Origin of the sequence: Enterobacter sp. CRENT-193, from assembly GCF_002787395.1 — a bacterium.
Classification (GTDB): domain Bacteria; phylum Pseudomonadota; class Gammaproteobacteria; order Enterobacterales; family Enterobacteriaceae; genus Enterobacter; species Enterobacter hormaechei_C.
The window spans coordinates 2,577,663-2,628,857 of sequence record NZ_CP024812.1 but is presented as its reverse complement, the minus strand read 5'-3'; the positions used below and the strand labels follow the sequence as shown (position 1 = coordinate 2,628,857).

Annotated in this window: 80 protein-coding genes, 2 tRNA genes and 3 pseudogenes (2 of these 85 running past the window's edge); 38 read left to right on the top strand and 47 right to left on the bottom strand. The window is 54.4% G+C overall.

Features of this window, described 5'->3' with window-relative positions:
- The 42 genes and pseudogenes from CU081_RS12965 to CU081_RS12765 all read right to left on the bottom strand — a co-directional run.
- Positions 1–219 (bottom strand): annotated as a pseudogene (locus CU081_RS12965) (KilA-N domain-containing protein); it reaches 233 nt to the left of the window's first position.
- Positions 215–868, bottom strand: a complete 654-nt coding sequence (locus CU081_RS12960; RefSeq protein WP_063216497.1) for a DUF6246 family protein — start codon at positions 866–868, stop codon at positions 215–217. Before CU081_RS12960 ends, CU081_RS12965 begins: the two are co-directional and overlap by 5 nt.
- A gap of 39 nt (positions 869–907) precedes the next feature.
- Entirely contained in the window at positions 908–1,642 is a 735-nt protein-coding gene (locus tag CU081_RS12955; RefSeq protein ID WP_058685349.1) for a phage tail tube protein, read from the bottom strand.
- A 17-nt stretch (positions 1,643–1,659) separates the two neighbouring features.
- The gene (locus CU081_RS12950) at positions 1,660–2,046 is read right to left on the bottom strand and encodes a phage tail termination protein (protein WP_100185487.1); all 387 of its coding nucleotides are present in this window, start codon (positions 2,044–2,046) and stop codon (positions 1,660–1,662) included.
- Positions 2,043–2,480: a hypothetical protein gene (locus CU081_RS12945; protein WP_042889545.1), complete on the bottom strand. Its 438-nt coding sequence runs from the start codon at positions 2,478–2,480 to the stop codon at positions 2,043–2,045. Before CU081_RS12945 ends, CU081_RS12950 begins: the two co-directional genes overlap by 4 nt.
- A gap of 7 nt (positions 2,481–2,487) precedes the next feature.
- Positions 2,488–2,850, bottom strand: a complete 363-nt coding sequence (locus tag CU081_RS12940; protein ID WP_017384089.1) for a hypothetical protein — start codon at positions 2,848–2,850, stop codon at positions 2,488–2,490.
- The gene (locus tag CU081_RS26520; RefSeq protein ID WP_026080664.1) at positions 2,834–3,022 is read right to left on the bottom strand and encodes a hypothetical protein; all 189 of its coding nucleotides are present in this window, start codon (positions 3,020–3,022) and stop codon (positions 2,834–2,836) included. Before CU081_RS26520 ends, CU081_RS12940 begins: the two co-directional genes overlap by 17 nt.
- On the bottom strand, positions 3,022–3,423 hold the full coding sequence (locus tag CU081_RS26515) for a DUF7370 family protein (protein WP_023303612.1): 402 nt from the start codon (positions 3,421–3,423) through the stop codon (positions 3,022–3,024). The genes CU081_RS26520 and CU081_RS26515 overlap by 1 nt, the downstream gene beginning before the upstream one ends.
- Positions 3,424–3,481: 58 nt before the next feature.
- The gene (locus tag CU081_RS12925; protein WP_032676276.1) at positions 3,482–3,778 is read right to left on the bottom strand and encodes a hypothetical protein; all 297 of its coding nucleotides are present in this window, start codon (positions 3,776–3,778) and stop codon (positions 3,482–3,484) included.
- Positions 3,779–3,787: 9 nt separating this feature from the next.
- The gene (locus CU081_RS12920) at positions 3,788–4,885 is read right to left on the bottom strand and encodes a major capsid protein (protein ID WP_032676277.1); all 1,098 of its coding nucleotides are present in this window, start codon (positions 4,883–4,885) and stop codon (positions 3,788–3,790) included.
- A gap of 14 nt (positions 4,886–4,899) precedes the next feature.
- Positions 4,900–5,355, bottom strand: a complete 456-nt coding sequence (locus CU081_RS12915) for a gp53 minor capsid family protein (protein WP_032676278.1) — start codon at positions 5,353–5,355, stop codon at positions 4,900–4,902.
- A 12-nt stretch (positions 5,356–5,367) separates the two neighbouring features.
- Positions 5,368–6,630: a hypothetical protein gene (locus tag CU081_RS12910; RefSeq protein WP_100185486.1), complete on the bottom strand. Its 1,263-nt coding sequence runs from the start codon at positions 6,628–6,630 to the stop codon at positions 5,368–5,370.
- Positions 6,631–6,633: 3 nt separating this feature from the next.
- Positions 6,634–7,563 (bottom strand): phage minor head protein, encoded by a 930-nt coding sequence (locus tag CU081_RS12905; protein ID WP_100185485.1) that lies wholly within the window; start codon positions 7,561–7,563, stop codon positions 6,634–6,636.
- A complete protein-coding gene (locus CU081_RS12900; protein ID WP_100185484.1) occupies positions 7,517–8,869 on the bottom strand; it encodes an anti-CBASS protein Acb1 family protein in 1,353 nt (450 codons plus the stop codon). The genes CU081_RS12905 and CU081_RS12900 overlap by 47 nt, the downstream gene beginning before the upstream one ends.
- A 15-nt stretch (positions 8,870–8,884) precedes the next feature.
- Positions 8,885–10,363, bottom strand: a complete 1,479-nt coding sequence (locus CU081_RS12895) for a phage terminase large subunit family protein (RefSeq protein WP_100185483.1) — start codon at positions 10,361–10,363, stop codon at positions 8,885–8,887.
- A complete protein-coding gene (locus CU081_RS12890; RefSeq protein ID WP_022651005.1) occupies positions 10,350–10,829 on the bottom strand; it encodes a DUF2280 domain-containing protein in 480 nt (159 codons plus the stop codon). Before CU081_RS12890 ends, CU081_RS12895 begins: the two co-directional genes overlap by 14 nt.
- Before the next feature lie 32 nt (positions 10,830–10,861).
- Entirely contained in the window at positions 10,862–11,500 is a 639-nt protein-coding gene (locus tag CU081_RS12885; RefSeq protein WP_100185482.1) for a putative metallopeptidase, read from the bottom strand.
- A gap of 3 nt (positions 11,501–11,503) precedes the next feature.
- Positions 11,504–11,710 carry a hypothetical protein gene (locus tag CU081_RS12880; RefSeq protein WP_100185481.1) on the bottom strand — a complete coding sequence of 69 codons (207 nt, stop codon included), beginning with the start codon at positions 11,708–11,710 and terminating at the stop codon, positions 11,504–11,506.
- 138 nt (positions 11,711–11,848) lie between these two features.
- The gene (locus CU081_RS12875; RefSeq protein WP_100185524.1) at positions 11,849–12,331 is read right to left on the bottom strand and encodes an HNH endonuclease; all 483 of its coding nucleotides are present in this window, start codon (positions 12,329–12,331) and stop codon (positions 11,849–11,851) included.
- Positions 12,332–12,632: 301 nt separating this feature from the next.
- Positions 12,633–12,782: a hypothetical protein gene (locus tag CU081_RS12870; RefSeq protein ID WP_039268941.1), complete on the bottom strand. Its 150-nt coding sequence runs from the start codon at positions 12,780–12,782 to the stop codon at positions 12,633–12,635.
- A gap of 4 nt (positions 12,783–12,786) precedes the next feature.
- Positions 12,787–13,059 carry a hypothetical protein gene (locus CU081_RS12865; protein ID WP_022651100.1) on the bottom strand — a complete coding sequence of 91 codons (273 nt, stop codon included), beginning with the start codon at positions 13,057–13,059 and terminating at the stop codon, positions 12,787–12,789.
- Positions 13,056–13,598 (bottom strand): glycoside hydrolase family 108 protein, encoded by a 543-nt coding sequence (locus tag CU081_RS12860; RefSeq protein WP_022651099.1) that lies wholly within the window; start codon positions 13,596–13,598, stop codon positions 13,056–13,058. Before CU081_RS12860 ends, CU081_RS12865 begins: the two co-directional genes overlap by 4 nt.
- A gap of 2 nt (positions 13,599–13,600) precedes the next feature.
- The gene (locus CU081_RS12855) at positions 13,601–13,876 is read right to left on the bottom strand and encodes a phage holin family protein (RefSeq protein ID WP_001514184.1); all 276 of its coding nucleotides are present in this window, start codon (positions 13,874–13,876) and stop codon (positions 13,601–13,603) included.
- Positions 13,873–14,274: a putative holin gene (locus tag CU081_RS12850; RefSeq protein WP_001514183.1), complete on the bottom strand. Its 402-nt coding sequence runs from the start codon at positions 14,272–14,274 to the stop codon at positions 13,873–13,875. Before CU081_RS12850 ends, CU081_RS12855 begins: the two co-directional genes overlap by 4 nt.
- A gap of 163 nt (positions 14,275–14,437) precedes the next feature.
- Positions 14,438–14,512: transfer RNA gene (locus tag CU081_RS12845), tRNA-Thr, on the bottom strand.
- A 5-nt stretch (positions 14,513–14,517) separates the two neighbouring features.
- Positions 14,518–14,592 (bottom strand) — tRNA-Asn (locus tag CU081_RS12840).
- 156 nt (positions 14,593–14,748) lie between these two features.
- Positions 14,749–15,558, bottom strand: a complete 810-nt coding sequence (locus CU081_RS12835) for an antitermination protein Q (RefSeq protein ID WP_100185480.1) — start codon at positions 15,556–15,558, stop codon at positions 14,749–14,751.
- Positions 15,558–15,674, bottom strand: coding sequence for a hypothetical protein (locus CU081_RS26510; protein ID WP_094166857.1), 117 nt, complete (start codon positions 15,672–15,674; stop codon positions 15,558–15,560). The genes CU081_RS12835 and CU081_RS26510 overlap by 1 nt, the downstream gene beginning before the upstream one ends.
- Positions 15,671–16,303 carry a recombination protein NinG gene (locus CU081_RS12825; RefSeq protein ID WP_047352406.1) on the bottom strand — a complete coding sequence of 211 codons (633 nt, stop codon included), beginning with the start codon at positions 16,301–16,303 and terminating at the stop codon, positions 15,671–15,673. Before CU081_RS12825 ends, CU081_RS26510 begins: the two co-directional genes overlap by 4 nt.
- Positions 16,296–16,466 (bottom strand): NinE family protein, encoded by a 171-nt coding sequence (locus tag CU081_RS12820; protein WP_100185479.1) that lies wholly within the window; start codon positions 16,464–16,466, stop codon positions 16,296–16,298. Before CU081_RS12820 ends, CU081_RS12825 begins: the two co-directional genes overlap by 8 nt.
- A complete protein-coding gene (locus CU081_RS12815) occupies positions 16,459–16,908 on the bottom strand; it encodes a recombination protein NinB (RefSeq protein WP_023330681.1) in 450 nt (149 codons plus the stop codon). The genes CU081_RS12820 and CU081_RS12815 overlap by 8 nt, the downstream gene beginning before the upstream one ends.
- Positions 16,909–17,099: 191 nt before the next feature.
- Positions 17,100–17,309 (bottom strand): hypothetical protein, encoded by a 210-nt coding sequence (locus CU081_RS12810; protein WP_058656690.1) that lies wholly within the window; start codon positions 17,307–17,309, stop codon positions 17,100–17,102.
- Between the two features lie 281 nt (positions 17,310–17,590).
- Entirely contained in the window at positions 17,591–18,181 is a 591-nt protein-coding gene (locus CU081_RS26285) for a hypothetical protein (RefSeq protein WP_058656689.1), read from the bottom strand.
- A gap of 3 nt (positions 18,182–18,184) precedes the next feature.
- A complete protein-coding gene (locus tag CU081_RS12800) occupies positions 18,185–18,853 on the bottom strand; it encodes a hypothetical protein (protein ID WP_058656688.1) in 669 nt (222 codons plus the stop codon).
- A gap of 1 nt (position 18,854) precedes the next feature.
- Positions 18,855–19,268: an ead/Ea22-like family protein gene (locus tag CU081_RS12795; protein ID WP_100185478.1), complete on the bottom strand. Its 414-nt coding sequence runs from the start codon at positions 19,266–19,268 to the stop codon at positions 18,855–18,857.
- Complete coding sequence (locus CU081_RS12790; RefSeq protein ID WP_045345369.1) at positions 19,265–19,465, bottom strand: hypothetical protein; 201 nt, start codon at positions 19,463–19,465, stop codon at positions 19,265–19,267. Before CU081_RS12790 ends, CU081_RS12795 begins: the two co-directional genes overlap by 4 nt.
- Positions 19,462–19,761 (bottom strand): hypothetical protein, encoded by a 300-nt coding sequence (locus CU081_RS12785; protein WP_023311412.1) that lies wholly within the window; start codon positions 19,759–19,761, stop codon positions 19,462–19,464. The genes CU081_RS12790 and CU081_RS12785 overlap by 4 nt, the downstream gene beginning before the upstream one ends.
- A gap of 4 nt (positions 19,762–19,765) precedes the next feature.
- Positions 19,766–21,139 carry a replicative DNA helicase gene (locus tag CU081_RS12780; RefSeq protein ID WP_058691364.1) on the bottom strand — a complete coding sequence of 458 codons (1,374 nt, stop codon included), beginning with the start codon at positions 21,137–21,139 and terminating at the stop codon, positions 19,766–19,768.
- On the bottom strand, positions 21,136–22,221 hold the full coding sequence (locus CU081_RS12775) for a replication protein (protein WP_100185477.1): 1,086 nt from the start codon (positions 22,219–22,221) through the stop codon (positions 21,136–21,138). The genes CU081_RS12780 and CU081_RS12775 overlap by 4 nt, the downstream gene beginning before the upstream one ends.
- Positions 22,214–22,360 (bottom strand): hypothetical protein, encoded by a 147-nt coding sequence (locus CU081_RS26280; RefSeq protein WP_015571544.1) that lies wholly within the window; start codon positions 22,358–22,360, stop codon positions 22,214–22,216. The genes CU081_RS12775 and CU081_RS26280 overlap by 8 nt, the downstream gene beginning before the upstream one ends.
- Before the next feature lie 89 nt (positions 22,361–22,449).
- The gene (locus CU081_RS12770) at positions 22,450–22,992 is read right to left on the bottom strand and encodes a toxin YdaT domain-containing protein (RefSeq protein WP_100185476.1); all 543 of its coding nucleotides are present in this window, start codon (positions 22,990–22,992) and stop codon (positions 22,450–22,452) included.
- Between the two features lie 29 nt (positions 22,993–23,021).
- Complete coding sequence (locus CU081_RS12765) at positions 23,022–23,243, bottom strand: helix-turn-helix domain-containing protein (RefSeq protein ID WP_045343394.1); 222 nt, start codon at positions 23,241–23,243, stop codon at positions 23,022–23,024.
- 98 nt (positions 23,244–23,341) lie between these two features.
- Here CU081_RS12765 and CU081_RS12760 point away from each other — a divergent pair, with 98 nt between their 5' ends.
- The 21 genes from CU081_RS12760 (at position 23,342) to CU081_RS12665 (ending at position 33,907) form a co-directional block, all read left to right on the top strand.
- A complete protein-coding gene (locus CU081_RS12760; RefSeq protein ID WP_045907318.1) occupies positions 23,342–23,974 on the top strand; it encodes a LexA family protein in 633 nt (210 codons plus the stop codon).
- A 539-nt stretch (positions 23,975–24,513) separates the two neighbouring features.
- Complete coding sequence (locus CU081_RS12755; RefSeq protein WP_205735608.1) at positions 24,514–24,906, top strand: hypothetical protein; 393 nt, start codon at positions 24,514–24,516, stop codon at positions 24,904–24,906.
- A 163-nt stretch (positions 24,907–25,069) separates the two neighbouring features.
- On the top strand, positions 25,070–25,279 hold the full coding sequence (locus CU081_RS12750; protein ID WP_047717799.1) for a hypothetical protein: 210 nt from the start codon (positions 25,070–25,072) through the stop codon (positions 25,277–25,279).
- Between the two features lies 1 nt (position 25,280).
- Positions 25,281–25,439, top strand: coding sequence for a hypothetical protein (locus CU081_RS26275; protein WP_193971651.1), 159 nt, complete (start codon positions 25,281–25,283; stop codon positions 25,437–25,439).
- Entirely contained in the window at positions 25,436–25,609 is a 174-nt protein-coding gene (locus tag CU081_RS12745; RefSeq protein WP_047344318.1) for a host cell division inhibitory peptide Kil, read from the top strand. The genes CU081_RS26275 and CU081_RS12745 overlap by 4 nt, the downstream gene beginning before the upstream one ends.
- On the top strand, positions 25,596–26,042 hold the full coding sequence (locus CU081_RS26130) for a hypothetical protein (RefSeq protein ID WP_157787721.1): 447 nt from the start codon (positions 25,596–25,598) through the stop codon (positions 26,040–26,042). Before CU081_RS12745 ends, CU081_RS26130 begins: the two co-directional genes overlap by 14 nt.
- 70 nt (positions 26,043–26,112) lie before the next feature.
- Complete coding sequence (locus CU081_RS12735; protein WP_100185474.1) at positions 26,113–27,192, top strand: hypothetical protein; 1,080 nt, start codon at positions 26,113–26,115, stop codon at positions 27,190–27,192.
- Between the two features lie 7 nt (positions 27,193–27,199).
- Positions 27,200–27,484, top strand: a complete 285-nt coding sequence (gene gamL / locus CU081_RS12730) for a host nuclease inhibitor GamL (protein WP_100185473.1) — start codon at positions 27,200–27,202, stop codon at positions 27,482–27,484.
- 18 nt (positions 27,485–27,502) lie between these two features.
- Positions 27,503–28,348, top strand: a complete 846-nt coding sequence (bet, locus tag CU081_RS12725; protein ID WP_100185472.1) for a phage recombination protein Bet — start codon at positions 27,503–27,505, stop codon at positions 28,346–28,348.
- Between the two features lie 199 nt (positions 28,349–28,547).
- Positions 28,548–29,228, top strand: a complete 681-nt coding sequence (locus CU081_RS12715) for a lambda exonuclease family protein (RefSeq protein WP_026080606.1) — start codon at positions 28,548–28,550, stop codon at positions 29,226–29,228.
- Positions 29,225–29,653 (top strand): regulator, encoded by a 429-nt coding sequence (locus tag CU081_RS12710; RefSeq protein ID WP_100185470.1) that lies wholly within the window; start codon positions 29,225–29,227, stop codon positions 29,651–29,653. Before CU081_RS12715 ends, CU081_RS12710 begins: the two co-directional genes overlap by 4 nt.
- Entirely contained in the window at positions 29,650–29,817 is a 168-nt protein-coding gene (locus tag CU081_RS26270; protein ID WP_190324492.1) for a hypothetical protein, read from the top strand. The genes CU081_RS12710 and CU081_RS26270 overlap by 4 nt, the downstream gene beginning before the upstream one ends.
- Entirely contained in the window at positions 29,814–30,383 is a 570-nt protein-coding gene (locus CU081_RS12705; RefSeq protein ID WP_100185469.1) for a phage N-6-adenine-methyltransferase, read from the top strand. Before CU081_RS26270 ends, CU081_RS12705 begins: the two co-directional genes overlap by 4 nt.
- Positions 30,380–30,601: a hypothetical protein gene (locus CU081_RS12700; RefSeq protein ID WP_048244438.1), complete on the top strand. Its 222-nt coding sequence runs from the start codon at positions 30,380–30,382 to the stop codon at positions 30,599–30,601. Before CU081_RS12705 ends, CU081_RS12700 begins: the two co-directional genes overlap by 4 nt.
- The gene (locus CU081_RS12695) at positions 30,598–30,828 is read left to right on the top strand and encodes a hypothetical protein (RefSeq protein WP_048244440.1); all 231 of its coding nucleotides are present in this window, start codon (positions 30,598–30,600) and stop codon (positions 30,826–30,828) included. The genes CU081_RS12700 and CU081_RS12695 overlap by 4 nt, the downstream gene beginning before the upstream one ends.
- 91 nt (positions 30,829–30,919) lie before the next feature.
- The gene (locus tag CU081_RS12690) at positions 30,920–31,141 is read left to right on the top strand and encodes a TraR/DksA family transcriptional regulator (RefSeq protein WP_100185468.1); all 222 of its coding nucleotides are present in this window, start codon (positions 30,920–30,922) and stop codon (positions 31,139–31,141) included.
- On the top strand, positions 31,138–31,758 hold the full coding sequence (locus tag CU081_RS12685) for a hypothetical protein (protein ID WP_063963182.1): 621 nt from the start codon (positions 31,138–31,140) through the stop codon (positions 31,756–31,758). Before CU081_RS12690 ends, CU081_RS12685 begins: the two co-directional genes overlap by 4 nt.
- Positions 31,736–31,975 (top strand): DUF4222 domain-containing protein, encoded by a 240-nt coding sequence (locus CU081_RS12680; protein WP_063137247.1) that lies wholly within the window; start codon positions 31,736–31,738, stop codon positions 31,973–31,975. The genes CU081_RS12685 and CU081_RS12680 overlap by 23 nt, the downstream gene beginning before the upstream one ends.
- Before the next feature lie 8 nt (positions 31,976–31,983).
- Positions 31,984–32,214 (top strand): hypothetical protein, encoded by a 231-nt coding sequence (locus CU081_RS12675; protein ID WP_100185467.1) that lies wholly within the window; start codon positions 31,984–31,986, stop codon positions 32,212–32,214.
- A gap of 106 nt (positions 32,215–32,320) precedes the next feature.
- Positions 32,321–32,566 (top strand): excisionase family protein, encoded by a 246-nt coding sequence (locus tag CU081_RS12670; protein ID WP_014070846.1) that lies wholly within the window; start codon positions 32,321–32,323, stop codon positions 32,564–32,566.
- A 45-nt stretch (positions 32,567–32,611) separates the two neighbouring features.
- Positions 32,612–33,907 carry a tyrosine-type recombinase/integrase gene (locus tag CU081_RS12665; protein WP_100185466.1) on the top strand — a complete coding sequence of 432 codons (1,296 nt, stop codon included), beginning with the start codon at positions 32,612–32,614 and terminating at the stop codon, positions 33,905–33,907.
- Between the two features lie 26 nt (positions 33,908–33,933).
- Here CU081_RS12665 and fliE read toward each other — a convergent pair whose 3' ends face one another.
- A complete protein-coding gene (gene fliE, locus CU081_RS12660; protein ID WP_003859612.1) occupies positions 33,934–34,248 on the bottom strand; it encodes a flagellar hook-basal body complex protein FliE in 315 nt (104 codons plus the stop codon).
- 228 nt (positions 34,249–34,476) lie between these two features.
- On the opposite strand from fliE, the gene fliF reads away from it, so the two are divergent.
- The 14 genes and pseudogenes from fliF to rcsA all read left to right on the top strand — a co-directional run bounded on the left by fliF (position 34,477) and on the right by rcsA (position 45,999).
- Complete coding sequence (gene fliF, locus CU081_RS12655) at positions 34,477–36,159, top strand: flagellar basal-body MS-ring/collar protein FliF (RefSeq protein ID WP_022651464.1); 1,683 nt, start codon at positions 34,477–34,479, stop codon at positions 36,157–36,159.
- The gene (gene fliG, locus CU081_RS12650; RefSeq protein WP_003859608.1) at positions 36,152–37,150 is read left to right on the top strand and encodes a flagellar motor switch protein FliG; all 999 of its coding nucleotides are present in this window, start codon (positions 36,152–36,154) and stop codon (positions 37,148–37,150) included. Before fliF ends, fliG begins: the two co-directional genes overlap by 8 nt.
- Positions 37,143–37,850 carry a flagellar assembly protein FliH gene (gene fliH / locus CU081_RS12645; RefSeq protein ID WP_058647503.1) on the top strand — a complete coding sequence of 236 codons (708 nt, stop codon included), beginning with the start codon at positions 37,143–37,145 and terminating at the stop codon, positions 37,848–37,850. Before fliG ends, fliH begins: the two co-directional genes overlap by 8 nt.
- Positions 37,850–39,220: a flagellar protein export ATPase FliI gene (fliI, locus tag CU081_RS12640; RefSeq protein WP_003859604.1), complete on the top strand. Its 1,371-nt coding sequence runs from the start codon at positions 37,850–37,852 to the stop codon at positions 39,218–39,220. Before fliH ends, fliI begins: the two co-directional genes overlap by 1 nt.
- Before the next feature lie 21 nt (positions 39,221–39,241).
- A complete protein-coding gene (gene fliJ, locus CU081_RS12635) occupies positions 39,242–39,685 on the top strand; it encodes a flagellar export protein FliJ (protein WP_006811155.1) in 444 nt (147 codons plus the stop codon).
- Positions 39,682–40,896, top strand: coding sequence for a flagellar hook length control protein FliK (gene fliK / locus CU081_RS12630; RefSeq protein ID WP_003859600.1), 1,215 nt, complete (start codon positions 39,682–39,684; stop codon positions 40,894–40,896). The genes fliJ and fliK overlap by 4 nt, the downstream gene beginning before the upstream one ends.
- A gap of 106 nt (positions 40,897–41,002) precedes the next feature.
- A complete protein-coding gene (fliL, locus tag CU081_RS12625; protein WP_100185465.1) occupies positions 41,003–41,473 on the top strand; it encodes a flagellar basal body-associated protein FliL in 471 nt (156 codons plus the stop codon).
- 4 nt (positions 41,474–41,477) lie between these two features.
- Positions 41,478–42,482, top strand: a complete 1,005-nt coding sequence (gene fliM, locus CU081_RS12620; protein WP_003859594.1) for a flagellar motor switch protein FliM — start codon at positions 41,478–41,480, stop codon at positions 42,480–42,482.
- Positions 42,479–42,892: a flagellar motor switch protein FliN gene (gene fliN / locus CU081_RS12615; protein ID WP_003859592.1), complete on the top strand. Its 414-nt coding sequence runs from the start codon at positions 42,479–42,481 to the stop codon at positions 42,890–42,892. Before fliM ends, fliN begins: the two co-directional genes overlap by 4 nt.
- A gap of 2 nt (positions 42,893–42,894) precedes the next feature.
- Positions 42,895–43,269, top strand: coding sequence for a flagellar biosynthetic protein FliO (gene fliO, locus CU081_RS12610; RefSeq protein WP_003859591.1), 375 nt, complete (start codon positions 42,895–42,897; stop codon positions 43,267–43,269).
- Complete coding sequence (fliP, locus tag CU081_RS12605; RefSeq protein ID WP_003859589.1) at positions 43,269–44,006, top strand: flagellar type III secretion system pore protein FliP; 738 nt, start codon at positions 43,269–43,271, stop codon at positions 44,004–44,006. Before fliO ends, fliP begins: the two co-directional genes overlap by 1 nt.
- Positions 44,007–44,016: 10 nt before the next feature.
- A complete protein-coding gene (fliQ, locus tag CU081_RS12600) occupies positions 44,017–44,286 on the top strand; it encodes a flagellar biosynthesis protein FliQ (RefSeq protein ID WP_003859587.1) in 270 nt (89 codons plus the stop codon).
- 6 nt (positions 44,287–44,292) lie between these two features.
- Positions 44,293–45,085, top strand: a pseudogene (gene fliR, locus CU081_RS12595) (flagellar biosynthetic protein FliR); the annotation flags it as partial.
- Between the two features lie 290 nt (positions 45,086–45,375).
- Positions 45,376–45,999, top strand: coding sequence for a transcriptional regulator RcsA (rcsA, locus tag CU081_RS12590; RefSeq protein ID WP_003859584.1), 624 nt, complete (start codon positions 45,376–45,378; stop codon positions 45,997–45,999).
- 99 nt (positions 46,000–46,098) lie between these two features.
- Here rcsA and dsrB read toward each other — a convergent pair whose 3' ends face one another.
- Entirely contained in the window at positions 46,099–46,287 is a 189-nt protein-coding gene (gene dsrB, locus CU081_RS12585; protein ID WP_003859583.1) for a protein DsrB, read from the bottom strand.
- A gap of 128 nt (positions 46,288–46,415) precedes the next feature.
- Between dsrB and yodD the strand changes: the two genes are divergently transcribed.
- Together yodD and CU081_RS12575 are read left to right on the top strand one after the other, a co-directional pair.
- Positions 46,416–46,643 (top strand): YodD family peroxide/acid resistance protein, encoded by a 228-nt coding sequence (gene yodD / locus CU081_RS12580; protein ID WP_017383339.1) that lies wholly within the window; start codon positions 46,416–46,418, stop codon positions 46,641–46,643.
- Between the two features lie 295 nt (positions 46,644–46,938).
- The gene (locus CU081_RS12575; protein ID WP_003859579.1) at positions 46,939–47,739 is read left to right on the top strand and encodes a mannosyl-3-phosphoglycerate phosphatase-related protein; all 801 of its coding nucleotides are present in this window, start codon (positions 46,939–46,941) and stop codon (positions 47,737–47,739) included.
- On the opposite strand, the gene dgcQ is transcribed toward CU081_RS12575, so the two are convergent.
- The 3 genes and pseudogenes from dgcQ to CU081_RS12560 all read right to left on the bottom strand — a co-directional run bounded on the left by dgcQ (position 47,724) and on the right by CU081_RS12560 (position 50,684).
- Entirely contained in the window at positions 47,724–49,424 is a 1,701-nt protein-coding gene (gene dgcQ / locus CU081_RS12570) for a cellulose biosynthesis regulator diguanylate cyclase DgcQ (RefSeq protein ID WP_003859577.1), read from the bottom strand. The two genes, CU081_RS12575 and dgcQ, sit on opposite strands and share 16 nt — an antisense overlap.
- A gap of 84 nt (positions 49,425–49,508) precedes the next feature.
- Positions 49,509–49,691, bottom strand: coding sequence for a YodC family protein (locus CU081_RS12565; protein WP_003859574.1), 183 nt, complete (start codon positions 49,689–49,691; stop codon positions 49,509–49,511).
- A 77-nt stretch (positions 49,692–49,768) separates the two neighbouring features.
- Positions 49,769–50,684 (bottom strand): annotated as a pseudogene (locus tag CU081_RS12560) (DUF808 domain-containing protein).
- Positions 50,685–50,859: 175 nt separating this feature from the next.
- On the opposite strand from CU081_RS12560, the gene yedA reads away from it, so the two are divergent.
- Positions 50,860–51,195: the 5' end (the start) of a drug/metabolite exporter YedA gene (gene yedA, locus CU081_RS12555; RefSeq protein ID WP_003859569.1), read on the top strand. It continues 579 nt past the right edge of the window; the window shows 336 of its 915 coding nt (coding positions 1–336); the start codon lies at positions 50,860–50,862; its stop codon lies beyond the right edge, outside the window.

Here is a 51,195-nt window from a genome sequence, read left to right as displayed (position 1 = left end):
CACTAAGCCATGCGGCATAGCGAATCGCCACCAGTTCTAACCCCCAGATACCAGGCTGAGCACCACCTTTGATAATCTTGACCGAAGCTATTTTTGTAGCTTTGGTCAGTTCTTGCGCAAACTTTTTAATTTGGCCCTTTTGATGAAGTTACTTGGCCTCTGTGATTCCGTGGCTTTGCCTTCAGCCACAGCCGCTGTATGGAGATCAAGGAGATTAATGCGGTCCGTTACGTTGCGCGTCGATAGCCAGCATTTGCTCGGCCCAGTCCATAACCTCGTCGTATTTCTCCTGGGTTGGCACTCTGGCTTTCTCTTTCTGCGGGAACTTGGCATTCATGGCGGCGCGGAAGCTGGTCATTGTCATGTTCCAGGCATCAGACTCGCTCATGCCGAGGTGAGCAACAGCGGTGTAGACGAATGACCGTACATCGAATTTGTCACTGTATTCGCCCTTCTTACCTTCGAACTCTTCCGGCGGCTGATCGCCCATTACGCCATGCAGAATCAGGTGGCGGGCAATCTGGATAACATCCTCGATCGGGATAGCCCCAGGCTTGAACAGCAGCCGCCCTGCCGCGTTCACCGAGTACGAACCAATCAACTCTGCAACATCACCCTCCGAGCAATGGCGGACTACGTTTGCCGCCGACGCTGCCATTTCAGCAAAGCATCGGGCATTGGCCGCCTTCAGGATTTGAGTATCGGAGATTCGGTGTTTCGGGTAATGCCCGGCATGAACCTTCACGAAAGCATCAACAATCTGTTCCGGCGACCCAATACGAGACATGGCGAGGAATGATGGGTTGAGGAATATCTCTTTGCCACTGGCGCGGACAACGGCCTGGCCGATATCGGTTATTGCTTTCATGAAACCTCTCAAAAAAAAAGGGGCCGAAGCCCCATGATATCACGCTGCGTTGACAACAACCGTAGCAGACCCGGACGTCACGCTGCCCGCTGTGGAGGAAGACACCTGACAACTGTATGATCCGGCATCACCGGCAGCCACGTTTGCTTTGTTGAATGTTGCTGATGTTGCGCCAGAGATGTCACTACCCCCCTTCTTCCACTGGTAAGTCAGTGCTGAATTGTCAGACACAGTCGCAGCCACCGACAGGTTCAGCGTATCGCCAACGGTCAGCGTGCGATTCTGTGGCTGGGTAGTGATGGTGATAGTTGCGCCAACGTCACGCACGTCAACCTGACCGGCACTGGACGCTTCAACAGACCAGGTGGCAACGTCGTCGTGCGGCGCCTCATCACCCCATGATGTCACCATGAACGGCCCTTCGGTGATATCGTTCGGAGAGATGATTTTGAACCACACATACGGCTGGTTGCTGGTCTCTGCTGGCGGGTTGTAGACGTGACGCTTAAGCGCGTTCTGCGCATAAACATCCTCTTTGCGGGTCACGCCGTCACCTGAGAACGAAATATTCTTGTAGGTAACGAGGCTCTCTTGCGTAAATGCAGCGCTCATGTCGCCGGTCGCATCTGCGGTTTCCCACTCTGCATTTACTGTTTTGCCGCGCATCATGCCGAGTCGGCGGTAAGCGCTGGCGGTGGGTTGTACTTCAGGGCATCCAATCGCGTAATAAACGACGACGTCGCGCCCGGTAAAAGCGCCCGATTCACACGCCATAGTGATTTATCTCCGTGTTATCTGGAAATGATGGTTTGAAAGGAAATATCGAAGAGGTAACGCCCTTCTTCGGTCTGGATGGCGGTGATGCCGCCTATTGGCTGCATCGAAATGATGCATTCGGTTTTGTAGTCGTCGATCATCGCCTGGCGGATGGCGTCGGCGCGATCTTCAATCTCGTTAATATTGCTGTCGTTCTGGCCTGACAGGAGGAGGATGCGGAAATAATCGCGGGTTATCGCTACTTCTGGCTTGCCGCCACCGTTCTGCTGGATGACAAGGTATCTTTCCCCCTCGGTATTCTCCAACTCATTCCAGAATCGCTTCTGGACGCGATAACCAACATCAAAGCCATGCGACTGCAACCACGCTCTCAGCGCGTCATACACTTCGCTACGCGTCATACTTTGTACCCTTGCTTGATGATGGCCTTAATCTCGTTGAGACCGTCACGCTCAAAGCCTTTGGTCAGGAACCCCGGCTCGGCATCGGGATCCCAGTAATTCCCCTTCCCGGTGCCGCCGCCGAATTCTTTTCCAGCGCGAGTTCTTCCGAAGTGTCCACGCGGCTGACCTTTTAGCTTACCGGACATACCGTGAACGGCGGCAGCGTATGCAGCCGTGTAACCGACCTTTCCCTGCATCCCGCCGGGCATTGGCTCAAGCTTTCTGTACTGGCTGTTGATAAGCGTGGATGTGTCAATGGGAGTAAGTAGCGCAGCGTGAGACGATCCGACAATCATGACCCCAGTCAGCACTCTTTCTGTGCGTGGCCCGGCAATTTCTGCCAGCACCTTGCGGGTGTTCATCTGGACGCGCTTGATACCTTTAACGGGCATGATTACCTCACGTCAGGATTTTGTAGTCGGGCTCTTCACCGAAAAATGACATATCCCAGTCGGTTACGGCCCGAATGACGTTGGCACCTGCTTTAAGCGGATCTGATAGCGCCGATGTGTCACCTCTGGCGATGTACCAGTCTCGCTGCGGCATGGTTGAGCTGACGCCGTTACGCTTCAGTTCAGTGAAGAAAATCAGGTTAGTGGTGAACTCTTTACCATTGGCATCTACCGCAACCTCATTGTTAGCCGTCCAGGTGCAGTCAATCAGGTATGGTGTGCCGTTTGTCCAGGTGTTGTTCCAGTCGTCATAGACGCGAGGGTAGACAGTGGCGACATTGGTGTAAGACCAGTTAGCCGTGGCTGACACTATTATCCTCCCACCGGATAACCTCCGGATTCTCAGCGGCTACCTTCCGGCACAGCAAATACCATTCACCGTTACTTTTAACGTAACCAGTGACCCGCCGCCCGCAGTCAGTGATAACCCAGACCTTTACGAAGGGCTCAGGAAGCCTCTGCTTGACCGATATCAACGCCATCATCGACTCCCGTTGCACATGCAGCCGCCCCTGGCAATCCAGATGCCAGCGAAAGCGGTGTTAGTCGGATCAGGCGGGATCAGGCTTGTAGCGCATCCATACTTATCTAGTCCCCTCAGAAGCCCCAGAGAGGCTTTCCATCGGTCAGCAAAAGACAGGTACCGAAATGAGCGTGATGCGCCGTTGGGCCCTGTCTGAGAACTGATGTACTTGTCACCCTGCCCCAGCGCCATTAGCCCCAGCAGGTAGGACTGTATTAGCAGAGCGGTTGCGGGAGGGTAATGCGCATCCAGACACTCCTGAATGCTGCCAGCCTGCTCTAAAAGAGCCTGCAGGATGAAATCAGGCAGCGTGATACCGACTGACTCCAGATATTCCTTGGCCTGTACTGTGGTAATCATGCGAGCCTCTGATAAGCCCTCCGAAGAGGGCATAAAAAAACCGCCTTAGAGGCGGCCGTTATTCAGCAGGGAAAAGCTGTTCGAACTCACCTTCCGGCAACAACTCGGTGAGCTTCTCCAGGCCCAGGTTGCCTTTATGCTCAATGCCCAGCGCATCGAGTCGGGCAATGACTGCCTCTTTGCGCGCTTTGTTGTCAGTGCCAGCACCCGGAGTTGCAGGTAGCAGTTCCGCAGCAGCTTTATCGGACAGCTTGCGCACATGCGATTTAAGTGACGGGTGTACTTTGCCCAGCTCAACAACGTCACCAAGCGCAACGCCGTGCCACGGCTTAACCACTTCGTATTTTTCAGCCATGATTGCTCCTTAAGCCAGGTTAGCGCCGTAGACCACACCGGACAGGCCTTCGCCGTCCTTCTTGATCTGCAAACCTTCTGCGGACATGATCTGGAAGTTGTAGTTGCTCTGCGGCATCAGGCGCGGGAGCGGTACAACGCCCACAGCCATACCTACCAGAGGAGAAATCACATCCTGTCGGCGCTCGTACGCCAGGAACTCGTTACCTTCCAGTGCATAGGTCATCTGGATAGACTTAGCAGGAATAAACTTGCTGATCGCATCCAGAACGGTTCCGCTAAGCAGCGCATTTGTGCCGGTGTTGATATCCACCAGATACGGCTTAGCCATGTTGGCCCAGACTTCAGGGCTCACCCACAGCTTGTCGTAAGCTGTAACCTTGTTACGGCGGGCAGTGAGGCCAAATGGACCTGTAGGGCCAAAGAATGCCAGTAGCTCAGCCGGTGTAGCGGTGGTGAGATTGATATTGGCGCCGCCAGCGCCACTACCCAGGTTAATTTTCTGAGTGTTGCGATGGTTCTTCATGCCCTGAGCCGGCATACCTTCCACAACAATGCTTGGAGCGCCATTCAGGTAAAAGTCTACGCGCTTCTTGTGGAATTTACGCATCTTGGCCGACTGAGACTCCAGAGCCAGATCGATGCCGACAGTGCTCAGTCCGGCAGCATGGCGCCAGTTAACGCCGTAACCAGCAGTGAATACCGGGATCGGGTCGCCATCAGAACCAAACTCAGTATTATCGAAAGAGTAAGACGCCTGACCATCGATGCTGATAGACACATCATCCGCGATATCGCCAGAGACGTTATACAGCTTTGCAGTTTTCCCAATCGGCAGCACGGTCTGCACACCCATCAGGTCATTGACGATTTCCATGCCAATTTCCTGATCGCGCATCTGGATAATCTGGCGGTCAATTTCGGCCCAGAATTCACGCGTAAAGCCTCCGATGGCATTCGCCGCCAGCATTTCATGCGTCATGCGCGTGCGGTACGCGTTGACCATCATGTCATGCTGGGCGTTATAGATATCACGATTGGCCCACAGCTCACTCCAGTGCCCTTGCAGTCGGCGGTTAGTAGCCAGTGTTTCAGCGGTAAAATACATTATTATTCTCCTGATTAAGCGCCAGCACCTGCAGCGGCTACGGTACCGACGCGCATACGCACGCGGATGAAATCGGTAGTGCTGGCTGCGATGGTCGCATCGTCCTGGCTATAGCCAATCACCGAATCGGTGTCTGCAGTAGCTTTGGTAAATTGCCCATTACTACCCAGCTTGATTGGATCGTCTTTGGCGTAAGTCCCCGCCACGCACAGCAGCGCCAGCTCGCGGCCCTCTTCTACGTAGTTACCCACTGCGGAGTCGCCGGCTGGCACTGCTTCAGTGATTTTGAGACCCTGATGATAGGCAACATCGATGATGTAGATACGACCAGCCAGCGCAGTTGCCTGCGCAAACTCATTGTCGTCATTGATGACTGCAGCGGTACCGGGCAGCAAGGATGCGGCAGTAACGCGGGTTTCGGTCTTGTACAGAGACTGACCGTCGATATTAACGCGACGATAACGTGCCATTATTCTGGCTCCTTATTTGAAGTATTCGGCAGGGTTAGGTGCACCGGTTTCTTTCTGCTGCTGCGCATTGTTGGTGCCCAGCGGAGCAGCTTCGCCCAGTGACTTGAACATCGCGTCCAGCGCATCGCCAGAAAGCGCGTTGGCCACGATGTCGCCATGGACCTTAGCTACCGCCTCACGCTTTGCTTTCTCTTCAGCGCGGGAGTTTGCAGTTAGCGTTTCAGTGAGCTTGTCCTGATTGGCCTGTAGGCCGGTGATCGCATCCTTAATCGGGTTCAGGGCTTCGGCGAAGTTTGCGGCCAGGCCTTTACCGATTTCGCTGATCAGCTCTTGTTTCTCTTCAGTGGTTAAAGGCATGTCGCCCTCCGTTTTGTGGTTTGGTGCAGGCTGTTCCTGCGGTGTGAAAAAAGATTTGAGTTTGTTGACGACAGCAACCCATGAACTCTGGCGCTGAACCTCTGTCCCGATATCATCAAAGACAATCTTTCCGCCTTCAGACTTGTATCCGTAAACCTTCGGCTCGCCATTGTTGAGGATGATTACCGCTTGCGAGTCAGTGAAGTCAGCCACCCAGGCGTATTCTTTCTCGCCAGGAGCGAATTTATCTTTCGCTGCCTTCTCCAGCCTCCGCTCACGCTCGCGATAGGTTTCCCCCACCAGAGCGCCGGAATTAGCTTTCAGTGGAGTGGCAAGATCAGCATTTACCATCATCCCTACCCCCTGTTCTGGCGTAGCTGCGCCAACCTCATCCAGAAGGATGGCGTCATGGTCCATCGCGTGAATTTTCGCAACCCATGAAGCCCCCTGAGCTTTCTGCTCATCGTTCGCTTCAAGCTCCTCCAGGAATACGGCAACGCTGGTATGGATTGGCGGAACATCCTCGCCTTTCTCCAGCGCTTCAAGACGCTCAAGGAGGCGCTTTCCGTCATCCGTGCGCTTTGCCACTTCTGTGTCGATCCACTTCTCGACGTAGACGCGGCTGCCGGACTTCTTGACGTTTTTGTTCCATGCCCCGACGTAACCCACATTCAGCCCTTCAGGACTAAAAGCAGAAACAAACTGACCGTTGACCTGTGGATGACCGAGCGGTGCCAGTGTCCCCTCCAGGCCACTGTAGTGCTGGTCAATCTCACTGGCCGGATACAGACCGCCGTTCATGACCACGTTCGCCGGAAGGGTGTAGGAAGGAACAACCCAGTGCTCGCGTCCGTTGTGCTGTTCGCGTCGGATGGCCTTACTGTTCACCTTCGAGGTGACATTAACTTGCATTGGCATGAGTTAACCCTTAGCCCATTGGTAGCCACGGGCTTTCATTGTGTTAAATGTTTTCTGAGCTTTATCGATGATGGTGTCACTTAACGGCTTGCCGCTTTCATCGACCATAACCGCGATCGTGGAGCATTTGCAGTTCACGCCGTTTGCATCCTTAGCCCACCACTCCCGCTGCTCTTCTGCGGTATACAGATGGGCGTGACGCGCGGCATGGGTGCTTCGGGTCGTCGGGCTGAGCGCTGATATGTGCATCTGCTTTGTACGGATGCCATATCGCTCTCTGGCTTCGTCGTCTTCGTCCAGGCGCGCACGGCGCAGCGCGGTGGTAATCTCCGTCCGGGCAATACGATTACCCCGGCGAGACTCAATTCCCGTCTGCTCAGTAAGGCGCTTAGCTATCTCCATTGGATTTTGTCCGCGCCCAAGTCCATCTGTCAGTATCCGCGCCATATCTGCTTTCACACTGGCGCTGAGGTTCTTCATTTCCTCGAAGGTGCGAGCGCGAACCAGAATCAGCCTGCGTCGGTACGGTTCGCTGAGAAGGATTGTCGATACGCTTTCCTGTCCGGCAGCGTACACTGCTGACTGCTGCGCCAGATTGGCAAACTCCTGCGCCGTCCCGCGCTGATAAGCCGGGTTAACGTATTCAGTCCAGAACCAGAACCCCGTCTCGTTATCCGCACCCAATATCTCATCCACCAGCAATGAGGCATTGCTGAGGAGCATTGATAGCTGGGTGGAATCGAGGTCGAAGGTGTAACGCTGGTTTACTGATGGCGATGCAGGAATGCGGTCAAGAATGCCCTTGTACGCCTTACCAATACGCTTCATTCGCCTGGCGAACTCGCTCATTGCCCCGCGCTCAAGTCGGTCGGCACCCGTCGGGTCTTTAAGGTTTCCCGGAAGTATCGGTGACTTCGCTTTCTTCTTCGTCATCATCTACCTCTGGAAATGGTTCGGGCGAACCCTCATACCCGGCGGCCACGCGAATTTCTTCACCAGTAAACACCTGCTCACCCGTGCCGATGGAAGCGCTGTTGATTTGCGACATCTTCTGAGCGGCATCCAGTTTTTCACTGTCGCTTTGCGCATTGAGGTCGTCCCAGATAACGGTCTTCTGACTGACCGGATCGAGGATGCTTAATTCGATCAGCTTGTCGCAGAAGTCCTCAATCTCGAATGACAGGTCGCCACGGCGAGACTGGCAGCGAGTATTGAAGTATTTCTGGTCCTCAGTACTGGAGCGCTCGGCCTGCTGATTACCAACCAGAATGCGCGTCGGGATATCAACTCCGGCGGCAGCGGTTTGCAGGTTTACGTTATAGGTTGGAGACGGATCAGAAACCGGAGAAACAAGGGAGGTTACGCTGGCCCCCTGGAGAGAAAGCAGCACATCATTTCCGCGATTCATCTCGCGAGCAGCGTCATTAAATTTATCCTGCAACTCATCTACTTTAACGCCGTACATAGATGCAATGCTGCCAAAGTCGATTTCCTTGCCGAAACTAAGTGCTAACTGGCGAGCGGCGTTCTTCAGGAATGACTCACCAGACCCGCCCTCTACCTTCTCCAGGCTCACAAAGGCGTTATAAGCTGGCTCAAGGAAGCCAATAGCATCGTCTGAGTAATCACCAAGGATGAAAACGCGATCGGGGTGGATATTGACGCGGCGACTTGAACCATTCGGCAAGCGTTCGGCGTACTGCCACATTTTCGGCTGACCGTAAGCCTTCGAGTTCAGCCCAGTGTCCCACTCGCTCACCGTTAGCGATCCGGCCCATGCCACGGAAACCTTCTGCAACCCTCGCCCTTTGGTAACCGGAAGGTTCCAGTCTTTTTCATCGCGGACGTGCAGAAGGATGCCAGCATAACGACCGACAAGGCGACGGCGATCCGCCTCGGCAAATGAGCGCCAGAACCGGTTGTTGAATACCTGCTTTGACTTGTTTTCCCAGGTGGTTTCGTTTTCGCTCTCGTCGGCATCATCACCCTCGATGATTTCCGGGTTCGTCTGCCAGCACTTGCCCACCAGCTTCTCAACAGCACCGTGAGCGATACCACCGCGACGGTAAAGGGCATAAAGGTTTTCGTAAGTTACCTGCTCAGGGAAGCCATACTCGCACCATGCTGAATGGCGCTTATTGTCCAGCCCCATCGTTGGCGCCATCATTCCCATACGGGCGCGCGCCATCCGCGCATCGTTCAACGCATGGTTGACGGCGAGAGTTAATTTGTCAGTCATGGTTTGTCCGTTTGGTTAGCGAAGGCGTTTCGGAATCATCATCCCCATAGGTTGAGATCCATTCAGTTCTGTCAGTGCATAAACCATCGCATCGAGGCGGTCAGGTGATTTCTTCGCGGTGGCAGGGATGTACTCCATCAGCTGGTTCTCCAACACGTAGAGGTTGCCGTGATTTGCCACGCGGCCCTGTTCGTAAAGCGCGGAGATTGGTTCTGCTCGCGCATATTTCCCTTTGCTGGCATGAACACGGATGATGCGGCCTTTGAACCCGGCGTTGCGGAGTGTCTCCTCCGCCATATCGCCGCCCTGGTTCGTTTCGATAACTATCGCGTCGGCCTGATGATGCTCATAAGCCCATATGGCCTTTTTTGCCCACCCAGCAGGGGAATATTTCCCGCTGTAATCACCATCAACCGAGAATTGCTTCTTATCTCCGGCACCATAAGCACTGGCAGCAATAATCCCCGTTTCATCGCTTTCGTCACTATTTGTCGCCTGCGGGTCAATAGCGATGACTGTCCTTACCTTATCAGCGCTAATTTGCAGGCCATGCGCCGCGCTTATCATCGACTCAGTCCACAGAGCGCCTTCGGCATTAAATCTGCGAGGCTTCTGCATGTACTGAGCTTCAGCGGTGCGCCGGTGAGAGAACAGCGACACACGGTGCGATTCGTTATGCTTGAACGGCCACAGCCAGCCATCAGGCAGTCCGTGGTCAATCGGTATGGCGTGGGTGTTTTCAGGGTACTGAGCAGCGTATGGCTGACTATTGTCGATAATCACCGGCAGATTCAGGTGATGCCATTTCTCACCACTCCCGCCCCGCAGCAGATAACCGCTCAGGTCGTGGTAGTGGATCCGTTGCATGATGACAATCATCGGCGTCGTTTCGATCGCCAGTCGTGATTTGATTGTCTCGTTAAAGCGGTTGTTGACGCCGTCACGGACGATCTCCGAGTAAGCATCATCCGGCTTAACTGGGTCATCGATAATCAGCGCGCCCTGCCAGCCTGGCTCCATGTGTCCGGCACGAAAGCCGGTAACCTGCCCGGCAGCTGACGACGCATAAACGCCGCCGCCGTGTTCGGTCCACCACATCGCCTTGCTGTCAGCGTCATCGCGTAGCGACATGGGCCACATAGACTGATACGCCTGCGACTTAATCATTCCACGCGCGGTTGAGGAGTTCAGCAGCGCCAGGTTGTGCGAATAGGACAGGTGCATGAAGCGGGCCCGGCAGTTCAGCGCCAGTCCGCGGCCCATCATGTTGATGGTAGCCAGCTCCGTTTTCGTGTACCCAGGCGGGACGTTGATGATCAGGCGCTGAATCTCACCATCAATAACGCGATCCAGTGTTTGCTGAATCACCTTGTGGTGAGGCGCGACAATCATCTTTCCGCCGGTGCGCTGCTTGAAGAAATAACGAGCGTAGTAGAGCCCGTCCTCTTCGCATTCAACCTTTCGGGCAAATGCCCTTTGCTCAGCAGTCGTCATCCTCCATCATCTCCTGCCGTGCGGATTTGTATTCCTCTTTGCTCATGGTGATCGTCTGTATGGCGCCACCATTCGGGCCGGAATGTTCAAACTTGTGCTTATTGGTGTAGGCATCGCCGCATTCCTTTGCAGCCTGCTCGATGATCTCTGCCGTAAGCGCGAGGTTCTTCATGCCCTCGGCGCGCGTTGCCATGCGGTCGAGAACTCGAAGGCGGTACGCCTTGTTGGCGATCGGAATATCGGAGATTTCATTCTGGAAGCGTTCGCGGGTGGCATTGAACATGTCCACCCATTTCTGCGCCAGCCCCCTGCCGTTTGCTTTCGTCGGGTCGTGGGATTCGACCTGCTGACGTGTGATGCTCAGGCCAAATTCTTTTTTGACCAGCTCAACCACCTGGGATGGAGTATCGAAGCAGGCAAGGGACTGAACGATGAAGGCTTTGACCTCACCTTTCAGTGTCGCCATGGATTACCCGCCTGTCATAATCAGTCATATTGTTACGCCAGCTTTAGCATGCATGTACCGCATGACCTGGCTATATCGATGTGAGCCACTTCTGCTGGCGCATTGGCAGCATCAACGAGCTCCTGTACTTCTTTGCTGGCACCGTATCGACGTACGACACCAGTGAATTCTTCGACGTCGTGGCCACGCAGTGTAAGCACTGGCTGCCCGGTCTCTTTATTGAATCTTGGCGCACCGAAATCATCGGTGGCCTGGGCGATGTGGTAAAGCTCATGCTCTACCAGTGCGCAAAATTCGAGGTCACTGCATTGTGAGCAGTAGTCGGCCGCCAGCGTGATGATGAACTTCGGGATGCGCCCGAACCATTCATGCATCTGCTGTTCCATTCTGGCTTTCTGCCAGCCACCGGCGCGCAGCATTACCTGTTCAGCCTGGCCGAGAACATAGCGCCCCTTCTTCGCGAACGAATCGGACGCCCACATGAAGCAGAGATCAGCCTCTAGCAGGTGTTCGTGGTCAGGGTTATGGATGCTTCCGGTATCGCTGAGGATTTGTCGGTTTATCCACTCATGCACTTCGTTGGCGGGGACCAGCCTGGTGTATGGCTGCCAGTTGTCGGAGGCGATGAAGTTAACTGGCGGATAAGGCCTGCGCTCGTCATCGTTAGCCATGGGTTACTCCGTTGCTTGCTCGGTCTGCTCTTCCAGCACCGGCGTGAACTGCACGCGCTTCACATCGGCTGGAGCGAAATACAGCCACTCTCCCGTCTCGGTCGCCAGCGGCACAAAGCCGTTCACCAGCTCAGGCTGACGTCGTGACATCTTACCTGTAAAGGTTTCGCCTGTTTGGGTGGTCAGGGTGATTTGGTAGATATCTGACATGATTACCTCTTTGCCTTGTCGCAGCTGTTGCCCTGCTTCTCAGAATTGCTTAGCCACTTACGGCTTACCCGTCAGCAAGATGTGATCACCATCCTTGCGGGGTTACACAGATCATTATCGAAGCCCCTCAGTGAAGAGTTAGCCATTGCAGCTGAACTCTCCATGCAGACTGTTTCGATGAGCTTCCAGCCATGAGGCAAGAGCATCAATATCTGTCGATGACTTCCTGATTTTTGAATTTCCAATACACACCTGAGCAATATATTTTCCGCCATACCCTCTGGATATCCCCTTCGGTAGTGGCTGATGTTTGCTCTGCACTTTCCTATTGAAAGAATTTTGCTGACTTGTTGCTAATCTCAAATTTTCAATAGAATTATTGCTTGGGTTTCCATCAACGTGATCGATGAGCATGCCATCTGGAATAGTTCCAAAAAACAGCTCATACACAATGCGATGAATCTGTAATCTTTCGCCATTCAGCATCACTTGATAGTGCCCTGTATGGTTTCTAGTGCCCGCAGGCATATCTGCTTTTGATCTGGAGTTGCGAGTTACTCTGTTTCTCAAATAGCTCGGAGATGACTCGTCATAATAGAAATAGCTTTCGAGACCATTCATAGCGTATTTACCTTTTAGAAAGTGAGCCTGTCTCACAGAAAAGCCGCCCGAGAGAGGTCGCCACCTGTAACGGTTTTTCTCAGGCTCGCTTACTGAAAGGCTCTCGTTTATGTGCGCGTGAGATGCGCATAAAAAAGCCCCGCGGATGCGAGGCTGTGAGAATTTGCTACGGTTAAAGTCCAGAGGAGAGACTGTGTCAGAACCTCAGGGATGAGGCTCTATTTCCCTTGGGTCTGCTTATCCCATTCCTCGCGGAACTTGGATGGGTTGTCGAAACCTTCACTGCACTGGTTAGTTTTCATCACTTTGCCCCCGATTCTTTTGTTTTCTGGCAGTTCACCTGCCACGCTTTGTTATGCGCCAGGATGTCTTTCTTCGTCTGGCGGTCCAGAACATCCCAGTCGTGATCCGTTCCGTATATGGGTTTAACCCAGTCGCAAGCCGTGTCCACTACTTCAACCTTTACGGGTCCAGTTGTCCCGCAGCTCGCGATCAACATCGTCATCAGGCATGCGGTTAACATTCTGCTGTACATTGCTGGCCTCTTTCGTTGCTTCTACCCGGCGTTTGGCTACTGCTTCAGCGGATGCGGCCTTTTCTTCTGTGCGCTGCCGGTCTGATTTTTCTTCAGCCTGTTCACGCCCGCGAAAACGGCCCAGACCAAAGGCACCAAGCACCATCAGGATCGCAACCCCGATTGCCGCCAGTACAGATTTGAGTGTCGTCATAGGCTCACCCGCTCGCGCATCCAGCCATAAACGAATGACTCGTTAGCCGGCCGCTGTTCTGCCAGCTCAAGATAACGCTGGCCCTGGCTACAGTTCAGTGCGCGAAGCAATACGATTTCCCCTTCGCCGCCTCGTTTCTCCAGGAAGGACTTTAGCGCGCTGATGCTACGTGGGCCGATTTGCCCGTCGGCGATCAGATCCGGATAGAAATGCTGCTGGTTATTGAAAACGTTCAGCCAGCGCTGGAACCATTTAACCTGCACCGATGGCCCCATGTTCACACCGGTATCGCAAAGTTCGGCGGCAATAGAAGGGGATACTTCTGCCACCTGGTCAAAGCGCGGGCCATACCAGTAATCAGACTCAAGGATCGCCAGAGCCTGCTCACGTGTAAGGTTTCGCATATCACCGGTATAACCATGCGCGCGGGCAGTTGCCTGAGTAATTCCCCAGTTCGTTGGTCCGCCCTTATCGTTCGGGTGATCAACATAACCGCCCTCTTTGCCGAGGATGGTGTTAAAGATATCGTCTTTGGTCATGGCTATTCCGTTATAACGACCTTCGCCAGGTTCCCGCGCGCCAGCCACACCGCCATGCAGATGACGGAGTTAAGCAGCAGATCGCCGAGGTTAACCTGAACGTAGTGGCCGAGCAGAATGTTGAAGGCATTGAATCCTGCGGCAAGGATGACCAGATAGGCCAGTACCGCGACACTCAGGCGATGACGCTTTCCCTCCTTCCTGAAAAACATCAGCCTGACCATGATTAACAGGCAAACTATGGCGTTTGCATCCATCAGAAGAAGCTGCCATGTCATTTATCTTCCTCCCCCAGCCCCGGCATCTTCCCGCTTTTGGATTTGCGGAGAATACGCAGCAGGACTGCCACGGAAATGGAAGCAGTGACAATTGCACCGACAGCTGGCGATACCTCAATGCTGGCCGGTGGCTTCATCAGGCTTAACGGCGTGTTGATGATTCCGGCCATGATTTTCGCCATGGGTACGGAGAAGAACACGCCACTGATAAACGATATCAGCGCAAAGATAGCCTGCTTCCAGAGTTGATGGGGATCTGAGGTCAGAACGTATAGCGCAGTTCCGGCGAGTGATCCGAGCATCACTGCTGGAGTCGCCTCCGGAAACAGCGTGGCAAAGGTTACACCGACTGATGACGATGTAAGACCAACGCCTACGATAGTGAAGGTCTCAGACATATTTATTCCGTGTGTAGTTGGTTCAGGCCCTCGGGACGATTTAACAAGAAGGCATGTCGAGGATGGTTCCCGGGACCTGGAATAAAAAACCTGGCGACAAGCCAGGAAGATGAGGGTAAGGCAATGTCGGCTCTCTGGCCGAAGGGTCACAGGTAGTGGGTTCTGGTGCCGGGCAAAGGAATCGAACCTCTGACGCGCAGCTTACAAGGCTGCCGTTCTGCCACTGAACTAGACCGGCGAATTTGGCGGGACAGGAAGGATTCGAACCTTCGACCATTCGGTTAACAGCCGAACGCACAACCGCTGTGCTTCTGACCCTGAAACGAAAAAGCCCAAGGCGTTAACCTCGGGCTTGAATTTTTTTGCTTCGGAACGACTGAACGGATTCCCAGCGTTAGAGATGAATCTATCCAGTTTTTCCGCGAAATGCAATACCTATTTCCTATATATTTTCAACATTAGGGAAAATTATTTTCATCTCGTTACTTTTGAGAGAACGGAATCAGCCATAGACTCCTGTTTATGGCATTCGGCGACCAACTCCTCAAATAGCGGCTGAAGTTGCTCATATGCCGCCGTTTTCTTTATCTCCGCAACAGTATTAACGCCCTCAATTACCGTTGAGAACTTAAGCCTGGCGTAACCTCTACCACCGCAGCGGTCGCAGGCTTTCATTACTGGAACGCCATGGCGATCGCTTTCTGCCTTGTCCAGCACCTTACCTTTGCCATGGCAGCGACACGAATTGCTGATAACGCCTTTTCCGTTACACGGCTTGCATTTAACTCGCACCACCTCACGCGCCTGTGTCCAGCTCTCCCAGTCGCTTGGGCGAACGGCACGCGACATTTTCGACCAGTAAGGCGGTTTCCCCCATGGGTATGAGACCTTGTTGGTAAACACTTGCGCCTCTGTAAATCCGCCACCATCACAGCAATCACATTTTCGAGTGCTGGCAGCACTTCTTGAATAATCCTGGTATGCAAAAGCGCAGAGAACCTTAAGCACGCCTGACCGAGCTGATTCATCGAGTTCAGACAGTGCTCTGAATTTACCTGATAACTTACGTGCCTGCTCATAGAGTCTCTCCAGTGCTATATCTGGGCTGCTAATGCCGATTTTCGAGAGGTAAAGATCGAAACCAAACCCGCACTTGTGGCCAGCAAGGCCAAGCGCCGCCATAACGTCAGTGCCGGTGAGACTGTCTGATGCGGTTGCGCGAGGAGAGTCACTGAACATCGGTGATTTAGGCGCAAAGTATTTAGCGATTGATTCGAGGTTCATTATGCGGCTTCCTTCTGTGGCTGGTTGGTTTTGGTCTGGCTGTGCTTTGCTACTGGCGGCATGCTGGCGCGCTTAACGCTTTCTGCCTGGTACCGGAGGAAGTCGGTATGATTCATGCGGCCTCCTGTCGGCTGGCCCGGCGCTTTTCTAGTGCGCGGGCTTTGCGGGTGAATATGGTTTTGATGCGCTGCAGGTATGGGATGTCGAATCGGCGGACGGACTTATCATTGTTTATCGCCTCAACTTTATCGGCACCTATGCGCTCGATAAGGCCCTGTTCAAATGCCTTTTGCGCGCCGTCGCGATCCCGGTTGCAATAGACACACTGGGCTGCGGTATTGTGAAGGTTGAAAGCGAGGTGCGCCGCTGCGCCGCGGGTGCGGTAGTGGCCGCAGTCCATGGTTCCGCCAAACTTCTGCTCCGGCATCCTGCCGCAGCTGATGCACGGCTTACCAGCATCCCTCAGACGGACGTACCGATTGAAAGCCGCCTGCGCCTCAGCTCTCCATTGCGGTTTCGTTTTTAGCGCCACTTTTCTTGCTTTCAGATCCCGGCGCTCCGTGCGCTCTTTCTCTTTGCGTTCCTTGATGCGCTTAGCGGCGGCTTTCACCTTCTCCTTCTCGCGTTCTTCCATTGCGAGGATTGCGCCGTGTTCCGGGCAGCACCAGCGGATCCGGATGTCATGGAATTTCGGCACGAAGTATTCACCGCATACTTTGCACTTACGGCGGGATGGTTTACGCATGACCTCTCCTCGCCGCGAGACGCAGCCATTTCTGATCAACCAGGCGGGCGGTGTAGCCTTTCAGTGTCGGGATGTCGGACGGCTTAACCGCTGGCTTACGTTTGCGGCGCGCCGGAACGCGGAAGATTTCGTTTGTGATGACGAGGGAAAGTGGGCTACTCATTGCGCTCACCCCAGCGTTTTGCCCATTCAATTTCAAGGCGTGATTTTTCGCTGAACTTGACGTTCTGTTGAGTGCCGAACCAGTAGATCGCCTCAATGACCTCAACCATCTGGCGGACGGTCATCTTGCTGGTACGCTGTCCGAACATCACAACGCCACCATCAAGGCCAGGGGCCATGCGCTGCTCTTGCTTTTTGGACTTAGCGACCATAGCGGTGATCAGGTCTTTCCAGTCGTCAGAATCGTACTTATTGCCAAACCACGTAACCTGGTCGGAGAGGTCTTTAAGCAGCGGCCACATTTTTTTGTTCTGATCGAGGGTGCGCGTCATTTCCTTGATATCGAGAACCAACGGGCGCTTGGCGTCCACCGGCAGCTCCCGGATGAAGTTGATAGCGTTTTGCTTGATGGCGTCGTTGACGAGGTGGAATTGCTGCTTCATACGGCACCCCCGCAGAGGTCAAACGCAGAATGCAGAAGATCGCAGGTGCCGTTAAGCATCTGTGACAAGGTGAGGAGTTCAGATTGTGGTCGCATTTAAGTCCCCTTAAATGCGCAGAAGTCACCGGAGTTGTTCAGGCTCCGATGACATGATTATGGCTGCTTGATTCTTGAAAATCAATTTAAGGAGGGTCAGTAACCGGAGATTATTTCCTGTATCTTATTGAGCAATTTTACAGCATCAGCGCTTTCATCGTCTGGTATGCAGGTAAAGTCTCCGCGTTCAATTTCGAAATGCACGCCGTTCCAATTTACGTCACGGATAGCAACGTCATTCAGCAGCAACTCTATCTCTTTGAGCTTTTCGTCCTGAACATCATGGTCTATTACGATAGTGGTCATTTGATTTCCTTTTCAATAAGTTATGCATAAATATTGAGCTTTTACTTCTTTTCTTTATTAACATTTCGTGCTGTGTAATCAGGCCTCCGAAGAGGCCTGTTTGTTATGCGTCGAATGGGTTAGGCATCACTCGCATTGAATAGCCTCGCGATATGCCTCTCCTGCATTATGGGCTCTGTACCCTAACCTAAAATACAACTCCCAATCGTGCAGTACGTATCTGGCATTCTTCCCGCCACAAATCCGCTCTATTTCTGCCATAAATTTCTGTCGTTCTGTCATCACTTCACCTCCTGCCGCGGTGCGGCTGGGTATGCACCACCTTCCTGACCTGGCTCATTACTTCCTGTGCATGCATTCCGGTGGTCATTGGCGTGCGGGCAGCGCTTATTGCCACACTCAGAACAGACAACGAAGCGACTATCAGTAAAAGTCACCGGGCGGCAAGTGCCGCACGAACAATCCGGAATCACCGGAGAGTTGAGTTGTTCGGAATTACCGAACGACTGAAGCATGGCTGCGCGATAGGCGTTCCAGCCGACAGCTTTTCCGTGTTCAAACGCGCTGTCAAAGTCATCATCCATTTCCATCGCATCAGGCACAGATACCGGCGCTGGAGGGGCCAGGTACAATGGTTCGTATCCGCAATCAATCGGTGATTTTCCTTGGATGTGTACCGTCCCACAATGCCCTGAATCCTTGTTACGCCACGCCACAGGCTCCGCTTCGAGCGATGCCAGCAAACGACGCATGGCATCAACAGCGATAAGCATGTCCTGCGCTGCCTGCACATTTGTCCATTTCACGTTCGTAGCATAATGCTCAAGACGCTCAATAACCGGCTCCAGGCGTTCTTTGGTAATAGTGCTCATGAGTTAGTCCTCCCGATTTGCTAAAAATACCGCTCTGGCGAATCCGCGTGGCGTAAGTGAACGTAGTTGCTTCGTACGCGGTGAGTTGCCACCTAACCAACGCCACCCCCAAAACAGTCCAATATTCACCGGTCCCGGTTTTTTATCTGGCATGACAAACCCACCGCCAGCCCAAATACATGTTTTTTTCGTGTAACCGTCATACGCTGGCATTTTCGGGTGAAAGCTTTCCTCGCGTCCGTGCATATGTCCTCCGTATTCATACGGGTGAAAGTAGTAATCCGGCTTGCGCCATGCCGTTGACATTTTTCCTACCGGATTCTCAACCATCCATTTAGCGCCGAATTCCTCCGCAATTTTCTGCACCATTTTCGCGTTATCTACGGAAGCAAGACTTGTGTGGCTATCATGCTTCGCACCTGATACCGCAAGCTCTGTGCAGTCGGGGAAAGCAAAGATAATGTCTGGACTGGGAATGTTCATCGTGACGCACTTCTCCGCAAAATCTCCATCAATCCACATATCGATGTGATGAACTAACGGATGCTCATTCCGTCCTACATATTCACCATGATTACCCGATGAGGCATTAAAACAGTAAACGGTGTGACCACATTCAGCCCAAGGAAGCCCCATAATCCCAGAACCATCAAAAAGCGACCAAATAACCATATCAGCCCTCCCCGTTGATGCGGATTCCGGCAGTACGCATCGCTTCGATAACTTCGTCGCGGTCAAGATACTCACCATCTTCGGCTGCTACCATATAGGCTTCGTCGATGTGATACCCCTCAGGATCCATTCGCTGAGGGAGTATCACCTCCCGCGTCTCCAGCTCAGCAATCTGCTTGTCTTTGGCTTCCAGCTCATCCAGCAGCGCCAGCACGGTTGCGGGGTTGGCCGCGGCGATGAAATCTGACCGAACAACAGCGAACGAACCGTTAACCGTTGCAACAATGTGTCCGGAAGAAGTGAATATCTCAGGGTAATTCATCCCAGCTTCACGCCATGTCTGCCAGTTTCCATCCCCTGCTGATAGCGCCTTCTCCGCCGCTTCACGTAATGCGCGTTTGTCGATGTTGATCATTGGGCGGCCTCGCTGGTTAACTTTTCGAGAATGGCATCAAGAGCCTTACGTTTTCCGATATACCCGCCACCAACCCACTCTCCACGAAGCAAGGCGTAATACTTACCGTCGTCTTCATGATAAGGTCCACGGATAGACCAGTCGGTTGTGATGGCGTCGATCGCCTTTTTAATTTCTGCGAAATCCATGATGCTCATACCCCTACCCTCCCCCAAACCATCAATACCCTTCTCATCGCCGGACTGTTCCGGCACTCCTGAAATATTCCGTTGGTGCAGCTGCGCGCGGTGCCGTCCTGCTCTTCCGGCGTCGCCAGGCGATAAGTCACCGTTCGCCAGACCTTGCTCACGCGCACAATCTTCCGGGCCCGCTCCAGATCGATAGCGTTCTTCGTGATGCAGTTGATGGTCATGCCACACTCTGTGGCCACATCCTTCGCGGTGAAGGTCCGGTGCGTTTCGAGATAACGCAGGATTGCCTGTTTGCCTTTCATCGTCTTAGCACTCATAGTCAGCCTCCTGTTGCATCTGGCCGCTGTAGGTGAAATCTACCGGGTCCAGGCCGGAGTAGCGGCTGCTGAAGTGGTAGGTCTTTTCTGCCCCTGGCGCATGGCGGGACTTCACACAGATGATTTCGGTGATGCCTTTCAGTTCGGTGTTTTCGTTGTACTTCTCATCTCGGTACACCATGAAGATCACATCTGCTTCCTGCTCAATGACGCCAGACTCTCGCAGGTCTGCGGCAACGGGACGCTTATTAGCGCGCTGCTCAAGGTTTCGGTTCAGCTGGGCCAGAGCGATGACCGGGCAACGCAATTCTTTCGCCAGGTTCTTCAGGCCAGTGGCGATCTCCCCTACGCTGCGGTTCATGTTCTCCGGGTCTGACATCCGCATCTTCTGGAGATAATCGACGATTACCACGCCCAGTCCGCCCAACTTCTTACTCATACGCCGCGCTTCCGCACGCACCTGGTGAACGCTTAGGGATGGCTTGTCATTGATGTAGATCGGAGAGTCGATGAACTCCTTCATGCAGTGACTAACCTTCCCCCATGCCTCGTCCATTTTCCCGCTAACCTTGCTCAGCAGATCTTCTTTGCTTACCCGCGCCCGGTGGAAAGCGACTCGCTCAGAGATTTGTTCCACTGGCATCTCGAGACTGAAGAACAGCACCGGCTTTTTGTTTTTCAGGCCTACGGTTTCTGTCACTGTGGTGCTAAACATGGTTTTCCCCATGCCAGGGCGCCCGCCAACAACGATAAAATCCGTATTGTTGAATCCTCCGAAAGCGCTATCGATGGTCGACATGCCGAGCTCTGTTTTGTATTTCCAGATGTCGCCATTGATGATCGCCTGGATGGTTTCCAGCGACATATCGATGCCAGTGGTGATGTGTTCTGTTCCGTAGTCAGCGCTGTGCTCAATTCCAGAGATGTCGGCCTGAATGTTGCCGATGATGTCTGCGATACCCTCGGTAGTTGGTTCGGACAGCTTCTGGATCCCAACCTGTAACGCCAGTGTCATACGGCGACCAAGGTACATTTCACGAAGCTTTTCGCAGTAGGCCGCCAGGTTTGCGAAAGACGGAGTATTTTTGCTGCATTCAGCCAGGTAAGCGAAACCACCCGCACTCTCAAGCACCCCGAGCTGCTCAAGATCGCTGGTCAGCGTAAGTAGGTCTATCTTCGAACCGGATTCGTTGAGTCGCTTATAGGACTTCAGAGCCACTTTATGGGGCGTTGCTGTGAAGTGGTCCTCTGTCAGACCCTCAATCGCATCGGTAGCCATGTCCACGCCATCTGCTCGCCCTGCTGCAAGCATGATCCCGCCGATGACGGCCTGCTCAACGTACAAATCGATAAAACGGCTCATGCTTTTACTCCCTTGCGCTCACGGTGCTCGTTGATGGCCTGCTCGTAGACAGATCCCCAGTTCTTCGGATTCAGTATCCAGTCGAGAGTCAGCCATGGCTGATCGCCTCTGGTGCCGAACAGGGAAGACTTGCTAATCAGCTCGAAGGCCATTCCCATGTGCTTCAGTTCTCGCCAGTTGCCCTGGGTGGTTTTGCCGTTCCACACAGCCTCCAGGTCTCGATAGGCCGGACGGCGGCGGTTCCACTCATGCAGCGAAACGGCCTTCGAAGGGAATTTTTCATTCCAGAGTTTGATGATCTCTTCGTGCGGACAGGCTGCCGGATTGCTTCCCTGGCCATCCGCCCATATCAGGGCGTCTGACAGGTATCCATCAAAGCGGGTCATACGGCACAGGTTCTCTGGCTTGAAGCTGTGACCCCAGTTCACATGGGCCCAGCGGATAACCAGCTTCAGCTCTTCGGCGGTGTAGCACTGGTCTTTGCTCTTCACCGTGGAGAGAGCTTTCTCAAAAGGTGCCAGCGCAGCACAACGACTACCCGTTAGCTCGTTGAAGTAATCCATCACTTCCTGAGCGAGTGAGTTTTCCCCCTGGGGGGATTTAGGGGGATCTTTTCTTTCTTTCTTTTGAATAGTTTCTTTTGTGTTTAGCTGAGTTGGCTTATGGGTATTAGCTGACTTGGCTAATGTTTCATTAGCTGTTTCGGCTAATGATTTGCCATTTTGGCTAATGCTGAAATTCCAGTCAGAAATCACCTTATTCACCCCGATCGCCATGCCGTTGGTAACGATGATGTTCATTGCAATCATCTCGTTCTTGGCCTTGCAGACATGCGTATGGTGAATGCCGGTCATTGCTGCAATCTGGGTATTGGTAATGCGGTCAAACTTTTTCCCGAACCCGTAAGTTTTGCGGATCACCGCCAGAACGACCTTCAGCTGGCGAGCCGTTAAATCAGCAGCCATAACCGCTTCCAGCAGCTCGTTAGCGATGCGGGTATACCCATCATCGATATCTGCCACCTGACGCTCCACGACCGATACAGACGGTCTGAAAGGTATTACTTTTGCGAGATTATCCACGACCGCTCTCCTTACGTTTCAGTTCTTCCAGGATGGCGCGCATCTTCTCTGCCACAATCGGATTAACCGAGCGGATGAAGCGATCGCGGGTTATGTTTTTATGTACAGCGGTATGGTAATAGCGTGGATTTTTTGCCATTATTCCTCCTGCAATGAGTGCACACGATTTGCATCTGAAGGCCAGTTCTGTTCGCGCAGACTGGCTTTCGCCATTTTTGAAACTTCCCATCACATAACCCCCAACATCGAAGTGACCATAGCCATCAGCGGCGCGGTCAGGTCCGGGTCGACACGGAACATCTCTACAATCCCCTCACTGAGTTCCTTGAGCTTCTGGTGACGCGGAGCGTTCATCGCAACGGCCACTTTCGCCTCGCTCGTTTCCTTCTCAAGTCGAGCTAAGCGGGACATGAAACTGTCCTCGGGAAGAAGTCGATGGCGATACTCCAGAGGCAGAACGGCCATGATTGCGGGTGTCAGCTGGCGCACGTTCTCGCGGTACTGTTCGGAGTCGAAACGGTTATCCAGGAAGCGGAACAGTTTCTGGCGCGCCCGGCTGATGTCTTCCGGGAAGCTTATGGCGGCCCCGCCCTGCTCCCGGTATTCGTTGATGATCAGCGCCGAAACGACGTCCTGATTGTCCAGCGCCGAAGACCATGCCCGGACCGCATCGCGGATCCTTTCGTGGTCTGGCGCCGCCTTAGGTTGAGCGCGGTTTATCACCGCTCCCGGGTGTATTCCGGTATTGTGTTGATACGCAAGTGAATGCATTGCTTTCCCTTTCGTGGTTAGGGCCGCCGTTAAGCGGCTGTTGTTTTATTCGGCTCATCGCCAAAAAGAAGCCATTCAGGTTCACATTTGAGAGCCCGAGCCAGCTCAACCAAATAACGTGGACGCTTAGTAGTCCCGGCCTCGATGGCCTGAAGTGATTGCTGTTTCATACCAGCCAGTCTTGCCAGCTGGTCTTGAGACAGATTCATCTCTTCACGTTTTTGCTTGAGGCGTTGAGAAATTGTTTCCATATCACCTCCACAGTTTTATCTGTATTCTGTGACAGTTATTTCTGTTTGTCAATTACAGTTTTAACTGTGACTATCAAGGCATACAGAGAGAGGGATTTATGAGCCTTGCGGATCGCGTTAAACAAAAAAGAATTGAGCTGGGGTTAACCCAGACAGAAGCTGCTGAGAAGGCCGGTATCCGGCAGCAGTCTTGGCAGAGCATTGAAGATGGGAAAACTCTCAAGCCACGTAATATAATTGGAATAGCCAAGGCGCTTAAATGCGATGCTGATTGGCTAATGAACGGCGGCGCGTTTATGCCGATGGCAGAGGTCAACAGCAGGAGAGTTCCGTTGATAAGCTATGTACAGGCAGGAGCACTGGCTGAGAAAAACCCTATCGAGGCTTTCGATGGCAGCCTTGAATACATACTCACTGATCTGGATGTGTCCCAGCACACCTTTGCATTGCGCATTGAAGGCGACTCAATGGAGCCAGATTTCAAGGCAGGAGACGTTATTATCGTCGACCCTGAGGTTGAGCCAACGCCTGGGGAATTTGTTGTCGCGAAGAACGGCGGAACACAGGCGACCTTCAAGAAATACCGTCCGACATGGGTAGACCCTCTCGGCTGCCAGCACTTTGAACTGGTCCCACTCAATGATGATTACCCTGTCATTAACAGCGATCACCAGCCTTTAACCATCATCGGTGTAATGATTGAGCACCGCATTTACCGCCGCAAACGCTAAATCCCCCTCACAAACATCAGAACAAACCGGCTAATGCCGGTTTTTTTCGTCCTTACAAAATAAATTACCCACAAATACAGAAACATATGTTTCGCACGCCATAAAATACAGTTTTGTCTGTTGACGATAATACAGTTTTATCTGTATCTTTAATCCATCGAAACGAAACATCGACAGCTGAGCGAAGTTAGCCAGCGGCGGACAGTAAGTCGCCTGCTTTTTAACAACATGCAAAGTCGGAACAGCACTCAGTAATCCTGTTTAGACCCCAACGTACAAATTCGGCGTAGCACCGGGCGCGATCCGGTCGGTGTGAGGCTACCCCCTCGCGAGAGCGATAAAGGCGTGGGAAAGGGCAACACTGGCGGGATGAGAGGTGCGAAGCGCAAACAGATTTATTCCAGTCCATTCGAAGTTGAGTGGGCTGGGCTGAATTAAGCATTTCTCCCGCATCAGCGGGTAACTACAGAGCCAACCTCAAGCACCGGGCGCCGATGCTTGGTGATGGTAATACTGCCATCTCAACCGCACAGGAGACGATGATCCTGTTCTGGTTGGATTGGAAAAGTCTTCTTGGCCCGCCAGCGCGCGGGCATTTTTTTGGAGGTTGCATGTTTGCTACTGACATCTCACTGAAATACGGCACTCATCAGCCAGAGACGATTCTGGAAACAATGCCGATTGAAGAAGCCTCCGAAATCATCAAGGAGAAGCTTCGTGATGAAGTGCGCCAGGAACTCGAGTGCGAGTATGGCGATCGCCTTTATGAGGCTGAAGAAGAGGCATCAAACTGGGAAAGCAGAGCTGACGACTACGAAAGTGATGCAACTTGCCTGGCTAAAGCCATAAGAGAGGCTTTTGAATCTGCGAGCTTTGAAGATGCGAAGCTGATTCTCGAGCGAGCCATGCGTGACCACAAAGACTATTTCTGAAGACCCGCCACGGCGGGTTTTTTATCGGCCATACATAGGCAGATTTTCGAGTCTGCCCATTTATGACAACCGGCGGCCATCCGCCGCCCATTGAAACACTGAATAAATGCGTTGAAGTCTTGTATTAACCGTTCCGTTCGCCGCGATAAGGCCAAGAGGATTTATGAGTGATTTGGAGTTTGGCTTAAAGATATACGCCTTATGGTTTGTCGGGACATTTCTGCTCGGCATAGCAATCAACTCGCTGACGAAAAAAGAGCATCGCCAGCCACTTTCAAAACTAGCCATTGACCATGTACGCATGTCTTCCGCAATAACCATTGTGGGCCTGATTGTGTGCGGTATGGGCTGGTTCTTATTCAAGGTGGTGTGAGATGACAGTCACCCACAACGGCAAGCAGTACACCGCCAAAAAGCTTAACGATAACGAGTGGCAGCTGACGTCGCTATCGGCACCGCGGGAAAAACTGGTGCTGAACCGCTGGCAGATGCATATCGCTGGCCTCCTGGAACAGGTTGAGGTGAAGGCATGACTATCAATCACCCACTTCTTCGCTTAGCTCAGCAGAAAGCCCGTGATGCACGCCAGAATGGTGATGGCGCCAAATGGATGGAAGCCAACGAAGAGATGAAGAGAGCCGCTGGCATGCCGTGGTATCGAGGGAATTCGAATAAGCGTGGAGGTGAGCATGCAATGGGTTAAATACTCTGAGCGCAAGCCAGATTCCGCCGGTGTTTATATGTGGCGGATGGGCAGCCGAAAAGTTAAAGGGCTTGTCGTTATTGCCCGAGCTAAGTTTCGCCTTCGTGGCGCTGGTTTCGAAGATGTTCTTTCACCTGAATTTGATCGATGGGATGGATATTCGGTCATTGTGCCAGGCGAACTTCAATGGGCTGAAGATGATGGCTCATTGCCGGATACTTCTTTCGAAAATCTCCCTGACGCAACAGAGTGTCCATTTTGCAAACGACAGCCAGTAATTAAAGCGTTCGAATGGGATCGCGGATGCAGGATTGCTCCTGAGCCATACATCCTCAATCAGTTCCAACTGAAATGTTGCGGATGGATCGCTCCGGTTACCTTCGACTCACCAATTTCAGCCATAGAGTGCTGGAACTCAAAACTTTCTAAGTAACCACCCCATTCAACCGATCTGCCTGGCTCAATGCGGGCGGGATCTGCACATCCAAATTTCAGGAGAAACCATGAGCGAAGTAACGGACTTAGTCGTCATTGAGAAACAGAACGCAATGGCGGTATTCACCACCAAAGAGCAGCTCGACCCGATTATTGAGGCGATCGAGAAAGAAGCTCGCAGCCTGGTACCGGATGTGTCGACCCGTAAAGGCCGCGATGCTATCGCATCCATGGCGCATAAGGTTGCCCGCTCCAAAACCTATATCGACAACGCCGGCAAGGATCTGGTTGCCGAGCTTAAAGCCCTGCCGAAGCAGATCGACGAAAGCCGCCGCATTGTGCGTGAGCGTCTGGACGCGCTGAAGGATGAAGTGCGCAAACCTCTCACTGACTGGGAAAACGCCGAGTCGGCAAGAAAGGACGCATTGCAGCAGAGACTTAATGATTTGCGATCCTTGGCTGATGTGATTGATGGCTTGGGTAACTACCTGCCGTCAGTTGACATTCAGCAGCGCATTGAGTCAGCAAAAGCCGTTGCACTTGATGAAAGCTGGCAGGAAGTAGCGGCTGAAGCTGGAGTGGCTAAAGACGCCACCATCCAGCAGCTTGAAGCTGCACTGATCGTCGCAAAGCAGCGTGAGCATGAAGCTGCAGAGCTTGAGCGACTTCGTAAAGAAGCGGAAGAAAAAGCTCGCCTGGAACGTGAGGAAAATATTCGCCGGGAAGCGGCAGAACAGGCTCGTCGTGATGCAGAGCAAAATGCGAAGGCTGAACTCGAAGCCGCAGCACGCCGCGAAGCTGAGGAGAAAGCGCGTGCTGAAGCTGCGGAGCGCCAGCGCATCGAAGCGGAACAGCGTGCGGCACGCGAGAAGCAGGAAGCAGAAGCTAGGGCAGAACGCGAAAAAGCTGCGGCAGTGGAAGCCGAGCGCCTTAAGGCAAAACAGGCCGAAGATGCTCGCCTAGCCGAAGAGAAGCGCATCGCCGAAGAACAGGCAAAGCGCGAAGCTGACGTAAAGCACCGCAAGACGGTCGGCACCAACATCGTTAACGCGCTAACCAGCCACACAAGCTTAACCAGCGAACAGGCTATTGAAGTACTTACCGCACTGAAAGATGACTTGATCCCCTGCGCAAAAATTCATTACTGAGGCAACCATGAACGCATTCCTCACTTACGACCGTATCGAAGACCGGCGCTGGGTTGAGCAGCAACTCACCGACGAGAAAGAGAAGTGGATCGACGACAGGGCGCAGCAAATCATCGACATGATGCCAAAAGAGCCGTCCGGCCTCTTCCACTTCACGATCCCGATTGACTCTAGCCCATACGAAGGACTTCGCAGCGATAAAGCTGGCGAGGCCTACAACGATTTCATTTCGGCAGTTGCTTACGCCCAGGCGGAATACGACTGGGAACACCGTACCGGCTGCCCGTTTTAATTTTTGAGGGGATTAACGATGGCAAACGAATTAACAATCACAGCGACGACGCTTCAGGAGATAGGTGTCGACGTCTCCACCTGGAGCGCGCTGAAGAATAGCATCTACCCTGGCGCCAAAGACGAATCGGTAATGATGGCGCTTGACTACTGCCGCGCCCGCCAGCTGGATCCGTTGCTCAAACCTGTCCACCTCGTTCCGATGTACGTCAAAGACTCGAAAACAGGTAAAGGTGATTGGCGCGACGTGGTCATGCCGGGCATCGGGCTTTACCGCATTCAGGCAGACCGATCCGGAGATTATGCCGGGGCCCGTGAGCCTGAGTTCGGTCCCGACGTAACTCTGACGCTTACTGGTGTCGAGGTGACTTTCCCTCAGTGGTGCAAATACACCGTCTACAAGCGCATGCCCAGTGGAGAGATCGTCGAGTTCAGCGCCAAAGAATACTGGATTGAAAACTACGCCACCGGCGGCCGCGACACCACGGCGCCGAACGCGATGTGGAAAAAGCGCCCATACGGCCAGTTGGCGAAATGCGCAGAAGCCCAGGCGTTGCGTAAGGCATGGCCTGAGATTGGACAGCAGCCTACCGCCGAAGAAATGGAAGGCAAATCACTGGACGTTGATATCCGTGACGTCACGCCGCGCAGCACCACAGAAGCGCTTCCACCAGCCGCAAGCGAAGAAACCATCCAGTCCATTACCAATCTTTTGAAAGAGCTTGGTAAGGACATGGAGCAAGACTTTCTTCCTCTTTGCAGCGACATCTTCAAGCGGCAAATCCTTGAGGCGTCAGAACTCACTGAAGAAGAGGCGCAGAAAGGGTATGGCTTCCTTCAGAAAAGAGCTAAGGCGGCAGCATGACACCATCCCTGCTTTCACTGTTGCGAAGCGGAAAACACAGCATTCGCGACATGGCAAAGATTTTAGGCATTTCAATGTCTCGCGTTTCATGGTTCATCGCCGAGCTTGAGCGGCGTAAATGGATAGAAGTCACCAGGTGCGCGATATGGTTTCACGATGGCACCCGTTCAAATAAGCAGAACGTATACAGGGTAAAACTATGACACCAGAAATTATCCTGGCCCGGACCGGTATTGACGTTACCACTATCCAACAGGGTGATGAGGCGTGGCACCGGCTGCGCCTCGGCGTTATCACCGCCTCTGAAGTGCACAACGTCATATCCAAGCCACGATCGGGGAAGAAGTGGACAGATATGAAAATGTCCTACTTCCACACGCTGCTTGCCGAGGTATGCACAGGAGTCGCGCCAGAGGTTAACGCCAAGGCGCTGGCCTGGGGCAAGCAGTATGAAGAAGACGCCCGCACCCTCTTCGAGTTCACCACCGACGTGAAAGTCACGGAGTCTCCGATCCTGTTCCGTGACGAGAGCATGCGCACCGCGTGCTCCCCTGACGGCCTGTGCAGTAACGGGTTCGGCCTTGAGCTTAAATGCCCTTTCACCTCCCGCGACTTCATGAAATTCCGCCTTGGCGGTTTCGAAGCAATCAAGTCTGCGTACATGGCCCAGGTGCAGTACAGCATGTGGGTGACCGGGAAAGATGCCTGGTTTTTTGCCAACTACGACCCGCGCATGAAACGCGAAGGTATTCACCACGTCGTCGTTGAGCGGGATCCGCAGTACATGACCGATTTCAACGAAATGGTGCCAGAGTTCATTGAGAAGATGGACGAGGCGCTGGCGGAAATTGGCTTCACGTTCGGGGAGCAGTGGAAATGAAACGCACACCCTTTTACCGCAGGCCCGGGCGAACCGGGCAATTCTCCGGCCTCCGTGAGCGCGTTATCTGGATGATTCAGACGCGCGGCCGCCCGGTCACCGGTAGCGAAATAGCCGAGAAGTTTGGCGTAACGCTCATCGAGTTTAACCGGGTTGCCAACGGCATTACCCGCGGCTCCGGACAGATTGCGCAGATCGTTGAGACTGAGAAATTGCTCAACGAAGACGGCATCTGCGACCGGACATTCGACCTCGTCACGAAGCCGAAGGTTGTAACGCCGCAAGGAAAATCACGGCTGTTCACCCGGCGCGCCATAGAGCAGTCGCAGGAAGGTAGACGGCAGGAGTGCATAGCGCGTGCCGCCCGCCGTAGCCGCCTGATTGCTCAGGGCCTCTACATCGACGAAATGGAGTCAGTGCTATGAAAGCATGGTCACTCGAAGAGCTTGCGCTGCTGTGGCGGCACTCAAACGCTGAAGTCGCGGAGATTACCGGCCGCAGCATTGAAGATGTAGGAGATAAGCGGCTGCAAACCAATAATGAGCGTAATGGCTGGGATGTAAACGATCCGGAGCGGGAGGAATCATGACCGATTACACCGGAAGTAATACCCCAGCGGATCAGCGCGACCTCTGGCGCACTCCACCAGCCCTTTTCGCTTCTCTTGATGCTGAATTTTGCTTTCAACTTGATGCCGCAGCAGCGCCGCATAACGCGCTATGCCGTAAGTTCATCACCGCCGAGCAGAACACGCTGCAAACGCCCTGGGCTGATTACCTGAATGTTCCTGGCTACGTCTGGCTGAACCCGCCATACAGCGACATCACTCCGTTCGTGAAAAAGGCCGCTACCGAAAGCGCAAATCAGATCGGCACGGTCATGCTGGTTCCGGCAGACACTTCGGTTGGCTGGTTCAAAGAAGCGATCCAGACCGCAAGCGAGGTTCGCTTCATCACCGCCGGGCGGCTGGCATTTATCAACCCGGTCTCCGGCAAGCCAGTATCGGGCAATAGCAAAGGATCCATCCTGATTATTTGGCGGCCATACCCCCGCACGCATTGTGAGTTCACTACGGTTGAGCGAGATGTGTTGATGGAGTTTGGTACAAAGCTACTAGCAGGGCGGCTTAATCGCCGCTTCGGAGTTGAATCGTGAAAAGATTTCTTTTTACCACTGAGGTCAAGCTAGCAGAAGGTTCGCAGACCTTCAGAGTGGATGATGAAAGCCTGGAAGAAGCCATCGAGATTCTTGAAAGTGGCGGAGGGGATATTTACGAACACGAAGTTGAGGTTGTCGATATAGGCGAATTTAAGTTCGATCGCGAAACTGACCTTGCTGACTTCGGTGACTTTCCTGAAGGCGGTGCAGCATGACCAAATACGCGAAACTGGATAGCGAAGTATTAAGCGCTATCGGCGCTCAGCCAACCTCTTTTTCGAAGCTATTTAGCCCTTCCGTCAGGCAGGAGTGCCTCGTCATTGCTGAAGCAGAAGGAAAGCACCCGATGGACGTCTTCCGCATCCTTGATCGCCGGCTCCAGTCGCTCAGGAAGCTTGGCGTTATTCAGCACGTCAAAGGTAAAGGGTGGATACAGCCATGAAATCGCAAATCACCATGTCGCTAAAGCGGCCTTTTTTATTGCTGGCGTTCACATTCAACCGAATTAACCGACAGTTCCGGGAGCATTGACCATGGCTGACATCATCAATACCGCAGCAGAGATTGAAGAGCTTCAGCGTAACGCTGCCCTTTCCGCTCACCGTCTGAACCGCAACGCCGTATCAGCTGAGCGTTGTGAAGAATGCGACGAACCAATTCCCGAACCACGGCGCGCTGCCGTGCCCGGCTGCCAGACGTGCGCGGATTGCCAATCCGTCATTGAGTTGAAGAATAAGCAGAGGGGGATCCAGTGAAAGAGCGCGGAATGATTTTTAACGGAGAGATGGTGCGCGCCATCCTCGACGGCCGGAAAACGCAAACGCGGCGAATTATGAAGGTCCAGCCAGACACTCCAGAGTTTGGCCTGCGACGCATTATTGAGTCGTCCATAGCCAATGAGATCGGAATGTATTTTTGGTCTCAAGAAGACGCCCGTGGAATTAAAGCGCGCTCAAAGCAGTTTTCTTGCCCGTTCGGCGACGTTGGCGATCGCATCTGGGTGCGCGAAACGTTCTGCGCGGTTCCTGATCATGAAGAGCCTGCTGGTTGTTCGGCTCTGCTTTATGCGGCAGACGGCAACGGCCCGTATGGTAAATGGACGCCTTCGATTCACATGCCGCGCTGGGCCAGTCGTCTAACCTTGGAGATTACCGGAATGCGAGTGGAGCGCTTAGCCAGCGTCAGCGATGAAGACGCGGGGAAAGAAGGTTATCCCGCAAATCCTGCGCCTTACGGCGGGACCATGGATAAATGGCTGTGGTTCCGCGGGTTATGGGACAGCATCTATCCGGATCAAAGCTTCAAGCACAACCCTTGGGTCTGGGTAATCGAATTTAAGGTGGTACCCAATGTTCAGGATAATCCAGTCTAATACCTGGTACGCCGATCACCACGGCGCGCCCTGCAAAATCCTCCGCGCTACCCACGAAGTAATCCACTACACCCGCAACGGTCGCACCTGCATCGCCAGCATGGGCCGCTTTCAACATGAATTCGAGCCGCTGACCAAAGCACAGGCCGAGCGGATTGCCGAGGAAATCGAAACAGCAGAACACCTGAAGAAGTTGCGCGCCCAGCGCGCGGCGTAAGGAGGACTATGAGCACCATTCAGGAAATCAGAAACCAACTCTCAAATCTGGTAACCGAGGCGCACAAGGTTGCGTGCTCCCTCGAAATTGGTGATGAGAGAACGGAAGCTTTTGAGCTTTACGAAGCACTTCGACGACTTCAGCGGCAGGGAGCCGCCGGAGAGATTCTCTCAGCAACTAACCCACTTCTCGCCTCGCCATATTACGACGAGAACTGGGACGAAGATGAAGACGACTGACGCAACTGATAGCCAGTTATGAGCTGGCTATTGGGTGCGAAAGCACTGCTCCGTTATCCCTTTTTGCCCGGCCACGCGCCGGGCTTCTTTTTGCCTGGAGACACCCATGAGCGAAATGACCTTAATCGTGCCCAACGACTGGGTAACCGAAGAAAAGCTCGTCGAGATTACCGGCCTTCGCCCGGGCACTATCGAGCGAGCCCGCAAAAAATGCTGGATGGTAGGACGGGAATACCTTCACGTCTCACCGGACGGCGTGCCGAAGAAAAACAGCGAATGCATGTACAACCGAAAGGCTGTCGACCAGTGGGTTGAGAGCATGTCAAAGAAACAGCCGGGTGCGCGCCAATGAAGATCCGTTTATGCTTAGCAGGCTCTTGGACGTCAGGAGGGAATAATGGCTAAGTCAGCATACCCAACAGGCGTGGAAAACCATGGCGGTACGCTCCGCATATGGTTCATCTATAAAGGCAGCCGGGTTCGTGAAAGCCTCGGAGTGCCGGATACACCAAAAAACAGAAAGGTCGCTGGCGAGCTGCGCGCGTCAGTGTGCTTCGCGATAAAGACCGGCAATTTCAATTATGCGGCCCAGTTCCCGGATTCACCGAACCTGAGAAGGTTTGGGGTGGAGAGCAAGGAGATCACCGTGCTCGAACTGGCTAATAAATGGCTGGAGCTGAAGCGTATGGAGATCAGCACCAACGCGATGTCACGCTATGCATCTATAGCGCGCAACATGGTGCCCAGGATTGGTGGGGACAGGCTGGTATCTGCGGTAACGCAGGAAGATCTGCTGTTTATCAGGAAGGAATTGCTGACCGGTTATCACACGCTGAAAGTCGGGCAGAAAACGCCGGTTAAGGGCCGCTCAGTCAGAACGGTCAACAACTACATGAAGACCATGGGCGGGATGTTTAAGTTTGCCGCTGATAGCGGTTATGTACGGATGAATCCGTTCACCGGGATCGCCATGCTTAAGCGGTCACGATGCGAGCCTGACCCGCTGACGCGCGATGAGTTTGTCAGGTTGATTAACGCCTGCGCCCACCAGCAACTGAAAAACATGTGGTCTCTTGCCGTCTACACCGGCGTGCGCCACGGAGAACTTGTGTCGCTGGCCTGGGAAGATATCGACCTGAAAGCGGGTACGATGATGATCCGCCGGAACCACACGTTAACGAAGGAGTTCACCCTTCCGAAAACAGAGGCCGGGACGGACCGTATCATCAACCTCATTCAGCCAGCGATCGACGTGCTGAAGAGCCAGGCCGAGTTAACACGCCTGGGTAAGCAGTATCAGGTTGAGGTGAAACTGCGCGAGTATGGCCGTACCGATGTGCATCCATGCACGTTCGTGTTCAACCCGCAGATCGCATCACGTAATGGCCGTGCCGGGCATCATTACGCAGTGGGGTCGATTAACCAGTCGTGGGAAGCGGCAATGCGACGCGCCGGGATTCGCTATCGCAGAGCATACCAGTCCCGACACACGTATGCATGCTGGTCGTTGGCTGCCGGTGCTAACCCGAACTTCATCGCGAAGCAAATGGGCCACACCGACGCGCAAATGGTTTACCGGGTGTACGGATCCTGGATGGCTGAAAATAACCAGGATCAGGTACTCATCCTCAACCAGAAATTGAGTGAGTTTGCCCCATCCATGCCCCACGCAGTGGGATCGGGTGGTTATTAATTATAAATATCATTAGGTTAGATAACCTAAACCTGCATGCCCATCACTTCCTGGTATGCCGACACCAGCTTGTTACGCACCTGCAACCCCATCTGCAATGACACCGACGCTTTTTGCAGATCGGCCATCACATCGTTGAGCGCCACGCCGGGTTCGCCAAGGGTAAATCTCTCAGCCTGGGTACGGGCTGCGTTTTGCTTGTCGCTGATCCGGTCCAGCGCCGCATGCAGTTGACCGGCGAAACTGACGCCCGGCGGCTGGTCAGCCACGCTCTGATTACGGGCGGTCATCGCCGTTGCCTGTAACTGACTGAGTACCCCTTCAATGCCCTGTATAGCCATGACTCTCCCCTGGATGATTTTTTACGAGGTCAAGACTAACAGCTTGTCAATAAGATAATGGCGGTAAATAGCGTTAAAAAACCAGGTTATTTGACGCATAGAAAATCCCGAATCATCAAATAATGGCAGGGCCATCAGTATGGAACTTTTGTCGTGTTTGCCGACCCGGGAGTCAGTTTTGTTTCTCTACACGAATAACGTAAACCACCAGGATTTAAGAGGTGCGCAATGAGTGCGACAGCAGCATCGACAGCGCCACAGAATAAATCACTCGAGTGGATGAACCGCCTTCGCGCCAACCCTAAGATCCCGTTGATTGTGGCAGGCGCTGCCGCCATTGCGATCGTTGTCGCGATGGTCTTATGGGCAAAAAGCCCCGATTACCGCACGCTCTACAGCAACCTTTCCGACCAGGATGGCGGTGCCATCGTCACCCAGTTGACCCAGATGAACATCCCGTATCGCTTTGCCGACAACGGTGGTGCGCTTGAAGTACCGGCAGATAAAGTGCACGAGCTTCGCCTGCGTCTCGCCCAGCAGGGGCTGCCAAAAGGCGGCGCGGTTGGGTTTGAGCTGCTGGATCAGGAAAAATTCGGCATCAGTCAGTTCAGCGAGCAGGTTAACTACCAGCGCGCGCTGGAAGGTGAGCTGGCCCGTACGATTGAAACCTTAGGCCCGGTGAAAAGTGCCCGTGTGCACCTGGCGATGCCTAAGCCGTCCCTGTTTGTCCGCGAACAAAAGTCCCCTTCTGCCTCTGTGACCGTTAACCTCGAACCTGGCCGTGCGCTGGATGAAGGGCAGATCAGCGCCGTCACGCACCTGGTCTCCAGCGCGGTGGCCGGTCTGCCGCCGGGTAACGTCACGCTGGTGGATCAGAGTGGTCATCTGCTGACGCAGTCCAACACCGCCGGGCGCGATCTCAACGACGCCCAGCTGAAATACGCCGCCGACGTGGAAGGCCGTCTTCAGCGTCGCATTGAAGCGATTCTGGGCCCGGTGGTCGGCAGCAGCAATGTGCACGCGCAGGTCACCGCGCAGATTGATTTCTCGAATAAAGAACAGACCGAAGAGCAGTACGCTCCGAACGGGGATGCCTCCCGCGCCGTGTTACGCTCGCGTCAGATCAATGAGACGGAACAGGTCGGCGGCCAGTATCCTGGCGGTGTGCCGGGCGCGCTCTCTAACCAGCCTGCGCCTGCCAACGCCGCGCCAATCTCCACCCCGCCGGCAAACCCGCAGAACGGTCAGCAAACGAATCAGCAGACGACCTCGACCGCGAACAGTGCCGGCCCGCGTAACAGCAGCCGTAACGAAACGACCAACTACGAAGTCGACCGGACCATCCGCCATACCAAACTGAACACGGGCGATATTCAGCGTCTCTCTGTTGCCGTGGTGGTGAACTACAAAACGCTGCCGGACGGTAAACCGCTGCCGCTCACGGCGGAGCAGATGAAGCAGATCGAAGATTTGACCCGCGAAGCGATGGGCTTCTCTGAAAAACGTGGCGATACCCTCAACGTTGTGAACTCACCGTTCAACCCGGTGGATGAGACCGGTGGCGAACTGCCGTTCTGGCAACAGCAGGCGTTCTTCGATCAGCTGATGTCCGCAGGCCGCTGGCTGCTGGTGCTGATTGTCGCGTGGCTGCTGTGGCGTAAGGGCGTTCGTCCTCAGCTACAGCGTCGTGCTGAAGCCGAGAAAGCCGCGCTGGAACAGAAGAACGCGCGTCCGGACGAGGAAGAAGCGGTTGAAGTTCGTCTCAGCAAAGATGAACAGATGCAGCAGCGTCGTGCTAACCAGCGCATGGGCGCAGAGGTGATGAGCCAGCGCATTCGCGAAATGTCAGATAACGATCCGCGCGTCGTCGCGCTGGTCATCCGCGGTTGGATGGGTAACGAACATGAGTAATACGCTTACAGGCACCGATAAGAGCGTCATCCTGCTGATGACCATTGGCGAAGATCGCGCGGCGGAGGTGTTTAAACACCTCTCCCAGCGAGAAGTGCAGATCCTCAGCGCGGCGATGGCCAACGTGCGCCAGATCTCTAACAAGCAGCTGACCGAGGTGCTGGCGGAGTTTGAGCAGGAAGCCGAGCAGTTTGCCGCCCTCAACGTCAACGCCAACGAATACCTGCGCTCCGTGCTGGTTAAGGCGCTGGGCGAAGAGCGCGCCGCCAGCCTGCTGGAAGATATTCTCGAAACGCGCGACACCGCCAGTGGGATCGAAACGCTCAACTTTATGGAGCCGCAAAGCGCTGCCGATCTTATTCGCGACGAGCACCCGCAGATTATCGCCACCATTCTGGTCCACCTCAAACGGGGCCAGGCGGCCGATATTCTTGCGCTGTTCGACGAGCGCCTGCGCCACGACGTGATGCTGCGTATCGCCACCTTCGGCGGCGTCCAGCCAGCCGCGCTGGCGGAGCTGACCGAAGTGCTGAACAACCTGCTCGACGGCCAGAACCTCAAGCGCAGCAAAATGGGCGGCGTGAGAACGGCAGCGGAAATCATCAACCTGATGAAAACGCAGCAGGAAGAGGCGGTTATTACGGCGGTACGCGAGTTCGACGGCGAGCTGGCGCAGAAAATTATCGACGAGATGTTCCTGTTCGAAAACCTGGTCGAAGTGGACGACCGCAGCATCCAGCGCCTGCTCCAGGAGGTGGACTCCGAATCGCTGCTTATCGCCCTCAAAGGCGCCGAGCAGCCGCTGCGCGAGAAGTTCCTGCGCAACATGTCCCAGCGTGCGGCCGATATCCTGCGCGACGACCTGGCCAACCGTGGCCCGGTGCGTCTGTCTCAGGTGGAAAACGAACAGAAAGCGATCCTGCTTATTGTTCGTCGACTGGCCGAAACCGGCGAGATGGTGATTGGCAGCGGAGACGACACCTATGTCTGATGAACTGTCGTGGAAGCGCTGGACGCCTGACGACCTCTCCCCTCCCAGCGCAGAGTTCACCCCTGCCGTTGTGTCGTCCGACGAGGGCGACGCCGGGGCGGGCGAACCCGAGCTGAGTGAAGAGGAACAGCGCGCCCAGTTGCTGGCCCAGATGCAAATGCAGGCGCACGAACAGGGCTTCAATGCAGGGATGAACGAAGGCCGTCAGACCGGGCACGCACAGGGTTATCAGGAAGGGCTGGCGAAAGGTTTAGAGCAGGGCATCGAGCAGGCGCGCCAGCAGCAGGCGCCGCTACATGCCCGCATGCAGCAACTGGTGAGCGAGTTTCAGCACACGCTGGATGCGCTCGACAGCGTGATTGCCGCGCGCCTGATGCAGATGGCGCTGGAGGCGGCCCGTCAGGTGATCGGCCAGACGCCGATAGTGGATAACGCCGCGCTGATTAAGCAGATCCAGGGGCTACTCCAGCAGGAGCCGCTGTTCAGCGGCAAACCGCAGCTGCGCGTTCATCCTGATGATTTGCAGCGCGTGGAAGAGAGCCTCGGCGCGACGCTGAGCCTGCACGGCTGGCGGCTGCGCGGCGATCCGTCACTTCATCGTGGAGGCTGTAAGGTCTCGGCGGATGAGGGCGATCTGGATGCCAGCGTCGCGACCCGCTGGCAGGAACTGTGCCGCCTGGCGGCACCGGGAGTCGTCTGATGACCGCTCGCCTTACGCGCTGGCTTAACACGCTTGATAATTTTGAAACGAAGATGGCGCAGCTGCCATCCGTTCGTCGTTATGGACGCCTGACGCGCGCCACCGGTCTGGTTCTGGAAGCCACGGGGCTGCAACTTCCGCTCGGCGCCACCTGCGTGATTGAGCGTCAGGACGGGGGCGACACGCGTGAAGTGGAAAGCGAAGTGGTCGGGTTCAACGGTCAGCGCCTGTTTCTGATGCCCCTTGAAGAAGTGGAAGGGATTTTGCCCGGCGCCCGCGTCTACGCGAAAAACATTAGCGGTGACGGCCTGCAAAGCGGCAAACAGCTGCCGCTCGGTCCGGCGCTGCTGGGCCGCGTCCTGGACGGAAGCGGAAAACCGCTCGATGGCCTGCCCTCCCCTGATACCACCGAAACCGGCGCGCTGATCACCCAACCCTTCAACCCGCTGCAACGCACGCCAATCGAGCACGTACTGGATACCGGCGTGCGGCCGATTAACGCCCTGCTCACGGTGGGACGCGGCCAGCGTATGGGGCTGTTTGCCGGCTCCGGCGTGGGTAAATCGGTCCTGCTCGGCATGATGGCGCGTTATACCCAGGCGGACGTGATCGTCGTGGGGCTGATTGGTGAGCGTGGTCGCGAAGTCAAAGATTTCATCGAAAACATTCTGGGTACGGAGGGCCGCGCCCGCTCGGTGGTGATCGCCGCGCCTGCGGACGTGTCGCCGCTGCTGCGTATGCAGGGTGCCGCCTACGCCACGCGTATTGCGGAAGATTTCCGCGACCGGGGCCAGCACGTGCTGCTGATTATGGACTCCCTGACCCGCTACGCGATGGCGCAGCGTGAGATTGCGCTGGCCATCGGCGAGCCGCCCGCGACCAAAGGCTACCCGCCGTCGGTCTTCGCCAAGCTCCCGGCGTTGGTTGAGCGCGCGGGGAACGGCATCAGCGGCGGCGGCTCCATCACCGCGTTCTATACGGTACTGACCGAAGGTGATGACCAGCAGGACCCGATTGCCGACTCCGCACGCGCGATCCTCGACGGCCATATCGTGCTGTCGCGCCGTCTGGCCGAAGCCGGGCACTACCCGGCGATTGATATTGAAGCGTCGATCAGCCGTGCGATGACGGCCTTGATCACCGAGCAACACTACGCCCGCGTGCGTAACTTCAAACAACTGCTCTCCAGCTTCCAGCGCAACCGCGATCTGGTAAGCGTCGGGGCGTACGCCAAAGGCAGCGACCCGATGCTCGATAAAGCGATTGCCCTCTGGCCGCAGCTGGAGGCATTTCTGCAACAGGGTATTTTTGAACGCGCCGACTGGGAAGATTCCCTCCAGGCACTGGAGCTGATTTTCCCGCAGGTGTAACACAGGTGGAGGGCGAAGGTCATGGCGCAGAACAGCGCGTTATCAACGCTGAAAGATCTGGCTGAAAAAGAAGTTGATGATGCCGCATTGCAGCTTGGTGCAATGCGACGCGGGTGCCAGCAGGCTGAAGAACAGTTGAAGATGTTAATCGACTATCAGCATGAATATCGCACCAACCTTAACACCGACATGACGCAGGGCATTGGTAGCCAGCGCTGGATTAACTATCAGCAGTTTATCCAGACGCTGGAAAAGGCGATTGAGCAGCATCGCCAGCAGCTTAACCAGTGGACGCAAAAAGTCGATACCGCGCTGAATTTCTGGCGCGAGAAAAAACAGCGGTTGCAGGCCTGGCAAACCCTACAGGACCGGCAGATTGCAGCCTCGACCCTGGCGGAAAACCGTCTGGATCAGAAAAAAATGGATGAGTTTGCCCAGCGCGCATCAATGAGGAAACCTGAATGATCACACTGCAACAACTGCTGATGACCGACAGCGACCCGTCCGGCGGCACGCTTGCCGGGAAAGGCGCTGAGGGCGCGCAAGATTTTCTCTCTCTGCTGGCGGGCGCGCTGACCGAGACCACTGGCAAAGGCAAAGATGCCCCGCTGACACTGGCGGATCTGAAAGCGGCGGGCAGCAAGCTCTCGACAGCGGCAAAGGAAAAAAACGGTGATACCACGCTCCAGGCCAAAATCGCCGAACTGCTCTCCCGTCAGGAGACTCTAACTGATGAAGATACCGCCGTCTCCCTGCAAAGCCTCGTCTCCGGCCTGAAACCCGCCGCGAATACGGATGCGCTGAAGGCGCTGACCCAGCCGGAGGCGAAAACAAACAGCGAGACCACGACTGAAGAAGAGGAGCTGGCCGGGTTAAGCGCGCTGATGGCGATGTTACCGCACCAGCAGACCACCACCCCGGTAGCGACGCAGCCTGCGAGCACCGGGGAGATCGCCCCCCGTGCCGCCCTCCCCTCTGCGCTAGCCCAGACGGATAACGGCCAGCATCAGCCGCTTAGCCATGCGTTAACGGGTCAGGAAAAAATGCCGGTTCAGGACAGCGACACCTCGCTGCCCGCCACGGCAGCCGTTACGCCAGCCGTCGCCGCCGTCGCGGAGAAGCAGGACGTAGCGAGCGCGGCGTCGCCTGCCGCCAGCCCAACCGCGACGCTGGCCCCGATCGTCAGTCATCTGGCGCCTTCACAGCCTGCCGCTACCGTTGCGACAGCGCCGGTGTTAAGCCAGCCGCTGGGCACGCACGAATGGCAGCAGAATCTGAGCCAGCACATCACCCTGTTCACCAGACAGGGACAGCAGACCGCAGAGCTGCGTCTGCACCCGGAAGATCTGGGGCAGGTGCAAATTTCGCTTAAGCTGGATGACAACCAGGCACAGTTGCAGATGGTTTCGCCCCACAGCCACGTTCGCGCGGCGCTGGAAGCGGCCCTGCCGATCCTGCGCACGCAGCTTGCGGAAAACGGCATTCAGCTTTCCCAAAGCAGCGTCAGCAGCGAGGGCTTTGCCGGGCAGCAGCAGTCCTCATCCGGGCAGCAACAGCACGCTTCGCGTTCCGGCCAGCATGGCGGGTTTAACGATGAGAGTGAAGAGTTATTGCCTGCCCCTGCCGCCCTGCAATCCGCCGCGCGCGGCAGCCGTGCCGTAGACATCTTTGCCTAAACGCCAGAGGTAACGTGATTATCCCCGTCTTTTCCACGCTTTGACCTAAGCCGGACACGGGATAATCACCGTATTAAGCTGTACCGAAACAGGAAGCTCGTATCAGATGACAGACTCCGCTATCACCAAAAAAAGCAAGCGTTCCATCTGGATCCCGCTGCTGGTGTTGATTACCCTCGCGGCCTGCGCCACCGCAGGCTACAGTTACTGGCGTATGCATCAGGAACCCTCCAGCGCGGCCGCCAAAGCTGAAGCGCCGCCTCCACCGGCGCCGGTCTTCTACCCGCTGGATACGTTCACCGTGAACCTGGGCGATGCGGATCGCGTGCTTTACGTGGGTATTACGCTGCGTCTGAAAGATGAAGCGACCCGTGCACGTCTGAACGACTACCTGCCAGAAGTGCGTAGCCGTCTGCTGCTGCTGTTTTCTCGTCAGGATGCCTCCGCGCTCGCCACCGATGTGGGCAAGCAAAAGCTGGTCGATGCCATCAAACAGACGCTGGCGACCCCGCTGGTAAACGGCCAACCTAAGCAGGAAGTCACTGACGTTCTGTATACAGCCTTCATTCTGCGGTAACGACATGGGCGACAGTATTCTTTCTCAGGCAGAAATCGATGCGCTGCTCAACGGCGACAGCGATAAGAGTGACGAACCGAAACCGGGTCTGACCGGCGACGATAATATTCGTCCCTACGATCCCAATACCCAGCGTCGCGTGGTGCGCGAGCGTTTACAGGCGCTGGAGATCATCAACGAACGTTTCGCACGTCAGTTCCGTATGGGGCTGTTTAACCTGCTGCGTCGTAGCCCGGATATCACCGTCGGTGCCATCCGCATTCAGCCGTATCATGAGTTTGCCCGCAACCTGCCGGTGCCAACCAACCTTAACCTGATCCATCTGAAACCGCTGCGCGGTACCGGCCTGGTGGTGTTTTCGCCAAGCCTGGTGTTCATCGCAGTGGACAACCTGTTCGGTGGCGATGGTCGTTTCCCGACCAAAGTGGAAGGCCGCGAGTTTACCCATACCGAACAGCGCGTGATTAACCGCATGCTGAAGCTGGCGCTGGAATCCTACAGCGACGCGTGGAAAGCGATTAACCCGCTGGAAGTGGAGTACGTGCGTTCCGAGATGCAGGTGAAATTTACCAACATCACCACCTCACCGAATGACATCGTCGTGAATACCCCGTTCCACGTCGAGATCGGCAACCTGACGGGCGAGTTCAACATCTGCCTGCCGTTCAGCATGATTGAACCGCTGCGCGAACTGCTGGTGAACCCGCCGCTGGAGAACTCACGTCACGAAGATCAGAACTGGCGTGAGAACCTGGTGCGTCAGGTGCAGCACTCGCAGCTGGAGCTGGTAGCCAACTTTGCCGACATCTCCATGCGGTTATCGCAGATCCTGAAATTACAACCCGGCGACGTTTTGCCGATAGATAAACCCGACCGCATTATTGCCCATGTGGATGGCGTACCCGTGCTGACAAGCCAGTACGGCACGATTAACGGCCAGTATGCGTTACGCGTTGAGCACTTGATCAACCCGATTTTGAATTCGCTGAATGAGGAACAGCCCAAATGAGTGACATGAACAATCCGTCCGATGAAAACAGCGGAGCACTGGACGATCTGTGGGCTGACGCGTTAAACGAGCAGAAAACAACGCCGACGAAAAGCGCGGCAGACGCGGTCTTTCAGCAGTTAGGCGGCGGCGACGTCAGCGGCACGTTGCAGGACATCGACCTGATTATGGACATTCCGGTCAAGCTCACCGTTGAGCTGGGTCGCACCCGCATGACCATTAAAGAGCTGCTGCGCCTGACGCAGGGTTCCGTGGTGGCGCTTGACGGTTTAGCGGGTGAGCCGCTGGATATTCTGATCAACGGCTACCTGATTGCACAAGGCGAAGTGGTGGTGGTGGCCGATAAATACGGCGTACGTATCACCGACATCATTACCCCTTCCGAACGTATGCGTCGTCTGAGCCGTTAAGTATGAAAACCCAGGCAACACTGTCCGCACCCTCCGCCGTACCCGGCTCACCTCTGCTCCAGGTGAGCGGCGCGCTGTTCGGTATTATTGCCTTTATCCTTATCGCCGCCTGGCTGGCAAAGCGTTTCGGTCTGGCGGGGAAAACGGCCGGTACCCGCGGGTTGAAGGTCAGCGCCAGCACCCCGCTAGGACCGCGCGAACGCGTGGTCATTGTGGAGGTGGAAGATGCGCGACTGGTGCTGGGCGTGACCGCCTCCAGCATTAACGTTCTTCACACGCTGCCCCCTGCGCCTGCCACGGTGGAGGCTAACGCCCAGGCCCCTGCGGATTTCCAGTCCGTTATGAAGAGTTTGCTCAAGCGTCCCGGGAGATCCTGATGCGCCGTTTGTTATTCCTTACGCTGGCAGGCCTGGGCCTGTTCGCGCCCTCTGTGTATGCGCAACTGCCGGGGCTGGTTTCCACGCCGCTGGCGAACGGGGGACAAAGCTGGTCCCTGTCCGTGCAGACGCTGGTGTTCATCACCTCGCTGACCTTTATCCCGGCGATCCTGCTGATGATGACCAGCTTCACCCGCATCATCATTGTGTTTGGTCTGCTGCGAAATGCGCTCGGCACACCGTCCGCACCGCCCAATCAGGTGCTGCTGGGTTTAGCCCTGTTCCTGACCTTTTTCATTATGTCGCCGGTTATCGACAAGATTTACACCGAGGCGTACCAGCCGTTCAGCGAAGATAAAATTTCCATGCAGGTTGCCCTGGAAAAGGGGGCTCAGCCATTACGTGAATTTATGCTTCGCCAGACGCGCGAAGCGGATTTGGCCCTGTTTGCCCGTCTCGCTAACACGGGCGAGTTACAGGGACCGGAAGCGGTGCCGATGCGCATCCTGCTGCCAGCGTATGTCACCAGCGAGCTGAAAACCGCGTTCCAGATTGGCTTCACCATTTTCATTCCGTTCCTGATTATTGACCTGGTGATCGCCAGCGTCCTGATGGCGCTCGGGATGATGATGGTTCCGCCCGCGACCATTGCCCTGCCCTTTAAGATCATGCTGTTCGTGCTGGTCGACGGCTGGCAGCTGCTGGTCAGCTCGCTGGCGCAGAGTTTCTACAGTTGAGGAGCGCGCAATGACGCCTGAGTCGGTCATGATGATGGGCACGGAGGCGATGAAAGTCGCGATTGCCGTCGCCGCGCCCCTGCTGCTGGTTGCGCTAGTCACCGGTCTGATTATCAGTATTCTCCAGGCCGCCACGCAGATTAACGAAATGACCCTGTCGTTCATCCCGAAGATCATTGCCGTCTTCGTGGCGATTATCGTTGCCGGGCCATGGATGCTCAATTTGCTGCTGGACTATATGCGCAACCTGTTCACCAATCTGCCTTACATCATCGGCTGACGGACGATGCTGCATTTCACCAGCGATCAGTTTGTTCAGTGGCTCGGGATCTATTTCTGGCCGATGCTGCGCATCATGGCGCTGATCTCCACCGCCCCCATACTCAGTGAAAAGTCGGTGCCTAAACGCGTCAAAATTGGGCTGGGCATGGTTATCACGATTATCGTTGCCCCTTCCCTGCCGGCGGTGGATATTCCGATTTTTTCCCCGAACGCCGTCTGGATTGCCCTGCAACAGGTGATGATTGGCGTGGCGGTCGGGTTCACGATGCAGCTCGCCTTCGCCGCGGTACGAACGGCGGGTGAACTTATCGGTTTGCAAATGGGCCTGTCTTTCGCGACGTTCGTTGACCCGGGCAGCCACCTGAATATGCCCGTGCTGGCACGTATTATCGACCTGCTGGCGATGCTGTTGTTTCTCTCGTTCAACGGCCACCTGTGGCTCATCTCGATGCTGGTGGACACCTTCCACACGCTGCCGATTGGCGACAACCCGGTCAACAGCAACGCGTTTCTGGCGCTGGTGAGGGCTGCCGGGCTGATCTTCCTCAACGGGCTGATGCTGGCGCTGCCGATCATTACCCTGCTGCTCACCGTTAACCTCGCATTAGGTTTACTCAACCGAATGGCTCCGCAGCTGTCGGTATTCGTCATCGGCTTTCCGGTGACGTTGACGGTTGGCCTTTTATTAATGTCATTATTGATGCCACTTATCGCCCCCTTCTGCGAACATTTATTCAGTGAGATATTCAATCTGTTAGCGGATATTGTTAGCGAACTACCACGCAAATAATAACCCGCAGTGTTTGCAATGTCTTTCTGAGGATATTCCTAAAAATAATCTCGAAAAACATCTACCAGGATATATCTGACGCGGTTTAAATGTTTCTAACCACCTCACAATACTTAATATTTACTTTACTTTAAGATGATTCCTGGCAAATTATACGTAACTTTACGGGATAGTGAGTTCGCCTGAAAGTCTTTGTCATGCTCACAGGTTTTATTAGATTTTTTCCATCCCGTATGGCTGTTTATGAGCTCTCAGGCAGGTGGTGAATTATCGTTACGCATTGAGTGAGGGTATGCCATGTCAACGATCATTATGGATTTATGCAGCTACACCCGGCTAGGGTTAACCGGGTACTTAGCAAGCAGAGGGGTTAGAAAGAGAGACATCAACGATGCACACACCGTTGAAGAACTCGCAGCCGCTTGTGACGCCCACAAGCCCGGCGTGGTGTTTATTAATGAGGACTGTTTCATTCACGACCCCGCTAACAGTCAGCACATTAAGCAGATCATTAATCAGCATCCTAAGACCCTGTTCATTGTTTTTATGGCGATCGCCAATATTCATTTCGATGAGTATTTGTTGGTGCGTAAAAACTTATTAATCAGCTCGAAATCGATTAAACCAGAGTCACTTGATGACATTCTGGGCGATTATTTGAATAAAGAAGTTAAGAATGTAGGAGCGATTAACTTACCCACCCTATCATTAAGCAGAACTGAATCAAGTATGCTAAGAATGTGGATGGCTGGACAAGGGACAATTCAGATCTCAGACCAGATGAATATCAAGGCAAAAACAGTATCGTCACACAAAGGAAATATTAAAAGGAAAATTAAAACGCATAATAAGCAAGTGATATACCATGTCGTACGCCTGACAGATAATGTGACGAATGGGATTTTCGTTAATATGCGCTAATTTGCACGGCCATGTTGTACCCTACCTTGATCTCTGGCCTGGCCAGAGATTTTGCTTTTAAGCAGCCGGAGCCGGGGAGAAGACGCCCCCGACGCCGCCCTATTCCGCCGTTTCCACAAAGATCCCATCCGGGTGCCCCAGTTCGTTGAAGAACCAGATGCCGAGCGGGTAATCTTCCAGCGACACCAGATACATTGTGCCTTCATTAAACTCTTCTATTGCCAGAACCACGCCCGGGCGGCGCGGCCCACCGTCCGTTTTGACGGTTACCCGATCGTTGACCTTCATACATTCCTCCTGTGGTTTTGAGCCAGTGTAGAACAAATTACATTGCCTGGCATCGCCGCCTGGCGCGAATGGCGTTTTTGTGTGCGGTCTATACTTAGCTGTTGAGACGGTTAAATGAGGAGCCCGCCATGAAGACTGACAAAGAGTACAGCGACACCATTAAGCGTGAGGTTGAAGTGGATGTCGATGCCCTGCTTGCCGCCATCAATGAAATTAGTGAGTCCGAAGTTCATCGCGCGGAGGATAATTCAGACCGTGTCGTGGTCAATGGTCGGGATTACCATACCTACCGTGAACTGGCTGAAGCATTCGAGCTGGATATCCATGACTTTAGCGTCTCGGAGACGAACCGCTAAGACGAAAAAAATCCCGGTCAAGGGGATGACCGGGATCAAACTTGCTTATGCAAGAAGCACTTGTAAATTCGTTACACCAGGAAATCTGATGCAGGTAAGACATTATCCCCAACAGAATTGTCTTACAAGCATATATTCTCTTAGCGAATATTATATTTTATACATGTGAATTTTGGTTATGAGTATAAACCTGCGCTGCGTGTGGGTTTGTCGGGATCGTTTCCACTTAAACGGCGCTTCAATGCCTATTTTTTTTAAGATTTTTCTTAGGGAAAATCATCATCCGGGAGACATTATGCCTTCGCTTGAGGAGACTCTTCTTGTCTTTACCGACCTCGACGGCACGCTGTTGGATTTTCACACCCTTGACTGGCAGCCTGCGGCCCCGTGGCTGGAAAAATTAATGGATGAACAGATACCGGTCATTCTGTGCAGCAGCAAAACCGCGTCCGAGATGGATGACATCCAGCAGGAACTGGGGCTTGGCGGGCTGCCCTACATTGCGGAAAACGGCGCGGTGATCCAGCCTGACGTACGGTGGGAAAACGCCGCACGGTTCATCTCAGAAAAGAAGCATGACGATATCCGGCAGTGTATTGCCCGGGTACGCCAGGAGATGCATCTGAAATTCACCACCTTCGATGATGTGGACGAGCACGTAGTCGCCGAATGGACCGGGCTGAGCCGTCCCCGTTCGGTGCTTGCGCGCAAGCACGAGGCTTCCGTGACGCTGATCTGGCGTGACAGTGATGAACAAATGAGATACTTTGCCGCCGAACTCGCCCGGCAGCGGCTGAAGATCGTCCAGGGTGCACGCTTCTGGCATATTCTGGACACCTGCTGCGGCAAAGACGTGGCGGTTCACTGGCTTGTGGACCAGTATCGCCTGCACGAGGGCTACGAACCGACGACGCTGGGCCTGGGCGACGGCCCCAATGATGCCCCGCTGCTGGACAGCGTAGGCTTCGCCGTGGTGGTGAAAGGCTTCAACCGGGAGGGTATCAGCCTTATAAACAACGATCCAGCCCGGGTTTATCACACTCAGCACACCGGGCCGACCGGCTGGTGCGAGGGACTTGATTACTTTTTGAGGTGATCTTGCCAGATGACCCGGTTACGCCCGCGCTGTTTCGCCTCATACAGACGCGCATCGGCGGTGGATTGCAGATTTTCGAAGTGATAATTGCCCTTCTCCTGCGCACCAGAGACGCCAAACGACGCACTCACGCGCAGGGTGGTACTTTTCTTAATCAGGATCTCTTTGCTGTCGATACGCTCGCGGATCTGCTCTGCGACTTCCGCCGCCTCTTCAAGCGTCATGCCGGGCAGCACCACACAGAACTCTTCCCCCCCGACACGTCCGGCAATATCTTTATCACGGAGGGTGCTGGCAATCAGCCCCGCGGCATGGGACAACACCTTATCACCCGCCTGATGCCCGAACCGATCATTGATACTCTTGAAACAGTCAAGATCGATCTGAATGACCGAGAAAGGCAGCGACTGCTGTTCACACTGCTTCGCCAGTATTTTCGCCTGATCAAACAGCGATCCACGATTATTCAGCCGGGTCAGAGGGTCATGCCAGGCCTGCCATTGCAGCGAGTTCTGCATCGAATACATATTACTGACCATGCGCCGGATCACCAGCCATGAGATGAGCAGCATCGCGGTGAACAGCGCCCAAAGCAATGCCAGCACAATGCTGATGCTACCGAAATCGCCGCGCACCCCTTCATCCAGGGTGTGCACGCGCAGGATGACGCCATCAAAATGGTCAAGACGCTCCCAGCTGACAAAACGACTCCCCAGACGAATGCCGCCTTCGGAATCCGATTCTATCGCGTGCGCTATTTGGGCTAATTCGCGCGCGTCAAAATGATTAACGTCCACAGCAGGTGACTCAGATGTCGCAAGCAGGGTAAGCCGGCTGTCATACAGCTGGTATTCCCCTTCCGGGTTATCGCCCACGGCTTCCACCAGCAGGCGACGCAGGGTGGCAAAGGTGAAATCCATCGCCACCACGCCATACCAGACGTGATGGTAATAAACCGGCACGCTGGCGGTAATCAGCGGCTTTTTGCCCACAAAGGAGGAAGGCGGCGAGATAAACCAGCGCACGGCACGCGCACGGTTTTCACGCTCGGACTGTTGGGTAAACCAGGGCTGAGTGACCAGATGATAATAGCGCTGCACGATATCGCTGGAATTTCCCGGCGTATCCGTTTCCAGAAAGAATCCGGCGCGAGAGACATAAATCACGCGCTCTTCGTTGCGGGAAGGGCTGGATGCCAGACGCAGTAAATACCCCACTTCAAGCGCCGCGGACAATTCATTATCAAGGTACTCATCATCACGGTTCAGAAGAGTGGTCTTTTCAACGAAGGCATCCGAAACACCGTTGATCGGTAATGTGCGCCGTTTATCAACCGCAATTTGCCAGGTGGGAGACGTGCGCAAATGCGCAAAACGCTTTACCGCATCATGCAGCGCGCCAAACGCCAGCGGCGTTTCCAGCGCATCATGCATGCTGTGGCGAAAAAACAGCATTTTATCGACGCTGAACTGAAGCTGTCTGTCCAGCGCACTGGCAACCGTTTCAAGATGGTTACGCTGGCTGGAGATATAAGCATCTTCCAGTACCACAACTTCGCGCCAGGTCAGGAGAGTGGAAAAAATCAGGACAACGATAAAACAGAGGTTAACAATCAAACTGGGATTGCTACGCTTATGCAGCCACTGCAAAAAAGATTGTTTTACAACAAAGGTATCGTGCTGCACACACACTCCCTGATTGTCGCTCACCATCCGATATGATAAGTCTTCTGCCAGTAAAAACGCCCGGCAAGGCCGGGCGTTGTGTGATTAAGCCTTGTCGCGTTTTTGCCTTTTATTAGCAGGCTGAAGCTCGTCTTCACGAAAAGCCTCCCGCTTAATGCCGTATCCATCATGCCACCGACACTCCACCATTCCGCTGGAATACCCGGTGACGATCATGCCTGGACCACCATTTTTAGGCTTAACTTCATCACTGATCAAAAAGACCATACCTGCCTCCTGTATCAGGGTGAAACGTTTTCAATTTAGACGAGGAATAGTCTTTTTGCACCCGGGGTCAGCAATAATTAATGCGATTTCCCGCGTACTTTTTCAACCAGCTTAACAACGGCTACCACAATCAGACCGACGATAAAGCCCAGCACGAGGTTAAGCAGTGTGGGCAGGATCGCAGCGACTACCGCTCCCTGGCCTGACGCAAAATGTTCAATCATGTGATGCAGCGAAGCAACACCGTGCACGATAATTCCACCGCCGACCAGGAACATTGCCAGGGTTCCCACCACCGATAAGGTTTTCATCAGCCACGGCGCTACCACCAGCAGGCTTTTCCCGATGCCGCGCGCAATTGCGCTGGATTTTTTTTCCAGCCAGAAGCCGATATCGTCCAGCTTGACGATCAGCCCGACCAGACCATAAACCCCTATCGTCACGAGGATCGCAATGCCGGACAGGATCAGCACCTGGTTCATCAGAGGGGCTTCTGAGACGATCCCCAGCGTAATCGCCACAATTTCGGCCGAGAGGATGAAGTCAGTACGGATCGCGCCTTTGACCTTATCGCGCTCGAACGTTTTTGGATCCTGCGCGGCCAGCGCTTCCAGACGCTGCTGGCGCATTTCCGGGGTGTCTTTCTCTTTGCGTGCAGCGAACATATGCAACACTTTTTCGGCACCCTCGAAGCACAGGAACGCCCCGCCAATCATCAGCAGGGGCGTAATGGCCCAGGGTATAAAGGCGCTAATCAGCAACGCCAGCGGAACGAGGATCACCTTGTTAATAAAGGACCCTTTCGCTACGCCCCACACCACCGGCAACTCACGGTTCGCCCGCACGCCGCTGACCTGCTGCGCGTTCAACGACAAATCATCTCCCAGTACCCCGGCGGTTTTTTTTCGCCGCCAGTTTTCCCATAACCGAAATGTCATCCAGCAAGGTGGCGATATCATCCAGCAATGTTAATAAGCTACTTCCTGCCAAAATCTCTATCCTTCTTTTTTTGCTAATTAAGTGAATAGTATGGAACAAAACTCACCGCCCGGAAACAGGCACCTCACGTCAACAAAAATTTCACATTAACTACACAATTAAAGCACTCGCCAGCCCGATAGTTTTGGCGTTAACTATGAGCGAACTTTTTATTTCGTCATGAGGGACTATGCGTTTTCGGCATTTATTACCGCTCATTGGAGCACTCTTTTCTCTTTATATCATCTGGGGATCCACCTATTTTGTCATTCGTATAGGCGTGGAAAGCTGGCCCCCGCTGATGATGGCCGGTATTCGTTTCCTTACGGCCGGCGTGCTGCTGATGGCATTTTTATTGCTGCGCGGCCACAGGCTACCGCCGCTGCGTCCCTTGCTTAACGCCGCCCTGATTGGCCTGCTGCTGCTGGCGGTGGGCAATGGCGCGGTAACCGTCGCCGAGCACCAGAACGTACCGTCGGGCATCGCCGCCGTGGTCGTCGCGACCGTGCCGCTGTTTACGCTCTGC

Bases quoted from the DNA above. Each gene is read 5' to 3' on its own strand.
- CU081_RS12960 (WP_063216497.1), bottom strand. From the start codon at position 868: ATGAAAGCAATAACCGATATCGGCCAGGCCGTTGTCCGCGCCAGTGGC.
- CU081_RS12955 (WP_058685349.1), bottom strand. From the start codon at position 1,642: ATGGCGTGTGAATCGGGCGCTTTTACCGGGCGCGACGTCGTCGTTTAT.
- CU081_RS12950 (WP_100185487.1), bottom strand. From the start codon at position 2,046: ATGACGCGTAGCGAAGTGTATGACGCGCTGAGAGCGTGGTTGCAGTCG.
- CU081_RS12945 (WP_042889545.1), bottom strand. From the start codon at position 2,480: ATGCCCGTTAAAGGTATCAAGCGCGTCCAGATGAACACCCGCAAGGTG.
- CU081_RS26520 (WP_026080664.1), bottom strand. From the start codon at position 3,022: ATGGCGTTGATATCGGTCAAGCAGAGGCTTCCTGAGCCCTTCGTAAAG.
- CU081_RS26515 (WP_023303612.1), bottom strand. From the start codon at position 3,423: ATGATTACCACAGTACAGGCCAAGGAATATCTGGAGTCAGTCGGTATC.
- CU081_RS12925 (WP_032676276.1), bottom strand. From the start codon at position 3,778: ATGGCTGAAAAATACGAAGTGGTTAAGCCGTGGCACGGCGTTGCGCTT.
- CU081_RS12920 (WP_032676277.1), bottom strand. From the start codon at position 4,885: ATGTATTTTACCGCTGAAACACTGGCTACTAACCGCCGACTGCAAGGG.
- CU081_RS12915 (WP_032676278.1), bottom strand. From the start codon at position 5,355: ATGGCACGTTATCGTCGCGTTAATATCGACGGTCAGTCTCTGTACAAG.
- CU081_RS12910 (WP_100185486.1), bottom strand. From the start codon at position 6,630: ATGCCAATGCAAGTTAATGTCACCTCGAAGGTGAACAGTAAGGCCATC.
- CU081_RS12905 (WP_100185485.1), bottom strand. From the start codon at position 7,563: ATGACGAAGAAGAAAGCGAAGTCACCGATACTTCCGGGAAACCTTAAA.
- CU081_RS12900 (WP_100185484.1), bottom strand. From the start codon at position 8,869: ATGACTGACAAATTAACTCTCGCCGTCAACCATGCGTTGAACGATGCG.
- CU081_RS12895 (WP_100185483.1), bottom strand. From the start codon at position 10,363: ATGACGACTGCTGAGCAAAGGGCATTTGCCCGAAAGGTTGAATGCGAA.
- CU081_RS12890 (WP_022651005.1), bottom strand. From the start codon at position 10,829: ATGGCGACACTGAAAGGTGAGGTCAAAGCCTTCATCGTTCAGTCCCTT.
- CU081_RS12885 (WP_100185482.1), bottom strand. From the start codon at position 11,500: ATGGCTAACGATGACGAGCGCAGGCCTTATCCGCCAGTTAACTTCATC.
- CU081_RS12880 (WP_100185481.1), bottom strand. From the start codon at position 11,710: ATGTCAGATATCTACCAAATCACCCTGACCACCCAAACAGGCGAAACC.
- CU081_RS12875 (WP_100185524.1), bottom strand. From the start codon at position 12,331: ATGAATGGTCTCGAAAGCTATTTCTATTATGACGAGTCATCTCCGAGC.
- CU081_RS12865 (WP_022651100.1), bottom strand. From the start codon at position 13,059: ATGACGACACTCAAATCTGTACTGGCGGCAATCGGGGTTGCGATCCTG.
- CU081_RS12860 (WP_022651099.1), bottom strand. From the start codon at position 13,598: ATGACCAAAGACGATATCTTTAACACCATCCTCGGCAAAGAGGGCGGT.
- CU081_RS12855 (WP_001514184.1), bottom strand. From the start codon at position 13,876: ATGACATGGCAGCTTCTTCTGATGGATGCAAACGCCATAGTTTGCCTG.
- CU081_RS12850 (WP_001514183.1), bottom strand. From the start codon at position 14,274: ATGTCTGAGACCTTCACTATCGTAGGCGTTGGTCTTACATCGTCATCA.
- CU081_RS12835 (WP_100185480.1), bottom strand. From the start codon at position 15,558: ATGAACCTCGAATCAATCGCTAAATACTTTGCGCCTAAATCACCGATG.
- CU081_RS26510 (WP_094166857.1), bottom strand. From the start codon at position 15,674: ATGAATCATACCGACTTCCTCCGGTACCAGGCAGAAAGCGTTAAGCGC.
- CU081_RS12825 (WP_047352406.1), bottom strand. From the start codon at position 16,303: ATGCGTAAACCATCCCGCCGTAAGTGCAAAGTATGCGGTGAATACTTC.
- CU081_RS12820 (WP_100185479.1), bottom strand. From the start codon at position 16,466: ATGAGTAGCCCACTTTCCCTCGTCATCACAAACGAAATCTTCCGCGTT.
- CU081_RS12815 (WP_023330681.1), bottom strand. From the start codon at position 16,908: ATGAAGCAGCAATTCCACCTCGTCAACGACGCCATCAAGCAAAACGCT.
- CU081_RS12810 (WP_058656690.1), bottom strand. From the start codon at position 17,309: ATGACCACTATCGTAATAGACCATGATGTTCAGGACGAAAAGCTCAAA.
- CU081_RS26285 (WP_058656689.1), bottom strand. From the start codon at position 18,181: ATGAGCACTATTACCAAAGAACGCCTGGAGCCGGTTATTGAGCGTCTT.
- CU081_RS12800 (WP_058656688.1), bottom strand. From the start codon at position 18,853: ATGGTTATTTGGTCGCTTTTTGATGGTTCTGGGATTATGGGGCTTCCT.
- CU081_RS12795 (WP_100185478.1), bottom strand. From the start codon at position 19,268: ATGATCAACATCGACAAACGCGCATTACGTGAAGCGGCGGAGAAGGCG.
- CU081_RS12790 (WP_045345369.1), bottom strand. From the start codon at position 19,465: ATGAGCATCATGGATTTCGCAGAAATTAAAAAGGCGATCGACGCCATC.
- CU081_RS12785 (WP_023311412.1), bottom strand. From the start codon at position 19,761: ATGAAAGGCAAACAGGCAATCCTGCGTTATCTCGAAACGCACCGGACC.
- CU081_RS12780 (WP_058691364.1), bottom strand. From the start codon at position 21,139: ATGAGCCGTTTTATCGATTTGTACGTTGAGCAGGCCGTCATCGGCGGG.
- CU081_RS26280 (WP_015571544.1), bottom strand. From the start codon at position 22,360: ATGGCAAAAAATCCACGCTATTACCATACCGCTGTACATAAAAACATA.
- CU081_RS12770 (WP_100185476.1), bottom strand. From the start codon at position 22,992: ATGCATTCACTTGCGTATCAACACAATACCGGAATACACCCGGGAGCG.
- CU081_RS12765 (WP_045343394.1), bottom strand. From the start codon at position 23,243: ATGGAAACAATTTCTCAACGCCTCAAGCAAAAACGTGAAGAGATGAAT.
- CU081_RS12760 (WP_045907318.1), top strand. From the start codon at position 23,342: ATGAGCCTTGCGGATCGCGTTAAACAAAAAAGAATTGAGCTGGGGTTA.
- CU081_RS12755 (WP_205735608.1), top strand. From the start codon at position 24,514: ATGATCCTGTTCTGGTTGGATTGGAAAAGTCTTCTTGGCCCGCCAGCG.
- CU081_RS12750 (WP_047717799.1), top strand. From the start codon at position 25,070: ATGAGTGATTTGGAGTTTGGCTTAAAGATATACGCCTTATGGTTTGTC.
- CU081_RS26275 (WP_193971651.1), top strand. From the start codon at position 25,281: ATGACAGTCACCCACAACGGCAAGCAGTACACCGCCAAAAAGCTTAAC.
- CU081_RS12745 (WP_047344318.1), top strand. From the start codon at position 25,436: ATGACTATCAATCACCCACTTCTTCGCTTAGCTCAGCAGAAAGCCCGT.
- CU081_RS26130 (WP_157787721.1), top strand. From the start codon at position 25,596: ATGCAATGGGTTAAATACTCTGAGCGCAAGCCAGATTCCGCCGGTGTT.
- CU081_RS12735 (WP_100185474.1), top strand. From the start codon at position 26,113: ATGAGCGAAGTAACGGACTTAGTCGTCATTGAGAAACAGAACGCAATG.
- gamL (WP_100185473.1), top strand. From the start codon at position 27,200: ATGAACGCATTCCTCACTTACGACCGTATCGAAGACCGGCGCTGGGTT.
- bet (WP_100185472.1), top strand. From the start codon at position 27,503: ATGGCAAACGAATTAACAATCACAGCGACGACGCTTCAGGAGATAGGT.
- CU081_RS12715 (WP_026080606.1), top strand. From the start codon at position 28,548: ATGACACCAGAAATTATCCTGGCCCGGACCGGTATTGACGTTACCACT.
- CU081_RS12710 (WP_100185470.1), top strand. From the start codon at position 29,225: ATGAAACGCACACCCTTTTACCGCAGGCCCGGGCGAACCGGGCAATTC.
- CU081_RS26270 (WP_190324492.1), top strand. From the start codon at position 29,650: ATGAAAGCATGGTCACTCGAAGAGCTTGCGCTGCTGTGGCGGCACTCA.
- CU081_RS12705 (WP_100185469.1), top strand. From the start codon at position 29,814: ATGACCGATTACACCGGAAGTAATACCCCAGCGGATCAGCGCGACCTC.
- CU081_RS12695 (WP_048244440.1), top strand. From the start codon at position 30,598: ATGACCAAATACGCGAAACTGGATAGCGAAGTATTAAGCGCTATCGGC.
- CU081_RS12690 (WP_100185468.1), top strand. From the start codon at position 30,920: ATGGCTGACATCATCAATACCGCAGCAGAGATTGAAGAGCTTCAGCGT.
- CU081_RS12680 (WP_063137247.1), top strand. From the start codon at position 31,736: ATGTTCAGGATAATCCAGTCTAATACCTGGTACGCCGATCACCACGGC.
- CU081_RS12675 (WP_100185467.1), top strand. From the start codon at position 31,984: ATGAGCACCATTCAGGAAATCAGAAACCAACTCTCAAATCTGGTAACC.
- CU081_RS12670 (WP_014070846.1), top strand. From the start codon at position 32,321: ATGAGCGAAATGACCTTAATCGTGCCCAACGACTGGGTAACCGAAGAA.
- CU081_RS12665 (WP_100185466.1), top strand. From the start codon at position 32,612: ATGGCTAAGTCAGCATACCCAACAGGCGTGGAAAACCATGGCGGTACG.
- fliE (WP_003859612.1), bottom strand. From the start codon at position 34,248: ATGGCTATACAGGGCATTGAAGGGGTACTCAGTCAGTTACAGGCAACG.
- fliF (WP_022651464.1), top strand. From the start codon at position 34,477: ATGAGTGCGACAGCAGCATCGACAGCGCCACAGAATAAATCACTCGAG.
- fliG (WP_003859608.1), top strand. From the start codon at position 36,152: ATGAGTAATACGCTTACAGGCACCGATAAGAGCGTCATCCTGCTGATG.
- fliH (WP_058647503.1), top strand. From the start codon at position 37,143: ATGTCTGATGAACTGTCGTGGAAGCGCTGGACGCCTGACGACCTCTCC.
- fliI (WP_003859604.1), top strand. From the start codon at position 37,850: ATGACCGCTCGCCTTACGCGCTGGCTTAACACGCTTGATAATTTTGAA.
- fliJ (WP_006811155.1), top strand. From the start codon at position 39,242: ATGGCGCAGAACAGCGCGTTATCAACGCTGAAAGATCTGGCTGAAAAA.
- fliK (WP_003859600.1), top strand. From the start codon at position 39,682: ATGATCACACTGCAACAACTGCTGATGACCGACAGCGACCCGTCCGGC.
- fliL (WP_100185465.1), top strand. From the start codon at position 41,003: ATGACAGACTCCGCTATCACCAAAAAAAGCAAGCGTTCCATCTGGATC.
- fliM (WP_003859594.1), top strand. From the start codon at position 41,478: ATGGGCGACAGTATTCTTTCTCAGGCAGAAATCGATGCGCTGCTCAAC.
- fliN (WP_003859592.1), top strand. From the start codon at position 42,479: ATGAGTGACATGAACAATCCGTCCGATGAAAACAGCGGAGCACTGGAC.
- fliO (WP_003859591.1), top strand. From the start codon at position 42,895: ATGAAAACCCAGGCAACACTGTCCGCACCCTCCGCCGTACCCGGCTCA.
- fliP (WP_003859589.1), top strand. From the start codon at position 43,269: ATGCGCCGTTTGTTATTCCTTACGCTGGCAGGCCTGGGCCTGTTCGCG.
- fliQ (WP_003859587.1), top strand. From the start codon at position 44,017: ATGACGCCTGAGTCGGTCATGATGATGGGCACGGAGGCGATGAAAGTC.
- rcsA (WP_003859584.1), top strand. From the start codon at position 45,376: ATGTCAACGATCATTATGGATTTATGCAGCTACACCCGGCTAGGGTTA.
- dsrB (WP_003859583.1), bottom strand. From the start codon at position 46,287: ATGAAGGTCAACGATCGGGTAACCGTCAAAACGGACGGTGGGCCGCGC.
- yodD (WP_017383339.1), top strand. From the start codon at position 46,416: ATGAAGACTGACAAAGAGTACAGCGACACCATTAAGCGTGAGGTTGAA.
- CU081_RS12575 (WP_003859579.1), top strand. From the start codon at position 46,939: ATGCCTTCGCTTGAGGAGACTCTTCTTGTCTTTACCGACCTCGACGGC.
- CU081_RS12565 (WP_003859574.1), bottom strand. From the start codon at position 49,691: ATGGTCTTTTTGATCAGTGATGAAGTTAAGCCTAAAAATGGTGGTCCA.